The 57,434-nt window shown below is 58.1% G+C and carries 55 protein-coding genes (1 of these 55 cut by a window edge); 29 read left to right on the top strand and 26 right to left on the bottom strand.

Going from position 1 to position 57,434, the window contains the following annotated elements:
- Positions 1–796 carry the 5' portion of a dihydrodipicolinate synthase family protein gene (locus MOV14_RS09195; RefSeq protein WP_318537033.1) on the bottom strand. The gene continues 89 nt to the left of window position 1, outside the view, so the window shows 796 of its 885 coding nt (coding positions 1–796); its start codon is at positions 794–796; its stop codon lies off the left edge, out of view.
- An 86-nt stretch (positions 797–882) separates the two neighbouring features.
- On the opposite strand from MOV14_RS09195, the gene MOV14_RS09190 reads away from it, so the two are divergent.
- Both MOV14_RS09190 and MOV14_RS09185 read left to right on the top strand, forming a co-directional pair.
- Entirely contained in the window at positions 883–1,596 is a 714-nt protein-coding gene (locus MOV14_RS09190) for a helix-turn-helix domain-containing protein (protein WP_318537032.1), read from the top strand.
- Between the two features lie 14 nt (positions 1,597–1,610).
- Positions 1,611–3,125, top strand: coding sequence for a gluconokinase (locus tag MOV14_RS09185; RefSeq protein WP_318537031.1), 1,515 nt, complete (start codon positions 1,611–1,613; stop codon positions 3,123–3,125).
- Positions 3,126–3,137: 12 nt separating this feature from the next.
- On the opposite strand, the gene MOV14_RS09180 is transcribed toward MOV14_RS09185, so the two are convergent.
- Positions 3,138–4,154, bottom strand: a complete 1,017-nt coding sequence (locus tag MOV14_RS09180) for a D-isomer specific 2-hydroxyacid dehydrogenase family protein (protein ID WP_318537030.1) — start codon at positions 4,152–4,154, stop codon at positions 3,138–3,140.
- Positions 4,155–4,259: 105 nt separating this feature from the next.
- On the opposite strand from MOV14_RS09180, the gene MOV14_RS09175 reads away from it, so the two are divergent.
- Both MOV14_RS09175 and MOV14_RS09170 read left to right on the top strand, forming a co-directional pair.
- Complete coding sequence (locus tag MOV14_RS09175) at positions 4,260–5,036, top strand: HpcH/HpaI aldolase family protein (RefSeq protein ID WP_318537029.1); 777 nt, start codon at positions 4,260–4,262, stop codon at positions 5,034–5,036.
- A 203-nt stretch (positions 5,037–5,239) separates the two neighbouring features.
- A complete protein-coding gene (locus MOV14_RS09170; protein WP_318537028.1) occupies positions 5,240–5,545 on the top strand; it encodes a hypothetical protein in 306 nt (101 codons plus the stop codon).
- Here MOV14_RS09170 and mntA read toward each other — a convergent pair.
- Positions 5,542–6,363, bottom strand: coding sequence for a type VII toxin-antitoxin system MntA family adenylyltransferase antitoxin (mntA, locus tag MOV14_RS09165; protein ID WP_318537027.1), 822 nt, complete (start codon positions 6,361–6,363; stop codon positions 5,542–5,544). The two genes, MOV14_RS09170 and mntA, sit on opposite strands and share 4 nt — an antisense overlap.
- Positions 6,364–6,491: 128 nt before the next feature.
- Here mntA and MOV14_RS09160 point away from each other — a divergent pair, with 128 nt between their 5' ends.
- From MOV14_RS09160 to MOV14_RS09120, 9 genes are all read left to right on the top strand, one after another.
- Positions 6,492–7,784: a dihydroorotase gene (locus MOV14_RS09160; protein ID WP_318537026.1), complete on the top strand. Its 1,293-nt coding sequence runs from the start codon at positions 6,492–6,494 to the stop codon at positions 7,782–7,784.
- On the top strand, positions 7,741–8,655 hold the full coding sequence (gene pyrD, locus MOV14_RS09155; protein WP_318537025.1) for a dihydroorotate dehydrogenase PyrD: 915 nt from the start codon (positions 7,741–7,743) through the stop codon (positions 8,653–8,655). The genes MOV14_RS09160 and pyrD overlap by 44 nt, the downstream gene beginning before the upstream one ends.
- A gap of 32 nt (positions 8,656–8,687) precedes the next feature.
- Positions 8,688–9,248 (top strand): hypothetical protein, encoded by a 561-nt coding sequence (locus MOV14_RS09150; protein WP_318537024.1) that lies wholly within the window; start codon positions 8,688–8,690, stop codon positions 9,246–9,248.
- On the top strand, positions 9,203–9,427 hold the full coding sequence (locus tag MOV14_RS09145) for a hypothetical protein (protein WP_318537023.1): 225 nt from the start codon (positions 9,203–9,205) through the stop codon (positions 9,425–9,427). The genes MOV14_RS09150 and MOV14_RS09145 overlap by 46 nt, the downstream gene beginning before the upstream one ends.
- A 35-nt stretch (positions 9,428–9,462) precedes the next feature.
- Positions 9,463–11,130 (top strand): CTP synthase, encoded by a 1,668-nt coding sequence (locus MOV14_RS09140; RefSeq protein WP_318537022.1) that lies wholly within the window; start codon positions 9,463–9,465, stop codon positions 11,128–11,130.
- A gap of 52 nt (positions 11,131–11,182) precedes the next feature.
- Positions 11,183–13,333: a transaldolase family protein gene (locus tag MOV14_RS09135; protein ID WP_318537021.1), complete on the top strand. Its 2,151-nt coding sequence runs from the start codon at positions 11,183–11,185 to the stop codon at positions 13,331–13,333.
- A 54-nt stretch (positions 13,334–13,387) separates the two neighbouring features.
- The gene (locus MOV14_RS09130; protein WP_318537020.1) at positions 13,388–14,479 is read left to right on the top strand and encodes an ABC transporter ATP-binding protein; all 1,092 of its coding nucleotides are present in this window, start codon (positions 13,388–13,390) and stop codon (positions 14,477–14,479) included.
- Between the two features lie 113 nt (positions 14,480–14,592).
- Positions 14,593–14,889 carry a PTS sugar transporter subunit IIB gene (locus tag MOV14_RS09125; protein ID WP_318537019.1) on the top strand — a complete coding sequence of 99 codons (297 nt, stop codon included), beginning with the start codon at positions 14,593–14,595 and terminating at the stop codon, positions 14,887–14,889.
- Between the two features lie 22 nt (positions 14,890–14,911).
- Positions 14,912–15,634 (top strand): creatininase family protein, encoded by a 723-nt coding sequence (locus tag MOV14_RS09120; protein WP_318537018.1) that lies wholly within the window; start codon positions 14,912–14,914, stop codon positions 15,632–15,634.
- Here MOV14_RS09120 and MOV14_RS09115 read toward each other — a convergent pair.
- The 3 genes from MOV14_RS09115 to MOV14_RS09105 are packed head-to-tail and all read right to left on the bottom strand — an operon-like array spanning position 15,603 to position 18,427.
- Positions 15,603–16,094, bottom strand: a complete 492-nt coding sequence (locus MOV14_RS09115; protein WP_318537017.1) for a PTS sugar transporter subunit IIA — start codon at positions 16,092–16,094, stop codon at positions 15,603–15,605. The two genes, MOV14_RS09120 and MOV14_RS09115, sit on opposite strands and share 32 nt — an antisense overlap.
- Before the next feature lie 41 nt (positions 16,095–16,135).
- Entirely contained in the window at positions 16,136–17,425 is a 1,290-nt protein-coding gene (locus tag MOV14_RS09110) for a PTS transporter subunit IIC (protein ID WP_318537016.1), read from the bottom strand.
- A gap of 54 nt (positions 17,426–17,479) precedes the next feature.
- A complete protein-coding gene (locus tag MOV14_RS09105) occupies positions 17,480–18,427 on the bottom strand; it encodes a phosphotriesterase family protein (RefSeq protein ID WP_318537015.1) in 948 nt (315 codons plus the stop codon).
- A 154-nt stretch (positions 18,428–18,581) separates the two neighbouring features.
- On the opposite strand from MOV14_RS09105, the gene MOV14_RS09100 reads away from it, so the two are divergent.
- On the top strand, positions 18,582–19,214 hold the full coding sequence (locus MOV14_RS09100) for an HAD family hydrolase (RefSeq protein ID WP_318537014.1): 633 nt from the start codon (positions 18,582–18,584) through the stop codon (positions 19,212–19,214).
- A 27-nt stretch (positions 19,215–19,241) separates the two neighbouring features.
- Here MOV14_RS09100 and MOV14_RS09095 read toward each other — a convergent pair whose 3' ends face one another.
- Complete coding sequence (locus tag MOV14_RS09095; protein WP_318537013.1) at positions 19,242–20,129, bottom strand: nitrilase-related carbon-nitrogen hydrolase; 888 nt, start codon at positions 20,127–20,129, stop codon at positions 19,242–19,244.
- A 62-nt stretch (positions 20,130–20,191) separates the two neighbouring features.
- On the opposite strand from MOV14_RS09095, the gene MOV14_RS09090 reads away from it, so the two are divergent.
- Positions 20,192–20,743 (top strand): flavin reductase family protein, encoded by a 552-nt coding sequence (locus tag MOV14_RS09090; protein ID WP_318537012.1) that lies wholly within the window; start codon positions 20,192–20,194, stop codon positions 20,741–20,743.
- A 20-nt stretch (positions 20,744–20,763) separates the two neighbouring features.
- Here the strand turns inward: MOV14_RS09090 and MOV14_RS09085 are convergent, their stop codons facing one another.
- The 8 genes from MOV14_RS09085 to MOV14_RS09050 all read right to left on the bottom strand — a co-directional run bounded on the left by MOV14_RS09085 (position 20,764) and on the right by MOV14_RS09050 (position 29,122).
- Positions 20,764–21,516: a hypothetical protein gene (locus tag MOV14_RS09085; RefSeq protein ID WP_318537011.1), complete on the bottom strand. Its 753-nt coding sequence runs from the start codon at positions 21,514–21,516 to the stop codon at positions 20,764–20,766.
- Between the two features lie 50 nt (positions 21,517–21,566).
- A complete protein-coding gene (locus MOV14_RS09080; RefSeq protein WP_318537010.1) occupies positions 21,567–22,352 on the bottom strand; it encodes an ABC transporter permease in 786 nt (261 codons plus the stop codon).
- 2 nt (positions 22,353–22,354) lie between these two features.
- Positions 22,355–23,353, bottom strand: a complete 999-nt coding sequence (locus MOV14_RS09075; protein ID WP_318537009.1) for an ABC transporter ATP-binding protein — start codon at positions 23,351–23,353, stop codon at positions 22,355–22,357.
- A 59-nt stretch (positions 23,354–23,412) separates the two neighbouring features.
- A complete protein-coding gene (locus tag MOV14_RS09070) occupies positions 23,413–25,128 on the bottom strand; it encodes a chloride channel protein (RefSeq protein WP_318537008.1) in 1,716 nt (571 codons plus the stop codon).
- Positions 25,129–25,196: 68 nt separating this feature from the next.
- Complete coding sequence (locus MOV14_RS09065; RefSeq protein WP_318537007.1) at positions 25,197–26,309, bottom strand: MFS transporter; 1,113 nt, start codon at positions 26,307–26,309, stop codon at positions 25,197–25,199.
- A 235-nt stretch (positions 26,310–26,544) separates the two neighbouring features.
- Entirely contained in the window at positions 26,545–27,411 is an 867-nt protein-coding gene (locus MOV14_RS09060) for a lysine exporter LysO family protein (protein WP_318537006.1), read from the bottom strand.
- Positions 27,412–27,609: 198 nt separating this feature from the next.
- Positions 27,610–28,383: a transposase gene (locus MOV14_RS09055; RefSeq protein ID WP_318537005.1), complete on the bottom strand. Its 774-nt coding sequence runs from the start codon at positions 28,381–28,383 to the stop codon at positions 27,610–27,612.
- The gene (locus tag MOV14_RS09050) at positions 28,361–29,122 is read right to left on the bottom strand and encodes a hypothetical protein (protein ID WP_318537004.1); all 762 of its coding nucleotides are present in this window, start codon (positions 29,120–29,122) and stop codon (positions 28,361–28,363) included. Before MOV14_RS09050 ends, MOV14_RS09055 begins: the two co-directional genes overlap by 23 nt.
- Before the next feature lie 223 nt (positions 29,123–29,345).
- Between MOV14_RS09050 and MOV14_RS09045 the strand changes: the two genes are divergently transcribed.
- Positions 29,346–29,819 carry an SDR family NAD(P)-dependent oxidoreductase gene (locus MOV14_RS09045; protein ID WP_318537003.1) on the top strand — a complete coding sequence of 158 codons (474 nt, stop codon included), beginning with the start codon at positions 29,346–29,348 and terminating at the stop codon, positions 29,817–29,819.
- On the opposite strand, the gene MOV14_RS09040 is transcribed toward MOV14_RS09045, so the two are convergent.
- Positions 29,800–30,546, bottom strand: coding sequence for an HAD family hydrolase (locus MOV14_RS09040; RefSeq protein ID WP_318537002.1), 747 nt, complete (start codon positions 30,544–30,546; stop codon positions 29,800–29,802). The two genes, MOV14_RS09045 and MOV14_RS09040, sit on opposite strands and share 20 nt — an antisense overlap.
- 102 nt (positions 30,547–30,648) lie before the next feature.
- Positions 30,649–30,870 (bottom strand): hypothetical protein, encoded by a 222-nt coding sequence (locus tag MOV14_RS10040; RefSeq protein ID WP_442786710.1) that lies wholly within the window; start codon positions 30,868–30,870, stop codon positions 30,649–30,651.
- Positions 30,871–31,312: 442 nt separating this feature from the next.
- Here MOV14_RS10040 and MOV14_RS09035 point away from each other — a divergent pair, with 442 nt between their 5' ends.
- The 6 genes from MOV14_RS09035 to MOV14_RS09010 all read left to right on the top strand — a co-directional run bounded on the left by MOV14_RS09035 (position 31,313) and on the right by MOV14_RS09010 (position 36,863).
- The gene (locus tag MOV14_RS09035; RefSeq protein ID WP_318537001.1) at positions 31,313–32,602 is read left to right on the top strand and encodes a transposase; all 1,290 of its coding nucleotides are present in this window, start codon (positions 31,313–31,315) and stop codon (positions 32,600–32,602) included.
- Between the two features lie 67 nt (positions 32,603–32,669).
- A complete protein-coding gene (glpK, locus tag MOV14_RS09030) occupies positions 32,670–34,253 on the top strand; it encodes a glycerol kinase GlpK (RefSeq protein ID WP_318537000.1) in 1,584 nt (527 codons plus the stop codon).
- A 55-nt stretch (positions 34,254–34,308) separates the two neighbouring features.
- Positions 34,309–35,466, top strand: a complete 1,158-nt coding sequence (locus tag MOV14_RS09025) for an FAD-dependent oxidoreductase (protein ID WP_318536999.1) — start codon at positions 34,309–34,311, stop codon at positions 35,464–35,466.
- 6 nt (positions 35,467–35,472) lie between these two features.
- A complete protein-coding gene (locus MOV14_RS09020) occupies positions 35,473–36,138 on the top strand; it encodes a succinate dehydrogenase/fumarate reductase iron-sulfur subunit (RefSeq protein WP_318536998.1) in 666 nt (221 codons plus the stop codon).
- Between the two features lie 4 nt (positions 36,139–36,142).
- Positions 36,143–36,523 carry a hypothetical protein gene (locus MOV14_RS09015; protein WP_318536997.1) on the top strand — a complete coding sequence of 127 codons (381 nt, stop codon included), beginning with the start codon at positions 36,143–36,145 and terminating at the stop codon, positions 36,521–36,523.
- Positions 36,510–36,863 (top strand): hypothetical protein, encoded by a 354-nt coding sequence (locus MOV14_RS09010; RefSeq protein ID WP_318536996.1) that lies wholly within the window; start codon positions 36,510–36,512, stop codon positions 36,861–36,863. Before MOV14_RS09015 ends, MOV14_RS09010 begins: the two co-directional genes overlap by 14 nt.
- On the opposite strand, the gene MOV14_RS09005 is transcribed toward MOV14_RS09010, so the two are convergent.
- Together MOV14_RS09005 and MOV14_RS09000 are read right to left on the bottom strand one after the other, a co-directional pair.
- The gene (locus tag MOV14_RS09005; protein ID WP_318536995.1) at positions 36,840–38,900 is read right to left on the bottom strand and encodes a Sip1-related alpha-galactosidase; all 2,061 of its coding nucleotides are present in this window, start codon (positions 38,898–38,900) and stop codon (positions 36,840–36,842) included. The genes MOV14_RS09010 and MOV14_RS09005 overlap by 24 nt on opposite strands.
- A gap of 46 nt (positions 38,901–38,946) precedes the next feature.
- Positions 38,947–40,053, bottom strand: coding sequence for a hypothetical protein (locus MOV14_RS09000; RefSeq protein ID WP_318536994.1), 1,107 nt, complete (start codon positions 40,051–40,053; stop codon positions 38,947–38,949).
- 133 nt (positions 40,054–40,186) lie between these two features.
- Here MOV14_RS09000 and MOV14_RS08995 point away from each other — a divergent pair, with 133 nt between their 5' ends.
- The gene (locus MOV14_RS08995; RefSeq protein WP_318536993.1) at positions 40,187–41,230 is read left to right on the top strand and encodes a UDP-2,3-diacylglucosamine diphosphatase; all 1,044 of its coding nucleotides are present in this window, start codon (positions 40,187–40,189) and stop codon (positions 41,228–41,230) included.
- 36 nt (positions 41,231–41,266) lie between these two features.
- A complete protein-coding gene (locus tag MOV14_RS08990; protein WP_318536992.1) occupies positions 41,267–43,255 on the top strand; it encodes a hypothetical protein in 1,989 nt (662 codons plus the stop codon).
- On the opposite strand, the gene MOV14_RS08985 is transcribed toward MOV14_RS08990, so the two are convergent.
- Positions 43,248–44,432 carry a galactokinase gene (locus tag MOV14_RS08985; RefSeq protein ID WP_318536991.1) on the bottom strand — a complete coding sequence of 395 codons (1,185 nt, stop codon included), beginning with the start codon at positions 44,430–44,432 and terminating at the stop codon, positions 43,248–43,250. The genes MOV14_RS08990 and MOV14_RS08985 overlap by 8 nt on opposite strands.
- A gap of 34 nt (positions 44,433–44,466) precedes the next feature.
- On the opposite strand from MOV14_RS08985, the gene galT reads away from it, so the two are divergent.
- Positions 44,467–45,492 carry a galactose-1-phosphate uridylyltransferase gene (gene galT, locus MOV14_RS08980; protein ID WP_318536990.1) on the top strand — a complete coding sequence of 342 codons (1,026 nt, stop codon included), beginning with the start codon at positions 44,467–44,469 and terminating at the stop codon, positions 45,490–45,492.
- A gap of 33 nt (positions 45,493–45,525) precedes the next feature.
- Positions 45,526–46,443: a helix-turn-helix transcriptional regulator gene (locus MOV14_RS08975; protein WP_318536989.1), complete on the top strand. Its 918-nt coding sequence runs from the start codon at positions 45,526–45,528 to the stop codon at positions 46,441–46,443.
- Here the strand turns inward: MOV14_RS08975 and bgaS are convergent.
- Entirely contained in the window at positions 46,427–47,998 is a 1,572-nt protein-coding gene (gene bgaS, locus MOV14_RS08970; protein WP_318536988.1) for a beta-galactosidase BgaS, read from the bottom strand. The two genes, MOV14_RS08975 and bgaS, sit on opposite strands and share 17 nt — an antisense overlap.
- Positions 47,995–49,269: an MFS transporter gene (locus tag MOV14_RS08965; RefSeq protein WP_318536987.1), complete on the bottom strand. Its 1,275-nt coding sequence runs from the start codon at positions 49,267–49,269 to the stop codon at positions 47,995–47,997. Before MOV14_RS08965 ends, bgaS begins: the two co-directional genes overlap by 4 nt.
- A gap of 136 nt (positions 49,270–49,405) precedes the next feature.
- Here MOV14_RS08965 and MOV14_RS08960 point away from each other — a divergent pair, with 136 nt between their 5' ends.
- Together MOV14_RS08960 and MOV14_RS08955 are read left to right on the top strand one after the other, a co-directional pair.
- Entirely contained in the window at positions 49,406–50,869 is a 1,464-nt protein-coding gene (locus MOV14_RS08960) for a DUF2139 domain-containing protein (RefSeq protein ID WP_318536986.1), read from the top strand.
- A 65-nt stretch (positions 50,870–50,934) separates the two neighbouring features.
- Positions 50,935–51,969 carry a hypothetical protein gene (locus MOV14_RS08955; RefSeq protein WP_318536985.1) on the top strand — a complete coding sequence of 345 codons (1,035 nt, stop codon included), beginning with the start codon at positions 50,935–50,937 and terminating at the stop codon, positions 51,967–51,969.
- On the opposite strand, the gene MOV14_RS08950 is transcribed toward MOV14_RS08955, so the two are convergent.
- Genes MOV14_RS08950 through MOV14_RS08940 form a run of 3 tightly spaced genes read right to left on the bottom strand, consistent with a single transcriptional unit; the run spans position 51,932 to position 55,206 of the window.
- Positions 51,932–53,590 (bottom strand): ABC transporter ATP-binding protein, encoded by a 1,659-nt coding sequence (locus MOV14_RS08950; RefSeq protein ID WP_318536984.1) that lies wholly within the window; start codon positions 53,588–53,590, stop codon positions 51,932–51,934. The genes MOV14_RS08955 and MOV14_RS08950 overlap by 38 nt on opposite strands.
- Positions 53,581–54,408: an energy-coupling factor transporter transmembrane component T family protein gene (locus MOV14_RS08945; protein ID WP_318536983.1), complete on the bottom strand. Its 828-nt coding sequence runs from the start codon at positions 54,406–54,408 to the stop codon at positions 53,581–53,583. Before MOV14_RS08945 ends, MOV14_RS08950 begins: the two co-directional genes overlap by 10 nt.
- Positions 54,409–54,411: 3 nt before the next feature.
- Positions 54,412–55,206, bottom strand: coding sequence for a hypothetical protein (locus MOV14_RS08940; protein WP_318536982.1), 795 nt, complete (start codon positions 55,204–55,206; stop codon positions 54,412–54,414).
- An 85-nt stretch (positions 55,207–55,291) separates the two neighbouring features.
- Between MOV14_RS08940 and MOV14_RS08935 the strand changes: the two genes are divergently transcribed.
- Entirely contained in the window at positions 55,292–56,020 is a 729-nt protein-coding gene (locus MOV14_RS08935) for a phosphoribosyltransferase family protein (protein ID WP_318536981.1), read from the top strand.
- A 103-nt stretch (positions 56,021–56,123) separates the two neighbouring features.
- Here the strand turns inward: MOV14_RS08935 and MOV14_RS08930 are convergent.
- On the bottom strand, positions 56,124–57,434 hold a 1,311-nt coding region (locus tag MOV14_RS08930; RefSeq protein ID WP_318536980.1), incomplete at its 5' end, for a PTS transporter subunit IIC.

Genomic DNA, 57,434 nt, shown 5'->3' with positions numbered 1-57,434 from the left:
ATTCCTTTATGCCCCTAATTCTCAGTAGAGCGTATGCTGTTGGTATCGGGCTACCTAGCTTGTGCAGCTCTTCGCGTAGCCTGTTTACGCGGAACTGCAGCAGCTGAGCTCTACTTAGGTCGCCGCTTTCCAGCGCCTTGAACAGCTCATATACGAGCTCGGGAAGGTAGTTCGACATACCGGGTATGAACGCTTTTGCACCTAGAACCCATGTGGGGAGCATTAAAGCCTCTGTTCCCACAACCACGTCGAAGTCTTCACCTGCTTGCAGCTTGTAGTTCATGTACGTGAGAACGTCAAAACTACTGTCCTTCACCCCTCTTACGCCGATGGCTTTGAGCTTAGCGGCAAGCTCAGGGGTTACAGGGTACCCAACCCGCGGAGGATTGTTGTACACGTAGACTGGGAGGCTTGTCGACTTTACGAGGTCTTTAAAGAACTCTAAAACGGCCTCCTCCGTGTGACGGTAGTAGTAAGGCGGGACGCTCGCCACCGCTGTTGCGCCCACCTCCTCTGCGTGCCTGGCGAGCTCTACCGCGGCATCCGTGGCCGCAGAGCCCACGTGCACGACCAGCTGCTTCGACGAGCCCACATGCTCAGCGACTTTTTCGACGACTTTTTTCCTCTCCGCGATGCTCATTAGCGGGCCCTGCCCGTAGGTCCCGCACACGTAATACCCGTGCACGTATGGCATCGTGAGGTCTAGCAGTTGTTTGAGCGCGTCGAAGTCTACGTGGCCAGCAGAGGTAAACGGCGTCAGCAGCGGGGGAATTATGCCAAAGAGCTGAGTCGTCATCGGTAACTGAGCTTCAGTTTCTTGAATTATTTATTATACCAAACAGGGTAGGTTTATATTGCCCCACTTCACTCATCTAACTCAGCATGGAGTCAGCTGATGTCGCGAGAAGCCTGGACCGCCCCGAGACACGCCTTTCCACGTACAGGGTTGTTATGGAGCCGTACAGGAGCGTGCTGGGGGCTCTCAGCAAGATCCCCGGAGTAAGTGTGTACGTTGAAGGAATAACAGTAAGCGGCAACCACGCCACAACCATGATTTACGTCTCGCTTCCTGAGAAGAAGAGAATCCACCAGATGTTCATGGAGGAGCTCAACAAGCACCCTGAGGTTGAGGACTATAGGATTATGAGTAAAAAAAGATACTCTATGATCATGGCAGTTACGAAGAGTTTATGCGAGTTTTACGAGTACACCCTCAGCTCAGGCAGGTTTACGTTTTTCCCATACGTCCTCAAGTCGGGCAGGAGGGTGTTCTACATGATTTCACCAGAAAATCATAGCTCAGTGCTGTCCAGGCTTTCAATGCATGGGAAAGTCTTGTCTTTTGAGAAGGTCTCGTTCGAAACAGCTATCCGTGAGACAAGCCTCCTGGGTTTGAACATTGCTGCCGGTGAAGCTATAACCCCATCCCAGAGGGCAATACTCGTTGAGGCTATTAAGCGTGGATACTATGAATGGCCACGGAAAATCTCTCTTACGGAGCTAGCCCGAGAATTCGGGATCTCGAAGGCCACTTTAAGCGAGCACCTCCGGAGGGGTGAGCAGAAGCTACTTACGCTTTTGCTTAACTCTAGCTGATGTGAGTCTAAAGTATGAACTTCCTTGTCGCCGATATCGGCACTACCACACTTAAAGTATCAATAGTTAGCGGTGAGTCCGACTTCCTGTTTTTCAAGGGTGTAGAAGTACCGGTTTTAAGACCTGAAGCGCAAGCAGCCGAACATGACCCCGAACTCTTACTGCAGCTTTTCGTCAAGCTAGCCAGTGAGGCTGTTTCTAGCTCGAAGGTCAGGATCGACGCGCTTGTCTTCTCAGGCTACCTTTTCGGTTTGACAGGGGTAGATGCCGCCGGAGAACCTTTAACAGGGATAATTACATGGCTCGACAGGAGGCCTGCTGAAGTTCTCAAAGAGATCTACTCTAAGATACAACCCTCGGTCGTCTACGAGAGGACAGGGTGCCCGCCCCTATACATCTACCAGCTTGCTAAGATTTACTGGCTTTACAAGCGAAGTCCCGAGAAGTACGCGAGGACGAGGTATTTCCTGGACGCGAAAGGTTACCTCCTCTACAAGCTCACGGGGAGGGCAGTTTTCGAGAAAAGCTCCGCCTCAGGGGCTCAGCTAATGAATATGAGGAGTATGAGCTGGGACCATGAACTCTTAGAGGAGCTAGGTCTAGACGCGTCGAAGCTCCCAGAGCTGGTTGAGGGCGACGAAATCATTGGAGACCTGAAGCCAGAGGTCGCAAGGCTGATCGGGCTTGAGAAACCTGTCCCAGTGATCCCGGGGATATTCGATGGAGGCTCCGTGGCTGTCGGTGAAGGCGCTTTATCTAGCGGTATAGGCTCCTCCCACCTCTCAACAAGCACCATGCTACGTGTTGCGAGCGACAGGCCTATTGTGGATGGTACCGGTAAGATGAGGTTTCAAATTTACTATGCGTGCGATGGTGTCTGGCTACCCGGTGGAGCGCTGAACAACGCCGGTATTGTGCTGAGGTGGTTCCGGGACAACTTCGGTCACCTCGAGAAGCTCCTTTCAGAGGAGCTCGGCGAAAACGTATACGATGCGTTGACCCTTGAAGCCGGTCAAGCACCGCCGGGTGCAGGAGGGTTAATCTTCCTGCCCTACCTGGTCGGGGAGCGGATACCGGAGTTCGGTAACGAAGCTTCGGGCGTTTTATTCGGGCTTAGAGAGGACCACACGAGGGCTCATGTTATAAGGAGCTTCCTTGAGGGGGTAGCTTACAACTTGAGGCTTGTTAAGGAGGCCTTAGAAGAGAACTCGATCAATGTGAGGGAGGTGAGGATAACCGGTGGCGGGGCGAGCTCTGACCTGTGGCTTCAGATAATAGCTGATGTGCTGGAAGTTCCTGTTCGCCGCGTCCATACAAGGGATGCAGCCCTGTGGGGTGCTGCTTTACTGGGGATGAAGGCACTGGGATATATTAGGGACTTGAGGAGTTACGCGGAGAGAAAAGCTAGAATCGCTAAGACTTTTACGCCTAGTCGGGAGAACTTGGACGGCTACCGGAAGAGCTATGAATTGTTCAAATTACTACTGGAGAGAATTAAACCAGTTTATCTTCGCCAAGCCGTTGCTTAGGTTGACTGGTTTCTAAGTTTGGAGTTTGGCTCTGGTTCCTCTCGAAAGTACTTCCGGGTTTACCATGTACTCCGTCGGTGGCTCTCCTCGGATTACCTTCAATATGGCGTCAACGTTCGACTCGTCCATTCCCCTTAGCCCCTCTCGGGTGTTTGCCCCGATATGTGGTGTGATGACGACGTTATCGTACTTGAGCAAGGGGTGCGTGGCGTCTATAGGTTCGCCTTCTACGACGTCCAGCCCGACTCCTGCCACCTTACCGTTATCCAGGGCTTTCAAAAGGGCTTGGGTGTCAATGAGCTCCCCTCTAGCAGTGTTCACAATTATTACTCCTTGCCTCATTAGTGAAAATTCTCTGTCGCCTATCATATGATATGTCTGTGGCGTGAGGGGGGCATGTAGCATTATTATGTCTGACTCCTTGAGAAGAGTTTCTAAGTCTACTAGCTGTGCACCAATCCTGGCGGCTTCTTCCGGTTTCACGTAGGGGTCGAAGGTCAGCACTCGAGCGTTGAAGCCCTTGGCAAATATCTCAGCCACACGCCCCCCTATGTTGCCGATCCCTATAACTCCTACAGTTTTTCCACGGATGTTGAAGCCGATAATCTTTCCGCGCTCAGACCACTTCCCCTGCTTTACGAGGGTGTAAGAGTAGCATACCTTGCGTACAACGTTGAGGCACAGAGCAACTGCGAGTTCGGCAACGGCGTCTCGCTCCTTGAAGCCAGGCACCCTGGTTACGATGACCCCTTCCTCGGTTGCGGCTTTCACGTCAACATTGTCCACACCTATACCGTGCCTGGCGAGCAGGAGGACATCCTTGTTGGTCCTGAAGAACTCCTCATCGTAAGTGGGTGTGACGCTTGCTATGATAAAGTGGTAACCTCTGAGCCTCTCGGCGAGCTCTCTGCCCCTAAGCTTTTTATCGACCTCTATAAAGTCGACTTGAGCTTGCTTCCTTAACTCGTCAAGGAGTTCTGGGGCGTTAACGCCGAAAGAGCGCGAATTGACGACAGCGACTTTGTACATTGCCTCCTCGGGTTAACGATGGAGAGAGGGTTAGATATATGTAAGTGTCCAAACAGGTTAGGCGAATTTCAAATAACTTGACTAATGTTAAAAGCTCGATACAAAATGTTCGGCAAGCTACCCGGACTTATTAAGCAGAAACAGGTGAGCTTCGGCGCATGGGTGACTATAGCAAACCCGGAGGTTCCTGAAATGCTCTCCCTGCTCGGCTTTGACTGGCTCCTCTTTGACCTGGAGCACGCGCCGATCGACTACCAGCACCTCGAGCACATGCTTATGGGTGTTAGGAGCGACGCGACGCCGCTCGTGCGGGTGCCTTTCAACGACCCCGTTTACGTGAAACGGGTACTTGACTTAGGTGTGGCAGGCGTTCTTTTCCCGCTCATCAACAGAAAAGAAGACGCCGAGCTCGCGGTGAAGTCGGTGAAGTACCCGCCTGAGGGTATAAGGGGGGTTGGACCTAGAAGAGCGGCCTCCTGGGGGCTCAGGACAGAGGAGTACTTCAAGGAGGCTCATAACATTCTCGTCATCGTGCAGATTGAAACTCGTGAGGCTGTTGAGAGAGCTGAAGAGATCCTGGCGGTTGAAGGGGTGAGCGCATTCTTCATTGGGCCAAACGACCTTTCATTCTCGTACGGTAAGAGGTCCTGGAAGGACGAGGTTGTGAGGAAAGCCGTCGAGAGACTAGCGGAGGTCTCAGAGCAGACAGGCGTGCCCGGTGGCATGTACTGCTCCGACAACGAGTCTCTCGAGTTCGCTCTGAGGAGCGGCTTCAAGCTAATCGCTCTCGGTAGCGACTATCGCTTTCTGGTTGCGGGGGCACGCGAGAGGCTGGCGCGTGCAAGAGAACTCTTGCAAGCCTCCTCGACGCTTCAACGCTAGTGCAGACAGCTCCTGTGTTGCCGGCGCGATGCCTCATTTTTAGGGGCAAAGGCTCCTCTGAGAGCTGCGCTGTCAAGCTCGCGTTTCTCGGTTTTAAAGTTTATCTACGTCTTGCTGTGTAATATCAAGGGGGATAGTTTGATGGGCTTCGTTAGGGTTAGGTCAGGATATACAACCCCGCGGACAGGTCGAGGTTCGCCGACGTGGAGGGAGTGGTGGACACGGGGGCTATATACACTGTGGTCAGCAGGAGGCTTCTGGAGTCCATAGGCATTGCCCCCGTCGAGAAGAGGGTCTTCAAGGCCTTCGGCGGGGAGGTTGTCAGGGAGGTGGGGGTTGCCGAGGTAGAGCTTATGGGGAGGAGGGGCGGAGTAACCCTCATCTTCGGCGAAGACGGTGAATCTGCTATCCTGGGCGCCACGGCGCTCGAGTCGCTGGGGCTTGAAGTGGACCCTATTAAGAACACACTCAAGGAGGCGCAACTCCTCATGTTGCCGGGTATGTCTTAACGGCTCTCGTTCCTCGGCTTTCCAGGCTGGAGGCGGGCCTGAAGCCTCCTGTAGTAGATGTCCATGAGGTCCTCCTCGTCCAGGACTCGCGAGTACTCGCGTGCAGCCCAGGACCTGAACCAGCGCTCGTCCTCCACGTAGAGGGGGACAGCGTCCCTGAGAACCTTGTAGAGCAGCTCGTTCGGGGCCTCGCTTAAGTCCACGATATCGACATCCGCGCCGCCCCAGAGCCGTGAGAGCTCGCCCGCTATCGCGTCCAGCTCCCGGAGGCTCAGCTGCCGCCCTGCGAGAACGGCAACGTCGTAGTCGCTCGCCTCGCTGTAGTCGCCCCTAGCCCTTGACCCGAAGAGCAGGAGGGCCTTGACGCCGTAGCTTCTAAGCAGAGCGAGGAGGCTCTCCGGTAGAGGTGGCGGGTCCACGCCTCTCTCCTCGATGATGCGGAGGAGGAGTCCCGCGAGGCGCGGGACGCGGTCCCGTGCCTGCAGGTAAACCTCCCTGAGCTCGGTTAAGTCCAGGAGCCTATAGGCGTGTGCTAACCTGTTCCTGTTCCTCGCCAGTAGGGAGATGAGCTCAGCGTCCCCTGAACCTATGAGGCCGTTCTCAGCGAGTACATGGCCGATACCCGCGTAGGTTGGCGGCTTCCTGAGCCCTAGCTCCGCTACGAGCGCCGCCAGGGCGTCGAGCAGGTCCTGGTGAGCCTCGTAGAGGAACCACCGCAGCGACGCTTCCCCGTAGGCATCCAGCGAGGTTTTGCTCGCCAGCTCCCCGGCCTTGCTCAAGGCCTCGACGGCTCTGGAAACCAGTGATCTTATTTCCACAAAGTTGACTTTGGCTAACCGAGAGATAAGCCTTTGCACGGCTCCCCGCTACTTGCTCACCAGCTGGTCTTCCGCCGGGCCCCCCTCGTTTAGCCAAGCTTAATAGATACGGTTCTGCATAAGATTGGATGACCGTAGACCTAGTCGTCATCGGGAAGGCCTACCTGGGTGGCCGCTTCGAGGAGGTGGCTATAGCCGTTGACAGCGGCGTTATAGTCGGCGTCACGAAGCCCCCTCTAGCCCCGCCCAGCAACGCGAGGGTGGAGTTCGGCGAGAAGTTCCTTGTCCTCCCCGGGATGGTTGACCTCCACGTCCACATGCGGGAGCCGGGGCTGGAGTACAAGGAGGATTGGCGCTCGGGGTCGAGGGCCGCGGTCAAGGGAGGCGTCACGCTCGTGGTGGACATGCCGAACAACAGGCCGCCTTCTAATAGCTGCGATAGGCTTCGCGAGAAGCTCCAACGGGCCTCCGAGAAGTCATTGGTGGACTTCGCTTTCTACGCGGGCTTCAACCCGAGGCTAGAGGAGCTGGAGGATTGCGGGGGGCTCTACGTGGGCTTCAAGCTGTACCCCGAGGATCTCTTCGCTCAGGATGCCGTGAGCGTCTTCAGGCGCGCGGCCAGCGTAGGTAAGCCCGTCGTGGTCCACGCCGAGGACCCCTCGTTCTTCAGGAAGTCGCGGAGGCACAGCGAGGCCCGGCCTCCTGTGGCCGAGAGGGCTGGGATCCTGAGGGCCTTAGACCTCGCAGAGGCTACAGGTGCGTGGCTCCACGTCACCCACCTGAGCACGGAGATAGGGTTGCTCGAGGTGCTGCGGGCGAAGGTGTCTGCACGTCATCGCGTGACGTTCGACGTAACCCCTCACCACGCTCTTTTGAGCGAGGCCCTCTACTCCTCCCCCCTCTCCAAGGTCGCCGTTGTCAACCCCCCTCTCCGCAGCGAGGGAGACGTGAGGGCCGTGTACGCTAGCCTGAGGAGCGGCCTCGCCGACGCCCTCGTCACGGACCACGCGCCGCACAGCCTCGAGGAGAAGCTCGCCGACAATCCTGCGCCCGGTTTCCCGGGGCTGGAGCTGGCGCTCCACCTCCTGCTCGACGAGATCCTCTCGGGGAGGCTGGGCCTACCTGCACTCGAGCTGTACTGCAGGAGACCCGCGGAGCTCATGGGCTTCAGCAAGGGCTCGATAGCGCCGGGCTTCGACGGAGACCTCGTAGTGGTGGCGAAGGAGGAGTGGAGGGTGAGGGGGGAGGAGCTCGAGTCGAGGGCCAAGTACACCCCCTTTGAGGGGCGGGTGCTCCGGACGAAGACACACGCCGTATACGTCCGAGGGTTAGAGGTATATACTGCCGGCTACTTTATGGCCGAGAAGGGTGGGAGGCTTGCCGTCCCTCGAGGTCGAGCTAGCGGGTTTGAGGCTCCGTAACCCCACCGTCCTCGCATCCGGCATCCTGGGGACCAGCGCGAGCCTGGCGAGGAGGGTTGAGGAGGCCGGGGCCGGGGCTTTCACGACGAAGACTATAACCCCTGAGCCCAGGAGGGGCTACGAGAACCCGACCTTCGTCGAGCTGGAGCACGGCTTCCTCAACGCCATAGGGCTCGCCAACCCGGGGATCGAGGCGTTCTGCTCGGAGCTCAGAGCGATGAGGGAAACCCTGTCCATACCCGTCATCCTCAGCGCGGGAGGGGGGAGGCTGGAGGACTTCGTGGAGGTGGCTGCAAGGGGCGTGGAGTGCGGTGCTCAGGCGGTCGAGCTGAACGTCTCGTGCCCACACGTCAAGGGCATGGGCGCCGAGGTTGGGGACAACCCTGAGGTTGTGGCCCGGATAGTGGCGGAGCTCAGCGGCTCCGTTGAGGCTCCGGTGCTCGTCAAGCTCTCCCCTCACCACGACTACTTGAGGGTGGCTGAGAAGGCTATCGGGGCGGGCGCCTCGGGCTTGACGGCGATAAACACCATCCGCGGAATGGCTATAGACATCTACGCCCGTAGGCCCGTGCTCAGCAACAGGTACGGCGGGTACTCGGGTCCGGGGATAAGGCCTGTGGCCGTCAAGGTAGTGTACGACCTTTACGAGAGGTTTGGCGACGTGCCGATCATCGGCGTCGGGGGTGTTGACTCCTGGCAGGCCGCCGTCGAGATGATTCTCGCGGGCGCCTCGGCTGTGGGTGTTGGCTCCAGCATAGCGAAGAAGGACCTCGCGCTCTTCAGCGAGATAGCGAGGGGGCTGTCTAAGTACCTGGAGGACGAGGGCTTCGCCTCCGTGAAGGAGATCGTGGGCCTAGCCCACAAGTTTTAAAGCCTGCTCCACGTGGAGACGTGCGTGAGCGCGTGCTGAGGGAGGTTGTGCTTTCGAGGCCGCTCAACGACTTCGATAGGCTTGTCCTCGAGTTCGTCGAGGCCATCGAGGGGGCCGTTAGGAGCTACGTCGTAGTGGCAGGCTACGTCGCTATACTCTTCGGTAGGCCAAGGACGACGGACGATGTTGACGTGATAGCTGAGGCGGACAGCGCCCTATCCCTTTACAGCGCTCTCAAGAGGAGGGGCTTCGAGGTGTTGACGCTCGAGTCCAGCATAGAGGAGGACTACAGAGAGCGCTCAGTCAGGTTCTATAAGCCGCCGAGCATTCTGCCGAACTTCGAGGTTAAGGCTCCCAGGAACGAGTTCCACCGCTATGCTCTCGAGAACAGGGTGAAGGTCTTGCTGGGTGGGCGCGTGATCTACATCTCCCCGATCGAGCTCCAGATCGCGTACAAGGTCCACCTCGGGTCCATGAAGGACCTTGAGGACGCCAAGTACCTGTACGAATCGTTCAGGGAGAGGCTTGACCGAGGTGAGCTGGAGAGGTGGGCGAGAAGGCTCAGTATAGACGTCTCGATCCTGGAGACGTAGAGGCCAACCTGAGGGCGATGAAGCTCTTCGCCCAGATGGCCAGGAGCAACCCTCAGTACTGGGTTTGGTTCAACGAGTTCATAAACAAGTCCCTCGAGATCATCCGGGAGGCCCACCGGGACGAGAGGCTTCGGGAAATCTACCTGAAGGTTCTCAGGAGCAGGCCTGTAAGGGACTAAGTAAAAGGTTAATACCCGGCCGAGTCTGATAGCCTATGCAGACTCGCTACGTATTCGTAACAGGCGGCGTGGTCAGCGGCTTGGGGAAGGGCGTGGTCGCGGCCTCCATCGGGAAGATTTTCCAGATGAGGGGGCTCAGGGTCGACGTTATTAAGGCGGATCCCTACCTCAACGTGGACCCCGGTACGCTGAACCCCGTCGAGCACGGGGAGGTCTTCGTCTGCGAGGACGTGTGGGAGTTCGAGCCCGCGCCCGGCTACAGGTTCACGATCGCCGAGATAGACCAGGACTTCGGGACCTACGAGCGGTTCCTCGACGTCAACATGCACCCCTCCAACAACATAACCTCCGGGCAGGTCTACCTCTCCGTCATTCTCCGCGAGAGAGCCGGCACGTACCTGGGCAGGACCATACAGGTCATACCGCACATCACGGATGAGATCAAGAGGAGGATAAGGAGCGTTGCCGAGCGCAGCAAGCCCGACGTGCTCATAGTGGAGATCGGCGGCACCGTGGGGGATATCGAGGCGATGCCCTTCCTCGAGGCCGTTAGGCAGTTCAGGCTCGAGCAACCACCCGGGACCACGGCGCTCGTCCACGTGACCCTCGTGCCATTCCTCTCGACGCTTGGGCAGCTGAAGACGAAGCCCACCCAGCACAGCGTTAAGGAGCTGCAGAGCATGGGCCTGCAGCCGGACGTTATCATCGGCAGGTCGGACAGGCCACTGCCGGAGGACGTCAGGAGGAAGATAAGCCTCTACTGCAACGTTCCGCCTGAGGCGGTGTTCTCCGACCCGGACCTCGAGACGGTGTACGAGCTCCCGCTGGTTCTCGAGAGGCAGGGCCTCGGAACCTACCTCAGCAAACTGCTAAACCTGCCCCTGGAGCCTGACCCCGACAGGAAGGCGGAGTGGGAGAGGACCGTGGACGCGTTCCTGAACACCAGGGAGGAGGTCGTCATCGCGATGCCCGGGAAGTACACGATGATCCAGGACAGCTACATCAGCATAAACGAGGCTCTGAACCACGCGGGGGCTTCGTTGGGCGTGAGGGTGAGGCGCGTGTACATAGAGGCTGAGGACTTCGAGCGGGAGCCCAGCAGGGTTGAGGAGCTCCTGGGCCAGGCGGACGGTATCCTGCTCACACCGGGCTTCGGCGCTCGAGGAGTTGAGGGGATGATCCACGCAGCCCGCTACGCCCTGCAGAGCGGGAAGCCGTTCCTGGGCATATGCTTCGGCGCCCAGCTCCTCTTCGTGGCTTTCATGCGCTACGTCGCCGGCCTCGAGAAAGCCCACTCCACGGAGATAGACCCCGAGACACCCCACCCCGTCGTGGACCTCCTGCCCGAGCAGAGGAAAGCTGTTCTGAAGGGTGGGACCATGAGGCTGGGCGCTCACCCCGTCAAGATAAAGGCCGGGACCAAGCTCCACGCAGCCTACGGGAGTGAGCTCGTGTACGAGAGGTTCAGGCACAGGTACCACATAAACCCCGACTACCTGAAGCTAGCTGAGGAGAAGGGCATGATCGCGTCCTCCACTGACCCCTCGGGGCGGATAATCAACTCCATAGAGGTGGTGGGTCAGAGCTGGATCGTCGGCGTGCAGTTCCACCCGGAGTTCAAGAGCAGGCCCGGCAGGCCATCCCCTGTCTACAGGGCTTTCTTGGAAGCCATTCTGAGGGAGAGCAGGCGTAACCGTTCGTGAATATAAGCCTTAGCGCTGAACTATAAATGCGGTTTTAATCGCAACAAGCCGCGTGAGGGTGGAAGAGAGCACAGCTAAGATGATATTCCAACGCGAGCACCTCCCCGAAGCACCGCCCGTCTCAGACCACTCCTCCCTCGCCGTCTTCGCCGCGCTGAGGGGGTACCCCGACCTCGGTGCCGACAACCTTCTCAACCCCCTAACGTCGACCCGCTACTCGGAGATCGTCGGGCAGCTCACCAGGAAGGCACACCTCACCGTGCTCCAGGCTCTCTCATCTGAGGAGGCTCTCAAGGCATTGAGGACGTACGCGCTGGTCGCCGAGGTGGCGTTGAACACTGCGGGGCTGGAGATGCTGTGGGCTAGGGTTCCCGAGGTCGAGAGGCAGAAGGCCTTCGGCTTCGCGGTCGAGGAGCTCAGGAGCCTCGAGCACGAGGAGAGGAGTAGGCTCGGAGCACCACTCCTCTCCAAAGCTGTCGTAGACTACTACCTAGGGGACATGAGGAAGGTGATGTCCAGCAACCCGAAGGCTAAGAGCATGCTTGCCTGGATGGCCGACGAAGCAACGAAGCTCATCGACGGGGAGCACCCGCTTTCCAGCTTCGTGACCGCTATGAGGAAACTCTTCGAGTCAAACGCCTACTACCGCATGACCCTCCAGGGCCTGTGCAGGTTCGGGAACGACTACGCCCTGGGCTTGAGGTGGCTCAGGAGGCTGGGCTTCGTCCAGGTCTCAACGAACCCCGTCCTCGCCGCTGAAGCGTACAGGGACGACCCCTCTCTCTGGGACAGGTTCAGGGAGTACCTGAAGTCGCGCCGGGACCTGCTCGCGGACCTCGAGGGCAAGGGGGATGAGCTCGCCATGGCAGCCACACTGCTAGCCCTCATACCCAACATGGAGGTGTTCAGGCCGGTGGCGTTTCTCCTTGACTTCAAGGACGGCATGGTCAGCTACCAGCTCAACCCGAACGTCGCCGATAGCGTGGAGGGAAGCGTTAAGGATGCTTTGAGGATATACGCGATGGCTGAGGAGTACTTCACTAGGTACGACGCGTACCTCCTCTGGGGGTGGCCCAGCTACATGGAGAGGGGGAGGCCCAACATCGTGTTCAAGGTGGCGGGGAGCAGCGGTGCTTCCATCGAGATAACGAGGGTGCTCGAGAGCCTTGGGATAGGGACGAACAACACCGTGACGTTCTCCGTGTCGCAGGAGGTGAGCCTGATCCTCGCGAAGATCGAGGGGAGGGCCTCCGCGGCCAGGAGGGGCGTCAGGCTCACGAAGGTCTACGAGACCAACATGGGTGGGAGGCTGGAGGCCCACCTGCGCGAGGTTAAAGCCTGTGAGCTCATCAAGACAGCCCTGAAGCTTTACGACGACCCCGAGGAGGCTCTCTCGCAGCTTGCCCAGAGGCTCGGCGTCCCGGAGACCAAGCCGGGCGGCGTCTGGAGGGGGCAGAGCGGCTGGGGGTACGGGCTCGAAGCCAGGACCTTGGAGGAGAAGGCGGAGCTCGTATCGAGCCAAGCCTACATAAGATCGCTGGTTAACGACGCCTTGATCGACTTCCTCGCCGGCGCAGGCGTCTGCGGCGCTACGCGGGAGGAGGTGAGGGCTTGCCTGGAGGCGTGGGAGCGGGCCATCTCGCTGAGCGGGACGTTCGTCGCGCAGAGGGTGTGGGGGATATTCTTCAGCGAGGGGAACCGCAGGCTGTGGCTGAGCTACATAGTGAGGAAGTACGGCCTCGCACCCGAGCAGGCTGAGGAGGTTCTAGACGGCATAGACGTTCTGCCGGCGTCAAAGCGCAAGCCCGCCGACACCTACTGCACGCTCGCCGCTAGGAATATGACGAACACGGAGTTCCCAAACCACCAGCTGAACGTGCACCTAGAGTACCTCCACGGTAGAGTCCGGCTGGAAGACTACATGATGGCTGTGGCGGTGAATTGGGGGCCCAGCGAGCTCGACCTGCTTCTAAAGTGGGCCGAGTTCAGGAAAGCCTACGACCTAACCCCCGAGCTTAAGCGCGCCCTGAAGGAGGCGGGCCTAGATGTTGACGGCTACGGTGAGAGCGGGGTTAGGGTGGAGGAGTGGGCGTCCTTCGGGCCCAGAGTGAAGACGATGAGGGGGTTCACCGAGGCGTACAACAGGTTCAGGGAGGAGTGCTTGAAGGTTGCGAGGGGCGTTGTTATTCACGCTGATAGTTAGGGTTAACTTATATATAGGCTTGCACAGAAATGTCTATGTAGGTGGGGGAATGGAATGGCTCGGGTAGCTGTCAAAGAGCTGGTGAAGCGGTTCGGGAAGGTTGTCGCCGTCGACCACGTGTCCTTCGAGGCCAGGGACGGCGAGTTCCTCGTACTGCTCGGGCCCAGCGGGTGCGGTAAAACCACCACTCTCAGGATGATAGCTGGCCTCGAGACGCCGGACGAGGGGGAGATCTACATAGGAGACAGGCTTGTGAACGACCTCCCGCCTAAGGACAGGGATGTGGCCATGGTCTTCCAGAACTACGCGCTATACCCGCACATGAAGGTCTACGACAACATCGCCTTCCCGCTTAGGGTGCGCAAGGTCCCGAGGGATGAGATAGATAGGAGGGTCAGAGAGGTCGCGAAGCTGCTCAGGATAGAGGACCTCCTCGACAGGTACCCGCGGCAGCTGAGCGGGGGGCAGCAGCAGCGAGTCGCGCTCGGGAGGGCGCTCGTTAGGCAACCACAGGTGTTCCTCATGGACGAGCCCCTGAGCAACCTCGACGCTAAGCTCAGGGTCTACATGAGGGCCGAGCTGAAGAGGCTTCAGAGGGAGCTGGGCATCACCACGATCTACGTGACGCACGACCAGGCTGAGGCCATGACGATGGCAGACAGGGTTGCCGTCATGAACGAGGGGAAGATCATGCAGCTCGCGGAGCCAGCGGAGCTCTACTACAGGCCGTCAAACACCTTCGTCGCAGGCTTCATAGGTGCTCCGGCTATGAACTTCATCGACGCCTCCGTTAAGCAGAGAGACAGCACCGTGTACCTCGACACCGGCGTTTTCACGATCGAGCTACCAAGAGACGCCGGGAAAGCGCTCCTCGAGGCAGGCGCCCCATCGGAGGTGATATTCGGGATAAGGCCCGAGCACATAGAACTGAGCAAGCAGGAGCTACCCGGCGGCTACCAAGTCGAGGTGTTCGTCACCGAGCCCCTGGGGGCCGAGACCATTATCGACTTTAAGCACGGCGACTCCCTCGTGAAGGCCAAGTACCCCGGGCACTTCGAGGCCGCACCAGGAGAGAAAGTGTGGATACGCTTCAAGCTTGAGTACGCCCATGTCTTTGACAAAAAGACTGGAAGAGTTATTGTTTAGACCGCGGATTTCACCTGACAAAAGAATCCCGGGAAAGATTTCTTTAAACCTCGACTTGAAGTTTGGAGTAATGATTAAATTACAGTTTAAGCGGTACACTACCGGTGCTTACCATGCCTAACAGGCTGAAAATTGTAACGGCTTGCGGCCTCGGAACAGGTACTGCACTGTTCTTGAAAACTGTCGTTGAAAGTATTGTGAGAAAAGCTGGTATTGACGCAAGTGTTGAGACGGCGGATGCCACCTTAGCCGCCGCGATGAAGCCCGACATAATTGTGACAGGACCTGACCTCGCTGAAAGATTTCAGAAGGAGGGAGCTGCGAAGATCATTATTGCAGTATACAACTATGGGAACAGGAGGGAAATCGAAGAAAAGCTTCTCGAAGCTATACAAAGGCTAAAAGGGTAAACTCTGGATGAAAATCCCGTCGATGGAGGACATTAGGAGATACGTTTCCGAGACTACTTACCCCATCGCAATTCTCCCCGTAGGAGCCGTTGAGGCTCATGGACCCCACCTACCTATAACAACAGACTCAATAATTGCTGAAGCCATTGCTGAGAAGGTTGCAGAGGAGGTTAACGCTGTAGCTTTTCCGGTAGTACACTATGGAACATTATGGTCTACCCGCGGATTCCCAGGCTCTGTTTGGCTGAAAACCCACTTATTGGAGGAAGTAGTCTACCAAATAGGAAGAGCTCTTAAGAAGAGTGGATTCAAGATGCTCGTCGTTGTGAACTCTCACGTCGGAAATTCCGGCTCTCTCCGCGAAGCTCTCAGGAGGTTACTTGAGGAAGGTATGGAGGTTATGTTGTTTAACCCGGATATCATCAGGAAAATCGCCTCAAAATACGTTGAGTCTGAGTTCTGGCACCCTGATTACTTCCATGCTGAGGAAATAGAAACTTCCCTGATATTATATCTAAAGCCTGACAGCGTTGACATGAGTAAAGCTAGAGCATTCTACCCTGAAGCACAACCTACCTATTTCTCGAACGTTTTTGTGCCATGGGAGAAAATAACTCCACCAGCGGTTATCGGGGATCCGACTAAAGCATCAAGGGAGAAAGGCGAGAAGATTTTTCTTGAAGTATGTAAAACTATCTCAGATCTTATCAAAGCTAGGCTTGCTGATTTAGAGAAGAATCTCTAAGAAGCTCTCTCAGTTTTTGTAGTGCTTCTTCCCGGTTTTTCGCCTCTCGGAGCTTTCTCACTAGCTCTTCCCCCTTCTCTGTGAGGAGGTTTGCGAGTTCTTGGAGCACTTTGATGTGTGAGTGCTTGTCGGGTGTGGAGAAGGCGATGAGGACGTAGACTGGGTCGTTGTGGGAGCCGAAGCTCACGCCGCTCCTCACGACGACCAGGGAGAGGCAGACCCTTCTAGCCCCGTCCTCCGGCCTAGCGTGGGGGATCGCGATCCCCGGGGCTATGGCGATGTAGGGGCCGAGCTCCCTGCAGGTCGACACCATCCTCCCAATATACCTCTCCTCCACGCAGCCGCCTTCCAGCAGAAGCCTACCGCTCAAAGCCACAGCACCCTCCCAGCCACTCACACCCTCAACCACAACAACCCTACCACCCAAAGCCTCTAGAAAGCCAACAGGTTGCTCTTTCACAGATCAACACCAAATGAGAGAAAAATGCCTTTAAAGAGTTTTTATCTTTTGAAGATGCTGAAGAGGTACACTATTAGTGGGAACCATACGTAGTCGGTGTCGGATGCCCAGCTGAAGAAGTCACCGATAGCAAAGCCCATAATTGGCCACATTATGGCTTGCCCTATACCCATGAGCACACCAGCTAGGACTCCGCCTATTATAGCTCCGACGACTCCTGCGTACTTGTTCCCGTAAACGGCCGCTGTTGCACCGTGGAACCACGCAGACATTGTAGGGGCGAAGATGAACCACGGGTATTTCACACTTGCGAAGATGAGTGAGGTGATGACCATTGAGAGCATACCGATGAGGCCTCCCCAAGACATGGATACTTGTCCGTATGGGAAGAACAGGGGGCAGTCTAAAGCTGGAACCGCTCCTGGCACGATCTTCTGAGCTATCCCCTGGAATGCGGGAATTAGTTCGGCTATTAGCATTCGGACGCCCATTATGAGTACAGCGAAGCCTGCAGCGAAGTTAAGCGCCTGGAGGAGTAGCCATATGACTGGATGCTTGCCAGCTGCATTGGCTGCTGCTACAACGCTGTCCCAAGCGACTATTCCGACTATGATGTAGATTATCAGATAGCTTGCCGCTATCATCAGCATGGGTTCCCTGAGCCAGCTGAGGTACTCTGGGAAAGTCAGTTCCTCCATGCTTTTGAACTTCCTGTTCTTGCCGAGTGGTTTCGTTATCAGCGATGTTGTAAGAACGACAAGGGATGAGGAGTGACCAAGAACGAATCCGGCGTTCTGGTTCACCTCTAGGTCGAAGAAGTGGGTATACCACGGCTGTATGATCTGGTAGAGTCCTGTGAAAAGCGAGGACGCTATTATGAGAGGCCATCCGGTCATCCCTAGAATGTACCTGAAGGCCGCGGTGTATATTACGGCGTTCCAGAATATTAGGTGCCCTGTAAGGAATATGTACTTAAAGGTTTTGCTTATTCTCGCTACAATTACATTTACCAAGAATGCAAAAACCATCACAAGCCCTATCTCAAAGCCAAGCTCTGCTATCACGTTGTTTGTTCCGATCTCAACCCTAACGGGTGGTAATTTCAGTGCGCTAGCAGCTATTGAGCCAAGCGGAGTCAGCGCACTGACCATTAGGCTAACTCCAGCTAAGAGGATGAGCAAGCCCAGGGCTGTTTTCAAAGTCCCAGAGATTATCTTCTCGATCCTCTCCTTGAGCGCGACTAACCCCGTGAGCGCAATTAGGCCAAGGAAGATGCTCGGTTCTCTAAATAGTGCTACTATGAAGTTTAAAATCTCTGTTGCTGGATCCATCGTTTTTGTCGCTCAAAGCTCTTATTTAAACTTTGTACCAAACATAATTCTAATTTAGCGTATCCTCAAGGCTTTCGATGGGTTTTCGTTGGTGAATGTGTCGGCTAAGCGCTCCTCGAAGCCCTTGCTCCTCAGCACTCTTCTGAGTAGGGGTATGAATGATGAGAAGAGGTACCCTAGGCCCGGGCCTCCGCCGTAGGACTTGAAGTCGCTCCTCCTGGCGAAGTCTGTCCCGAGCAGGATCTGACCCTCGTACCCCCGCGACACCATATCTGCGATGAATTCAGCCCTCCTGCCGTCGGGGGAGTACTTGATCTTCCCAATCTGGTCGAGGACGATGTACGACCCCTTCTCCAAAACCATGCTCCAGTACCAGGGATCGAGGTTGCGGTCGGCGTGGAAGAACACCACAGAGCCGGGGTCCACGCCCTCCCTCTCGAGGAAAACCTGGATCTCCGCCGCGAAGGTGCCTAGCGTGGTGTGCGCAACTATGGGAGCCCCAGTAGCCTTGTGCGCTATAGCCGCGGCTTTCATGCACTTCTCCTCGATGGGCAGCATCCTCATGTAGTCAGCCCCTACCTTAATGACCCCCGCTTTGAGGCCTGTGCCCTCCATCCCCTCTGAGACCTCTGAGGCGAAGAAGTCCGCGAGCCTGTCGAGGGGGGTGTTGTAGTAGCTGTCGTCGAGGTATATGCCCCGGTTGAAGCCCGTGACTGCTACGAGGTGGAAGCCCGGGGCTCGGTCTACGATGTACTTTAAAGCCGCGGGGTTGCGCCCGTAATCCCTAGTAGTCGCGTCGAGGGCCCCCCTACCCCCGGAGTCTATCAGGTGCCTGAGCTCCTCAAGGCCCCTCTCCCAGTCGGTTAAAAAGTAGTCGGGGTCGTTCTCGAAAGAGGGGGTTTTGTAGAGCCACGCTGGGGGGTGAGCTACGAGGTGGATGTGGGAGTTAAACATCCTAACCTCAGAGTCGGGGACCAAGCCCCTCACTGTTAGCACGCCCATACGATAAACAATCCCAGGAACAGAATTATAAGCATTGAGCCTAACTTCCCTAAGAGGTCTAATTCAGCAATATTTTTAGAACATGTTCAATAATTGAGTAAAGTGTTTGTAGATAGAGTTTAATTTATACAATCCTTAAGGAGCAGGAAGGGATATGAGGAGCGTGTCAGTTGTAAGCTTTGACCTCGACGGTACGCTTGTAACGCGCGAGTACGTGGACTACTTTTGGTTGGAGCTGGTCCCGAGGCTTTATGCTGAGAGGCACAGCCTGGGGCTTGAGGAGGCAAAGAGGATTGTGTACGCTTCGTACGACGAGGTGGGACCGGGGGACGTGAGGTGGTACATGCCGGGCTACTGGTTTAGGAGGTTTGGGATAGAGGACAGACTTGAGGACGCGTTGCGGGAGGCCGCGGAGAGGATTAGGCCCTACCCCGACGCGCTCGAGGTTGTGGAATTGCTGAGAGGTAGGTGCACGCTGGTCATATGCACGAGCGCTGCGAGGGAGTTCGTCAACCTGGTTCTGTCCAGGATCCCGCTGTACCGGAGCTCGTTCAAGCACGTGTTCTCATCCTCCTCCGACTTCGGCTTCCCCGGCAAGCCGCCCGCGTTCTTCCAGAGAGTCTCGGAGCTTCTAGGCGTCAGCCCGCAGGAGATACTCCACGTCGGAGACGACGAGGAGAACGACTTCGCGAACGCTAGGCGGGCTGGAGTCAAAGCTGTCTACGTCGATAGGGGTAGCGGGGAGTCCCTTAGGGAGGTCCTCGAGAGGGAGCTCGGAGACCCCTAACCTCGAAGCGCGCTCGTCTTGACGGCGCTAGACTTCCACTGCTAGAACCTCGCGTTTTTTCGGGTTCGCGGCCCTAGCCAGGTAGCCTGAGCCGTCGCTCGTCATGCTAGCCTTTGCTACGATACTGCTGATGCCCTCGAACTCGAGGCCCACGATTCTACCGACGGCCATGGGATTTACACCGTACTTGAGGGAATCAAACCTCTGAATCATGTACCAGGCGCTGTTCCTCCACTCCTCCTCTAGCCTCTCGTCCCACGGCTCGGGGTTTGCGGAGGGCTGTGCGAGCACATCGGCCCCCTGGGAGGCGAGGCGTGAGACGATGTCCTCCTTGAATGAGTCTAGGCAGATGGCTACGCCGAGCCTCCCGTAAGGAGTCTCACAAACTGTGACATCGCTTATCGACCCGGGTGATACGCCTAGCTGGAGCTCAGGGGTGTCGAGGTGCACCTTCACCTGCCTGCACTTCGCGCGGCCATCGCTGTCGAAGACGTACGAGACATTTTGGATCGCTCTCGGGGAAGTGGGCTCGAGCAGGGAGCCTGCGACTATAACGGCCTTGTACTTCGACGCTAGCCTGCTGAATGCGGTGAAGTAGGCTTCTCTGATGCGCTTCCACTTCAGCGACAGCAGCGCGCCCCTAGGGTTCAGGGAGCGCAGGGTCTCAAGCAGGAAGCGGGGTAGGTTTCTGAGGGCTAGCCTAGCTAGCGCTTCCTCGAGCGTCTCGGCGCGAACTCTCTCGCCCAGGAATATGAGGAAGGTCCCAATGTGCTCGGGGTAGACCACTATGGCTCCCTGAAGGTCGCCGAGCACGGACTCCGCCTCGAGAAGCGGGTGCTCGATGGAGTCATAGAAAGCGCTTGCATTCTCGTAGCTCTCGCAGTTAAACTCGTACTGGACTGCGACGAGCTTCACGCTGACCTTCTTTGGTTCGGGGACTTTAAAGGTTTATATTTGCTCGAACCGCAGGAGTATACGTGTCTAAGAGTGTATATGTCGAGGTTCCGCTCAGCAGGCACACAAGGCTACTTCACCCTAAGCTCGTCACGCTGGTCGTCACATCGTCTGGAGACGGAAAGGTGAATGTGATGCCCGCGAGCTGGGCTATGCCGGCGAGCGTAAACCCTCCCCTAATCACCGTGGCTATTTCGCCGAAGCGCTTCAGCTACGAGCTCCTCCAGGCCAGGGAGGAGTTCACGGTGAACCCTGTCCCGGTTGAGATGAGGAGCGTGGTCGAGCTCACGGGCTCCACATCCGGTAGGGAGGTGGACAAGGTAAAGGAGGCCGGAATCCAGCTCCTCCCCGCTGAGAGGGGTTCGGTGCCGTGCATTGACGGCGCGCTGGCCTGCCTCGAGTGCCGCGTGTGGGCGCAGTACCCGGCGGGGGACCACGCTCTTGTGGTGGGCAGGGTTGTGTGGGCCAGAGCCCGTGCTGACGCCTGGGATGGGGCGACCTACGACCTGAGAAGGGCTAGGCCTTTACTCCACCTCGGAGGAGACAGGTACGCTAGCCCTGTGGGGGAAGCCTAGCATCTACACGCGCGGCGAAACTACTGGAACACTACTGCTTTGAAGCCTCTCCCCCTAACGTGCTCGAGGGTTTTCCGCGAGTAAAGCAGGGCAGCAGCCGCTAGGAGCAGCGTGGAAAGAGTTGTAGGCGCGAGGAGGGTCCAGCCGGCACCCTTAGCGACAGCAAGCCTAGTGATGTATCCCGGCCCGAGCAACGGTACAAGCGCTAGGACATGGTGGTTGATCGGTGGGAGGGGGGCTAGCAGAAGCCCCAGGTAGGTTAGAGCGGCGATGTCGAGCAGGGCTGCCGGTATACTTGTTCTTAGGACGGTGGCAGCCAGGATTGCGCCGTAAGCCGTGCCTTGAGCCCACAGCAGCAGGAGCGAGGCAAGGGCTACTCCCGGTGACTTTACGTTAAGCGCGTCTATTCCCATGCTGTAGGAGAGAGTCAGCACCAGCAGAGACGAGATCGACACTGGCACGGCGATGACAAGGCTCCTGCCGGACGCGGCTGCGACCGGCGACACGCCTGAGAACTCCAGCGGCTCCAGCAACCCGAGCTCGGTCAGGTAATCCACCCACCCTCCGATCATCCAGCCAGCGTTGGCGATCACAGCCCAGGCTACGAGCGCCCAGTATGTCTCTCTAGCGAACTCGGGGCCCTGGGAGGAGTAAGCCCCAAAGAGGAATATGGACATCCAGAGGGCGTCGGTCAGCGAACCAGACGCTGTGCTCAGGAAGTAGCGCTTTGTTCTCAAAGCGTGCAGCCAGAGGAGGGCTTTGAGCTTCCTCACGGATAATGTCGATGCCGTTTTTGGCTTTTTTCCACAGCGTAAGCGCCGGCTCATACGTGTATCCCCCTCCTGAGCAGTTCGGACTCGCCCTTGGACACTAGGAATTGGAGGATGCTGTTGAAGAGTAGACTCGTCGTCAGGTAGACGAGCGCCACTGCTGTGATTGCGTCGCCGGCGAGGCCCCCCTCTGTGAGGGCGTGGACGAGCTCGAAGAGGTAGGTGGTCGGCAGGAGCTTCGCGACGGCCTGGACCCATGGGGGTAGGATTGAGATAGGGTAGATTGCGCCGGAGACGAGGAGTATTAGGGGGGCGAGCCAGTCGAGCCAGACGGTCTCCTCCTTAGATGCGAGAACTGAGTAAGCTACGAGCGAGCTGAGGCCAAGCAGGGGCAGAGCGGCCAGAAGCGAGAGCAGGAATATGAGGGAAACATTCAGGAGCGCGGGGGCAAAACCTACGAAGAGGGCGAGCAAGGGGAGGAACTCCGCTGCCTTGAGGAGCGACTCGATCAGGTACCTCGGGATGTAGCTCAGCACCAGAGCGATAGACGGGCTAGACGGCGCCACGGCTATGTATGGTAGAACCCCCAGGAAGCGGAGGGACAGGGCGTTGCCCGCCAGGTCCCAAACTATGTCTATCGATGAGACCACCAGGACGCTGATCATAACGTCTTTGAGCAGTTTCGTGGGGGTTGTTTCCTGGCTGATCGCCGTGAGCGCGAGAAGGACCAGGTAGGGCCGCAGCAGGAGGACTGCTATGAGAGCTGGGCTGTGCCTGTAGAAGGCCAACCACAGGTGAAACCCCGCCTTCAGCTGGGCGATGAAGACCCTGGTGTTCACGGCTAGCCACCCCTCTTAGCCGTCAAAGCCACGAACACGTCCTCAAGGGTTGGCTCCTTGACTGAGACTCCGCGCACTTTCAGCCCGCTGGCTCTGAAGCTGTGCACGAGGGATTCTAGGGCCTCGTCCGCCTTGCTCGCAGGAACGGCGACGGTGAGCTTCTCTACGTTCCCGTGGGCGTGGTGGGTGCTGAGCCTTGCGCCCTCCACCAACTGGAGGGCCTTCACAACCGCTTCGTGCGGGACTCCTGACACTCTCACCTCGATGAACACGGAGTCGGCTATGCTCCTCTTGAGTGACTCAACGCTGTCTACGGCGACGATCCTCCCATCAACCAGTATCGCCACCCTGTCCAGGAGGGTCTCAGCCTCGAACATGTTGTGTGTCGTTAGGAGCACCGTTCTGCCCTGCTTGTGGGCGAGGTCCAGTAGGAGCCCGCGTATCCTCCTTGCGGAGACGGGGTCCAACCCGAGCGTGGGCTCGTCCAGTATTAGGACTTCAGGGTTGCTTAGTAGTGCTCTGGCGATGCTGAGCCTAGCCCTCATACCGAGGCTCATATCCTCGTACGTTTTGTCCGCGTGCTTGTGGAGGCCCACCTCGCGGAGAACCTCCTCGACTCTGCTGTTGAGCCTCGAGCCGTTGAGGCCGTAGAGCATCCCGAAGTACTTCAGGTTCTCCCTGGCCGTCAGCTTGTAGAAGAAGCCTTTCTCGACGCTCAGAGATATGCCTATGTGCTTCCTCACCTCATCTCGATCTTTCACCACATCGAATCCAAGGATGCTGGCTTCACCTCCGTCGGGGAGGAGCAGGGTCGACAGTATCTTGACGAGTGTTGATTTCCCCGCGCCGTTAGGGCCGAGTATCCCGAATAGCTCCCCCCTCCGCACGCTGAAGCTAACGCCTCTAAGAGCCTCGACTACGCTTGTCTCCCAGCGGAGGAAACCCCGCCGGGTCCGGGAGACGTACCTCTTCCTAAGATCCCTAACCTCCACAGCTAGCATACCGCTCACCCTCTGGCTGCAAGTGAGAAGAGCGCGGAGGAATGTACCCTAGTTAAATTTCATTTAGCCTTAGATAAACCTTTCCCTCTTGACAGGAAGTGGGGCAACAGCTTCTCTGTAAGCTTGTCGGCTGAGATCACTCCCAGGAGTCTCCCTTGGGCGTCTATGACGAAGGCGTGGGTTTCACACTCCTTAACCATTAGCTCTGCGAGGCTCCCGATAGGCTCTGAGGGTTGTACCGTCAGAGGCCTCCTGATCGGGAGCGCCTCGACACTGAGGCTTGGGTTTGATAGGTTGAAGCTGAGAACATCCGTTAGCGTCAGGTAGCCTATGAGCTTGCTGTCATTCGTCACGACGGGGAAAACTTCCGCCTCGCGCTTCGCAGCGATAGCGAGCAACTGCTCGAGTCGAGTACTTAGCGTTATGGCGAATGGCTTCTCCGCGAACTCAGCGACACGGTACTTTTCGAGGACCTCCGGTTTCTGCTGCTTGAGGATTGAGTAGACCTCTGCGAGAGTGTAGGTCTCTAAGGGTGGCCGTCTGAGAAGCTGGTCCTCGTAGAAGGTCTCGTGCCCCGAGAGGAAGTAGGCTATTACGGACGCTAGTGATGCGGGCACTATGGCTCCTCCGCCGTAAAGCTCCGCGACGAACACCACGGGCATGATGGCGGTTTTCGTCGTAGAGGCGAGGACAGCTGACATGAAAACGGGGGTGTATCGGGGGTCGAGCCCGAAGAGTCTCGTGTAAGCTAGGCCCATCACAGCGCCGACGTAGAGCGAGGGTATGAAGAGGCCGCCCGAGCCTCCGGAGCTCAGCGTGAGTGAGGTTGCAACTATCTTCAGCAAGAGAAGGGCGGCGAGGAGACCTATGCTTGCGTTGAGCTCGTTCCGGAGAGCCGCTTCTATAACTCCGTACCCTGTGCCCGAGACCTCCGGGAAAAGGGCCACGAGAGTGCCCAGAATGGCTCCGCCTAGAGCGATCCTTTGTGCAAGCCTAAGTCGGGCGAGCCTGCTCTGCACCAGCTTGTAAAACCTGACGAACAAGAGGCCCACAGCCGCCGATGCAACCCCGGCCAAGACCACGTGCAGAGGCTCAACGGTCATCGGGTACTGAGCGAGAAATGGGTAGGCCAGGGTCTCGCCACCGCCCAATGTTAGTACAACGAGGTACGATGCTGCTGATGCCAGGAGCGCTGGCAGGAACACTTCTTTCTCGATATCGAACAGGTACGGGATCTCCAGGGCGAAGAGCGTGCCCGAGAGAGGGGCTCTGAAGATCGCGCTCAGGCCTGCGGCAGCTTCTGCTATCATCAGCCTCCTTCTATCCCCGGCCTCTAAGCGGAAGAGCCTGGAGGCGAGGGATCCTATCCCTCCGCCGAGGTGTAGGCCCGGGCTCTCGAGCCCCGCGCTCCCACCAAGGCTTATCGTTAGGATGGACGACGCGGCGTCGGCGAGCGTTTCCCTGGCTTTTATCTCCCCACCCCTGAAATGGTAGGCGTAGATCACGTTGTGAGTCCCAAGGTGCCTTGCGTAGCCTGTAAGCAGGAGCAGTACTAGCGACGACGCGGCTAGCCCGACCATAGGTAGGGCGGCACGCGCGAACACACTTGCCGAGCTCAGTCTTTGGGCTACGCTCGAGAGAGTGTTGAAGAGCCCGAGATAAGCTAGGCTAAAAACCCCTACGAGCAAGCCCGTCGCTACCGAGTAGGTGAGAAAGAGGAGCTCTTGCGAGTCAACTTCTAAAATCTTTGACAAACCCTGCATCGCCACTTTCATACCGCCGCACCCAGCTTGTACCAAACAGAGGTAGCTCTAGAGCCCCGGGCCCAGCGGGCCGGCCAGGACTAATAATTTCTGTCTCGCGTCTTCGAATGTCTAGTTGCATTAAAGCTTTTCATGCTTAGGCTCGCTGACAGCGAGGTTGCCAACGCTAGGACGCTCGCAAACGATATTGGCTCGAAGCCGAAAGCGGCGTTTGCGGCTCCGCTGAGGGGTGGAGCCGCGGCGTAGCCTAAACCTATGAAGGCCTCGAACAGAGAGGTCGCCTTCTCGATTCCACTGCCTCGGCTGAAGACGAGGTCGAGCGCGGTCGCGTAGATCATCCCTTGAGCGTACCCTATGAGGCCGGAGATCAGCGCCACAAGTATGGGGTTTGCGGTTGAGGTCAAGCCGAGGCCAGCTAGAAAACCCAGCATAGCCAGCAGAGGGTTCCTGAGCGATCTAGGGGCTTTATCGTAGAAGAAGAATGTGGCTGTCCTCGTCAGGAGCATTGTGAAGTTGACGAGCGAGATGTAGTCGCGTGACAAGCTCCTGCTCTCAACGAACAGAGGATAGAATGTGAAAACCCCGCTAGACGAGGCAGAGTAGGCTATGCAGTACGCCCAGGGGGCCCAGAGCAGGAGCAGATCCCTCGTGCCCGCATCCCCAGCATGTCTATACACGCTCGAACTGCTGCCCTTAATCCTGAGCCCTAACGCAGATTGAGAGATAGAGAGAGCGGTGTATGCAACGAAGAGTAGCTTTAAGTCGAGCTTGAGGAGGGTGGAGGTGAGGAGAGCTCCGACGAGCGAGCCGGAGCTCCACGAGAATGAAAACTTAGACACCGACGACCCGCTACGAGATAGGTGTGCTTCAACCGCCGGCCAAAAGAGCCCGAAGCCCAGCAAGACGAGGCTGGAGGAAGCCAGTATCCCCGTGAATGTTTTAGAGAACAGCAGCGCGGCGAAGCCTGCTGACATTACGCCGAAAGCCAAGGCGATGATCTTAGAGCCGGATAAGCGGTTGTGAGCCGCCGAAGACGTCAATGATCCGGCCACGTACACGAACGACGCGACGCCCGAGATCACGCTGATCTGAAGCTCGTCGAGTGAGAGGCTGTAGGCGTAGAGGACGAGGGCTGGAGTGAAGACCGCCTGCAGGAAGGAGGCCATGAAGGACAGGATGTAGGCTGGCTCCAAGCGCGTTCCCCTTTGGGTCTAGCCGGCTCTTAGAAAAACTTTCCGCACCGCCAGGCCTGAAGCGGTGCCTGAGGGGCAGGCAACGTTAACGAGTATCACAACGAGAGCTCGATCGCTTGGCCTTCCACTCGTATCGATAAGGCGCCGGCGCCGCTACTACCTTCCACAGCTACCTGAAAAACCTCCCTAATTGGACGTGAGCACCGTTAAATGAAGTGGGTGATAGTGATTGATTCTACAGGCTTACGACGAGGCTCTCGAGGAAGGGTGTTAGTAGCGTCAGCAGGAAGCCGTGAATAATGCTCGGGATGGAGGCCTCGTCTCCGTAAGTGTAGACGTATACTGGCAGCGTGTTGTCCATGGTAGTGGCTCCACCGAGGCTGATCATAGACGCCCTGGGTTTCCTGAGAGTGGGCACGAGGATGAACGTCAGCTGCTCCCTCAGCACGTTCGTGAGGAATGCTGTGAAGCCCCAAGCTGGGCCGTAAACCTGCGCCACAAACGGGCCCGCGAAGCTGTACCACCCTAGGCCGAGCATCGTAGCCAGAGACGCTTCTAGGGGCACCGCGAGGGTTAGCGAGGCGAGGAAACCTGTAGCCAGCGCAGAAACTATGCTCAAACCGGTCGCCTTCATGGCTACCGCTCCGCCTTTCCTAACAGCGTCCACGGTCACGGCGTCAGCGGTTGTGAGCCCAGTGGCAATTATCACAGCGTAGACCTCTAAAGTTACAGCGGAGCTTATTAAGCTGGACAGGCGTTCGCCAACTAAGAGGCCCGCTACCCAGCCCCCCGCGATTGAAAGGAGCAACACCGGGTCGGCTCTTCCCCTAGCTTTCCCGCCGGGGTTTCCAGAGGAGCCCCTGTCGATCATCATTCCGAGAAGTAGCGTGACGGCTGTCAGCAAAGCTAGCATCACAGCAGATGTCGCAAGGCTTTGTAAGAGCACCGCGGCGCCGTGCGTCGAGGCCCAGAGCGAGATAGTGAACACCAAAGTGGCTACGACGAGCTTGAAGGCGGCTTCGGGGATCTTAACCTTGAGGAGTCTTCCAAGAGCTATGGACGCCACGAAGGCGAGTAGGATGCCCGCTGAGCTCAGCTCCATGCAAATGTCCAACTCATCGTAGGTGTAATGTTTTTAAACTTTCGTAGTAATGGGCTGGAAAGGTTTAGGTGCAGACGCTGAAGACAGCCTTGGTTACGGCCGCGCCTGGCTCATCTGCCCCCTTCACTTTTCTGAGAGCCCCCTTGCGGGGTCATGGGTCGCCCCTTTCCGGGGCGGGCCGCCCTGGCTGGGCGGCCTTCAGCCCGTGTCGCCGCGGGCACATACCCTCCTCGCGCCGCGCGCAGCACCCGCTAGTCCCCCAGGTGGGGGAGCTGCGGGAGCTGTGGCTGGGGCATGCTGGCCTGTCTCTGGAGCCGTGGGTCGTGGCATGTAGTACCTCTTCGCCAGTGCTCGTGGGTGGCTCTGTAGCCAGCTCTGCAGCGCCTGGAGGTGCTTTTCGGCTGTGCATGCTTTTAGGAAGAGCTTGGCGGCGTTGAACGCCGCGGCCCAGTCTCTCCCCCAGACCAGGCCGCAGCCCTCGCAGCGGTAGTAGCGCTTCTGAACCTCTACCCCCTCTTTCCCGCAGAGGGGGCACCGCCTGCCCGAGACGTTGTTGTCAGGCTTGAGCCACCTGACGCCCTCGTAGAGGGCGAGGTTCTCAAGCCGCTTTGCTATTCTCAGCAGCGTCCTCTGCAGTTGCGAGCCTCTGAGGGACTCGGCCTGGGGCACGTCGACGACAACGACGACTGTGTAGCCTTGATCCCGTAGCTTTCTTATCAACGCTCTCAGCTCTCTGAGCACGCTACGAATCCAGCCGTCGTTGAGCTTTCGAATCTTCCTGAGGGCCTGCCTAGCTATTCTCTCAGCCCTCTCCGGCGTCAGGTTCATTTTCGCTCTCAGTTTCTCCGCCAGCCTCAAGGCCTCCTCCACCGCGCAGCCCCTCCCCTCTCTCCGCAGCTTTTCGACGTCCCTCCTCTCCCTGAACCTCTCTACGGCCTCACTCCAGAACTTAACCTTGGAGTAGCTGTGCATAATGGCCGCGAGCAGTCAGCATGGTGGTGTTAGGCGGCTTAAACACGCGTTGCACCACCAGCTTGGCTTCGCCGTCGAAGGCGAAGGCAATGAGGTAGAGGCCGTGGCTACTGTTCACGTCCACCGCTATGACAGCCAGCTTGCCGTCGCCGTCCCACCATGTAGTTTTAACCTCGCGGTGCGTCACTAGGCGAAGCCTCCCCCTAGCTGTTAGCTGCAACGTCAGCTTCAAATCTGGGAAACGCTCAACGTCCTCGAGCACCGCCCTAATCAGCGATGGCTTCAGCCTCACCGCGACGCCAGCGCTGGGCACGCGTAGTTCTTTTCCGTCGACGTTAAGGACTGCTACAGCGTTGCCCTTGCCGTGAAGCCTCTCACCACTGTTGACCACCTTGACGAGTAGCGGTACTGGAGGCGGAGTGAACCCGTTGCGCCTCTTAGACTTCCTCCTGGCCTCGGCAACCATGCTCCGCCATTCCACTGCGTAATAGAAGAGGCCCTTCGGCAGTCCCGCTGTCTTCGAAGCCTCCCCAGCCAGCTCCTCGCTGAACTTCTCCGGTTCCCTCCTGAACGCGTCGCCGTGCTTCTTTCTGAGGGCCTTACACGCCTGCTTAACTGCGCTGGACAGCCTCACGTACAGCCGTTGCAGTCTTTGCCTCTTTTCCCTGTTGGTCTTGACTTCCCAGACCCTGTAGGCGTCAACGTGTCTCTCGCCGCTCCCCTCGCCTTTCCGGCCCACGCTCCCACCTCCAGGGAACTGTTGCGGCCCCGGGCCCTTTCTGCGCTTCAGCCCCACATTACACTGAGCTACGCGGCCTTATATCCCTGCGCCGAAAATAAACGCCGAAAGTGAAAACACGGCAAACAGGGAAGAATTCATGCAGGCTCAGACCGGCTAAGCTGGAGGACCGCCTGAGGCTGCTGGACTACGGCTCCCTGAAAAAGCGTCGCACCCAGCCGGTGTGACGGTCTCGCTGAGGCTTGCCTGCGCCCTCCATGGAGACAGCACCCGAGCAGGCCCTGAAGGAGGCACACTTATAAACCCGGCGGTGAGGCCCGCTCAGCTCGTAATTGCCCTAAAGGAGCTGCTACAGCCAGGCTCTGTGGTTGTGAACCTCGTGACTCCGACCGCTTTCGCGCTGACACCGAAGCTCGCGACTTACACCGCCTCCAAGGCGGCGCTGCATGTACTCTCTGCCGCCCTCGAGAGGGAGCTCAAGAGTAGGGGGGTTCGAGTTGTGAGAGTGTACCCTGGTGCAACAGCAACTGAGTTCTTCGAGAGGACGGGAGCCCGGACGCCACGCTTCGCCGTTAGGCCGGAGACCGTGGCCAAGAAAGTCGTCGCGTGCGTGGAGAAAGGTTGCAGGGAGGTGTTCGTACCGGGCCTGCTGGGCTTCCTGCAGGTATTCTCGCCCCTTAACCTCTACCGCGCTTAGCGCTCTTCGCCGCTTCCTCTCCCGCCACAGCTTCGTACAGCTGGCACAGGTTCTCGATAACCACGACTCTACTGTCTATGCTTTGCTCGGGGTTCAGCATCCCCGTTTTGACCAGTATGGACTGGAACCCGGCCTGGGCCACGCTGTTGGCGTGCTCGACGCGGTCGTCGACGTGGGCCACTTCCTCGAAGGAGGTGCCGTACTTGGAGGCTAGGCTAGCTAGGGCATCTACTCTCGAGGGAGCGTCATCGGGCACTACGATTATCTCGTCGAAAAACTTCGAGAGCTCGCCTAGATCCATCCTCCTCCTCTTCATGCCGGGCACGCCGTCCCCGCCCGACACAGACACCACAACCTTTCCCCTGCTTTTGAGCTCGCGCAGCAGCCTGATCGCGCAAGGCAGGGTCTGCGACGCCTTCACCCGAGCCTCGAGCAGTAGCTCGGTGAACTCCCTCGGGTCCGGGCTCAGCTTCAGGCCTCTCTTCGCCGCGGCTTCCAAGAGGATGTCGAGCATTTTCGAGTAGTCCATGGTGCCGCTCTTTTCGCGGCTGAGCCACTCCTCCACGGCTTCGTCGGCCACAGGTTGAAGCATGCTTGCCGGCACCCCTATGTAAAGCAGCAGAATCTCGATGACGTCGCGCATGTAGCTGTAGCTGTCTACGATAGTGCCGTCGATATCGAATGAGAAGACCCTCACCCGCTCCACTAGCTGCTTCAAGTCCTGCATGTGGGTTCAGCTACCAAAGGGGCGCGCGTTTAAATTACTTTAGCTTTAGAGGGGGCGTACTTGTGCTTTTTAGCTTTTCCCTGGTTTCCTCCCGTGCTCGACCTACGGTTTCCCCCGCTTCCAGCGGGTTAGAGGGAGGTTGTGTGAGAGTGTTCGAGCAACGTCCCCGTGCTCCAGGTTCGCCACGACACAGCAGACATGGGGCCAGGTAGAGTGGGGAAAACAAAGAGAGGAGAGAAAAGGCTTAACTGTTTTCAGCCCCAGGATCTTGATGCGAAGGTACTCGGAGAGGCTCAGGCCCCTCTCCCCTGCCTCTCTCCTCAGCCCCTCCTTCTCAACCGGCGTGGCGCGGGCGCAGACGATCTCCGAGCGCTAAGCCTTCCCGAGCACGACGCGGTAGTCCGTCACGTCCACGGCCCCTAACCTCGCAGACCTAGCAGGCTTATGTGAGCGTTTATAACCCCATCCCCGCCCGTAGCTGTGAGGGTCGAGGTCGGCGGTGAGGCCTGGGAGGGGGCGTCGCGAGGTGGCTCGAGCTGACAGGCCTCACAAGGATGTTGTGGCGCCTGAGGCAGCCTAAGCCGCTCAGCAAGACCTTCGGCACAAGCTGCATATCCTCGCTCTGCGCACGTAGCCGTAAGCCCTGAAAAAGCAACCAACCTTCAACAGAATGTAACAATGTTATACTTTCAACGTTAACATCGGAGCACATATTAACCCCCTCCGCTCAGGGAAGAATGAGGCCCGCAGCCGCAAGAGGTGGCCGGTGAAGGGTGAGCCGGCCTCGGGGGCGCGGGCCAGGGTGCTTCCCCGAGAAAACTGGCGCCGCATGGTGGCGCCTGCACTCTCGGGGAAAAGAGAGTGGAGCGGGTGGGGGAGTGGTGTGGCTGACCCCCGTGAGAGAAAAATAACGGTCGAGGGCTTCAGGGTGCTGAGGTTCAGGGCTGAGCTGCCCAAAGAGCTCAGGGAGTTCATTGAGCGGGTGTACCAGCCGGAAGCTTCGCTGAGGTTCTGGCAGAGGCTACTTGGCCTGGACAGCAAGGAGCTCGAAGGCGCGTGGAAGGCTGTGCCGTGGGCTTACAGGGACGCGTTCGACAAAATGGTGCAACCGAGCACTGCGTCGAAGAGGAGGAGTTACCTGCGTTTCCCGCTACTTTCGTGGATGCTGAGGCGCACAGGGGCGAACGTGCAGGGTGCCGAGCTGATAATCAGGCTCTACAGGAGAACCTACAGGATCCCTCTGCCCGAGCGCGGAGCGGAGTGGCTGGGGAGGCAGGAGGATGCTTGCAGGGAATCCGGAGGGGAGATGTCGAGGTACGTTGCCGTGAAGAGCGATGGGCAGGTGAGCGTCGTGCTCCACTGCTCTCACAGCCTGAGCGTGGAGGAGTTGCTCGAGAACCTGGAAGTAATCGCAGTAGTCGACGTCAACAGCAGTCACGGCTTCTATTTCCTCGCCTACGACCTCAGAAGCGGGAGCTTCAGGATCCGCAGGTTCAAGATTCCGAAAATCGACTGGAGGAGGATAAAGGAGCTACAGCGCAACGCAACTAAGTCCAGGAAGCCGGGCGCCTGGGCCACCGCTCGTTGCGCGCTGAGGAAAGCGCACAGGCGCCGCAGAGCCGCATTGCTGAGTGCTGTCGCGGAGGCGACTAAGGAGCTCAGGGGAAAGAGGGCTGTAGCGTTCATCGATGTGCCATTCGACGAGTCTCTGAGGAACAGCGGCCTTCAGAGGACTCTGCGCAGCTTCGCGAGGAGGCTGGAGAACGCCCTCGGATTCCACGGCATTCCAGTAATCGAGAGGACTCTGCCCTCGAAGAGGTGCCCGCTCTGCGGAGGCAAGCTGGAGGAGGTCAGAAAGAGGGGGAGGACGAGGGTGATGAAGTGCAGGGAGTGCGGCATGGAGTTCGAGCGCGACAGCGTGCCGGCGCTTCATGTATTAAAGCTGTTCATAGAGGAAGCCGAGGTCGAGGAGCTCGCCGAAAGGCTGGCGAAGCGCTCGGCCTCCATGCTGCTTCTCTTCGGACAAACGCGCGCCCGGTATATGAGCGTGAAGTAAAAGCTTTTACATATAAGGACTCTGGATGAGATTAAAAATAAATAGTTTCCGAAGAGTTTTAAAGACAATGCTGCAAAGGAAGATAGTTCTCGTCGTGGACCAGGGCACCACGGGGACGCGCGTGGCTTTATACGATGAGAACGGAAACCCTGTCCCGGGAGGCTGGGCCTACCGCGAGCACACACAGATATACCCCCGGCCGGGTTGGGTTGAGCACAACCCCTTGGAGATATGGGAGAAGGTTCTAGTCTGCATGAAGGAGGCCCTCGACCGCTCTAAAGTTGATCCACGAGATATCGCTGCTATAGGTGTAACAAACCAGCGCGAGACTATAGTGGTGTGGGACCCGAGGACCGGCCAGCCCCTCTACAACGCTATAGTTTGGCAAGACCGTCGAACAGCCCCCATAACCGACAAGCTCAGGGAAAACTACTTCGACGTGATCTACGGGAAGACGGGCCTTGTCCCCGACCCCTACTTCTCGGGAAGCAAGATCCAGTGGCTTCTCGAGAACGTGGGCACGCTCAGGGATAAAGCCCTGAAGGGTGAGGCGGTCTTCGGAACGATAGACAGCTGGATCATCTGGAACCTTACCAAGGGCTCTCCAAACACGCTTACGCCTGGGAGAGGCGGAGCTCACGTGACAGACTACTCGAACGCCTCTAGAACGATGCTCTTCAACATACGGCGCCTCGAGTGGGACGCGGAGCTTCTCGAGCTCATGGGGAACATACCTGAGGAGAGCTTACCGCTTCCGCGCCCCTCCAGCGAGAAAGAGGCGTATGGCTACACGGGTCCCGAGCTGGACGGCATCTTCAACGGCCAAAAGGTGCCTGTTACCGGCGACGCCGGGGACCAGCAGGCAGCCCTGTTTGGGCAGGCGGGCTTTGAGCCGGGGGAGGTGAAGTGCACCTACGGGACCGGTAACTTCATACTCATGAACACGGGGGAGAGAGTGGTCAAATCCGAGAACAACCTCCTCAGCACGGTATTCTACAGCCTCGAGCAGGGCAGAGCTGTCTACGCGCTGGAGGGAAGCGTTTTCATAACAGGCGCCGCTATTCAATGGCTCCGCGACGGCCTGAAGATCATAGAGGTTTCCCCCGAGGTGGATCCGCTAGCCGAGTCGGCTGACGATACAGGCGGTTTGTACTTCGTCCCCGCTTTCACGGGTCTCGGGGCCCCCTACTGGGACCCTTACGCGAGGGGGCTGATCATAGGGATCACCAGGGGGACTACCAGGCGCCACATTGCACGCGCGGTGATAGAGAGCATAGCATACCTGACCCGCGACGTCGTGGAGGCTATGGAGAAGGACACCGCCTCCCGGATCAGGTCGCTTAAAGCTGACGGTGGGGCTTCGAGGAGCGACGTTCTCCTTCAGTTCCAGGCGGACATACTGGGCGTGGATGTCATCAGGCCGCTGGTGCGCGAGACCACCTCCCTTGGGGCAGCATTCCTAGCCGGTCTCGCCGTCGGCGTTTGGGGGAGCTTAGAGGAAATCAGGAAAACGTGGAAAGCGGAAAGGGTCTTCAAGCCAGCGATGGATCCTGAGAAGCGTGAGAGACTCTACAGAGGCTGGAAGGCGGCCGTCGCGAGGGCTCTCAACTGGGCTAGGGAAGTGCCCTGGGCGTACGGTTACGGTACGTAAATAATCTTGTTACAAAAAATTGAAATATATATTTTAGTTATAGGTGTTGAGGCCCTTGACCAAAAGCGTCCTGGTTATTGGCGGCGGAGTGACTGGGGTAGCTATAGCCTACGACCTCGCGTCACGAGGCCTAAGCGTCACCTTGGTTGAGAGAGGCTCGCTTGGCGCAGGCACTAGCGGTAGAACCCACGGCCTCCTGCACAGCGGGTGCAGGTACATAGCCGATGCTGAGGTTGCCCGGGAGTGCTACAGCGAGAACGTGACTTTAAGGAGGATAGCTCCTTTCCTGTTCGAGAAGAACGGCGGCCTCTTCGTCGCGGTCACCGAGGATGACCTAAGGTACAAGGACTTCTTCCTGAAGCAGTGCGAGAGAGCCGGGATACCCGTCGAGGAAGTCCCGAGGGAGGAGGCTCTCAGGCTTGAGCCAAACCTTAACCCGGACCTCAAAGCCGCGGTGAAGGTCCCCGACGGGACCTTCGACCCCCTCAAAGTGATCCTCAGCTTTGCAGCCTCGGCCAAGCTCAGCGGTGCGGTCATAAAGCCTTTCAACGAGGTGGTCGGCTTCAAGGTTGAGGGGGGCAGAGTTACCAGCGTGAAAGTGCTCGACAAGACGGTCCCTCGGGAGTACGAGGTTAAGCCTGACTTCGTAGTCAACGCAACGGGGGCTTGGGCTGACAAGGTGGCTCGGCTCGCAGGCCTTCGCGTCCCCGTCAAGCCCAGCCCCGGAGTGATGGTCGCCCTCGACGGCAGGATTGGTAACATGGTCTTCAACAGGCTGAACAAGCCGGGCGACGGCGACATCATAGTCCACCACCGGGGGACGAGCGTGGTGGGGACCACTTCTTGGGTTGTGGAGGACCCGGACTCTGTTAAACCTCCTAGGGAGCACGTAGAGCTCATGGTGAAGAGGGGGTCGGAGCTGGCACCCATTGTTTCGAGGCTGAAGATCAAGGCCGTTTACGTCTCTTCGAGGCCTCTCATCGGGGAAGGGGCTGCTAGCACTGGGAGGGAAGTCAGCAGGAGCTTTGCTGTGATCGACCACTCCCGGGACGGTGCGGAGAACTTCGTGAGCATAATCGGCGGGAAGTTCACAACGGCGAGGCTTATGGCAGAGAAGCTGGGCGACTTTGTAGCCGAGAGGCTGGGCGCAGCGAAGGAGTCGCAGACAGCTAGCAGGCCCCTTGCCCCCTACTGGCTGTTTTTCGAGGGGTGAGGTTCCATGAGGTTCCGAGTTGTGATCAAGAGGGTTAAGGCTGGGGGTGAGCCGAGGTTCGACGCCTTCGACGTTGAAGCCGACCCGTCTGAGAGCGTACTGGACGTTGTTGAGAGGATAAGCCTTGAGAAGGATAGGACTCTGGCGTTTGAGCACGCCTGCCACCACGGGGTCTGTGGCGCGTGCGGTATGGTGATTAACGGGGTCGAGAGGCTTGCGTGCATCACGCGCATAGGGGAAGTCGCTAAGGGAGGTGTAGTGGTCCTTGAGCCTCTCAGGGGTTTCAAGGTGATCAGCGACCTGGCAGTAGACAAGTCCAGGATGTTTGGAAAGTACAAGCTCGTTACTCCCTCGACGCTTGAGATAGTCGACGGTGGGCTTCAAGAGGTTCAGCTTGAGAAGCTCTACGACTGCATCGAGTGCGGGATATGCTACTCTGCCTGCCCGATCGCCAACACCTTCCCCGAGTACCTTGGCCCCTCGCTGCTCGCCCTGATCTCTAAAAGCGGCGACGGCAAAGTTCCAGCGGTTGTGGACTCTCGGGCTGGGGTGTGGGCTTGCCACGCGGCTTTTGAGTGTAGCGTCAGGTGTCCGGTTGGCTTTAAACCCGGTGAATCTATTATGCGCCTCCGCCGCAGGCTCCTGAAGGGGGAATTACGGGTTGAGGGGTGAGGCTATGGGATTGAGGGAGGTGTTGGAGAGCTGGTTCAGGTTGAAGGGGCGAAGCCTTGAGCACTTGTCCTTCGCGGCGAGAAGACTAGCCGGTATCATTATGGCGCTGTACCTTCTGCTACACCTGGTCGACATATCTACCCTCGCTCTGGGTGAGGAGGCTTACTCCGCTTTGCTAAACCTGTTCTCGGGGAGGCTCGGTCTCCTCGCTGACTCTCTGCTGTGGAGCATCCTGGTGATTCACGGGACCCTGGGGGTCTACTCGGCCTTTGTCGAGGCTGGGTACTTTCTGCAACACAGGCGCACTCTGCTCGTGATGGCCTGGATTTCGGCTATCATGTTGATAGCTATAGGTGTGTGGGTGATTGCCGGTGTCCTCGCGTAAGGGTGGCCTCGGCTGGGTGCTCCAGGCTTTGACCGGTGCAGTCCTCACAGTTGTCGTCGTAGCTCACCTGGTGAGAGTCCACCTGCAGGGATCCTACAAGGGTCTTCCCACGTACGGGGAGGTTCTGATGGCCTTCAAAAACCCGCTCGTGGTTGCGTCTGAACTTGCGCTGCTGGTCGCTGCGCTGTACCACGCTCTATATGGGCTCCACATGGTTCTGGTTGAGGCAAAGCTGGTCTCAGAGGGGAAGTCGAGGAAAATGCTGTCCACGCTAGGCATTCTCCTCTTCGCTTACGCACTCCTCCTGACGCTCTATCTAGCGGCGAAGCCTTATCCTTAGAGCTGCGCTACGGGGGATCACTTCCCGTAAACCTGGCTCTATCTGCGCGCCGTCCACGGCGAGGCTCTCTTCCAGGTAAAGCAGAACAGGCTTTCTCTCCTTTAGGTAGACAGTGAGCTCTCCCTCACCTCTATCAACGCGGGCTATCACTGCGGGAGACACGTAGAGCTGCCTAGTGCCTATGACGCTTAAACCGTCCCTTACAGGCGAGATCACGTAGAGACGCACGCCGCCTGGCTCGAGCTTCCCAGCGACATCTTCCTCGACGCCCACCTTCACCGCTTGGTTGCTGAAGTACTCGTAGACAACAACCTTTCCTTCCCGAGCCCCCAGCTCCTTGGGCTTAAACGTGTATGAAACCTCCTCGTCGCCCTTGTATATGTTGAAAGCTGCCAGCAGGTGGTAGACGCCCAGGCCCGGCACCGTGATGCTGTTTGCAAGCTTAAGAGCCACCTTCTCGTTGTAGGGATCCAGCATGACAGTATCGCGCGTCGGCAGAGCGGGGCCGTCCAGGCTGGGTATCTCCCCGCTGTCAAACACGAGGGGTTTCAGCACCTCGGCTCGGGTTTTACCGGGCTCGTCTGTAACGTAGATAGGCCCGCCGCTGATCGCCCTCGCCACCGCGTGGGGGAGGGCCAGAGGGTCATAGGACTGGAACATGTCCCAGTCGGGCCACGCGAGCTGGGAGAGCCAGATCGAGTTGTAGGCGTTGAAGTAGAGGTGCAGCTTAGACCTGGACGAGCTGTGGGGCACGCTGTAGTCGATAGACGCTCTCGTCACATTCGACCTGAACCAGTTGAAGAAGTGCTCTGGGTTGAGCGACATGCAGTTCAGCACGTCCAACCCGTGCAGGGCGGCTGCGGCTTCGATGGCCTCGTGTAGCATACGAGACGCGTCGCCGACGGGGTACTTCTCGGAGTAAACTGTGGAGACAGCGTACTGGTTGTCGACCTTGATGAAGTCGAACCCCTTCGATTTGATGAGCCTAAACCACTCCGAGTAAAAGCGGAACGAGGACTCCGGCTTAGGCACGAGTAAACCCCCAACTTCCTCCAGCTCCTCTCTGAAGGAGTGGGCAAGGTGGCTTTCGGGGTGTATACCGTTCCAGTAGCCGTTTAGCGTCAACCAGATGCCCACGCTTCTGGCGCCGCTTTGCCTTAAACGGGATACAGCATAAGCGAGACCGTCTGGGAACTTCTCCCTGTCTTCATCGAAGCTCCTGAGCATCCCGTCCTTCTCCTCCATCCAGCCGTCGTCTAGTAGAACCATCCGCACAGGCGCCTTCGCCATGATCTCACGAGCACCCTCCACGAGCTTCTCCTGGTTCACGTCGCGCCAGAACGCGTTCCAGGTGCACCATCCCAAGAAGCGCAGGGGTTCCGAGAAGGGCTTACTGCTCCTGAGGGAGCACGTCCTGCCCAGGTGTGAAGCCACGGCCTTGTACACCGCCTCTACAGCGCTGTAGGGGTCTTCTGAGAGCGCATACGCTAGGAGAGGGGCTTCCATCCACTCGCGCCTAGCTCTCGAAGTCACGACGAGCCTCAGCACTCCCTCCGCCGGCTCAGTGAAGTACGGTGCAAACCCGTCTGCGGGGACACATAGGACGAAGACGAAGCCTTCTTCGACCTCGAGCATGAGCTGGTTTATCTTCAGCGACCTGGGCATCCCGCTCAGCTTCTCGGTGTGCCATGGAAACGTCCACGGGCTAGCCATGAACTCTCCAACCTCTTGGGCTTGCGGGTAGTCGTAAGGCTCGTTGGTTCCGCCCATGTACCCAGGCGAGTCGTACGTGTGGTGGAAGACCAGGGCGCGGCGGAAACGTGGGAGCTTCACGTCGGCTACGGCCGCCACGCCTTCAGGCGTCGTAACGCCGCTACCTTTGAGAAGGAGGAGACGGGCGGCGAGAACACCCCCCTCTCTAACCCTTACTTCTCGCTCACGCTCCGTAAGGTAGGCCTCCGCGGGGGTGGCTTCCTTCAGAAAGCCTCCCGTAGAGACCTCGAGCCTGGCGACCGAGAGTTTAAACTGTGGGCTCAAGATGCATCGTAAAAAAGAAGGGTTTATTCAAGTTAAAAAAAGTGTTTTACTTGCCTTTACCTCGCGGGCCCTTGCCTGGGCCGGTTTGCTGCTCACCGCTCTCTTCACTTCCGGCGTTCTCCCCGAGCTTCTTCTCGAGGCCCGGCGGAAGCGGCTTCTCCTTTGGCGGCTTGAAAGTCGGCGGGGCGCTTATCTCCTTCTCGGCTCCATGCTTCTCCTTGATCTTCTCCTTCAGTTGCTTGACCGCGTCGTTCAAGCCCTTAGCCATGTTCCTGACCTCGTTTTCAACCTCTTTCAGCACTGCGGCAGTCTCGTTGAGACCCGTCCTGGTCCTGTTGCGTATTTCCTTGAGCTTGGGACCTGTGTGGTTGAGGAGGGATGCGTTGAGGAACGACGTCTCATTCTTCTTTAGGAGCCCGAGCTTCATCGCTCTGATGACTGTAACGTGAAGCGATACCCTGTTCAGTTCCGCGTTGATCAGCCCGAGTATCTTCTTGACCACAGCCAGGTTGGCCGCTAGCTGTGCAACTGTGATGTTCCCGCTGCTCAGCTGCGCCTCGGTTTGGGAGAGGATATCCTTCGCGTAAGCTATAAGCGCATACACGTACGTGAGATTGTACTGCGACTGGTTGAGCTTGGATAGCGTGGACTCGAGCTCGCTGAGCCTGGCTTTCAGGACTTGTAGCTGCAGTGTGAGGGCTGTTCTGCTGAGGGCCACGCTCATGTTGTAGTGGAGGGACAAGTTCACCTCCGTCCGGTTCTGCGGGGCCTCGACCTCGATCTCGAGCTCCAGGCCTGCCTTCTCGGCAAGCTTCTCGATGAGTTCTATAGCGGTGTCGTATGTGTTAAGCGAGTAGATGGCGTAGAGCTTGGCCCCGGTGATGTTCCCGGAGGTGTAGAGCTGAACGCTCGTGTTCAGGTAGCTGTCTGCTTCCAAGAGGAGTGACTCGATCTCTGAGATGTTCGGCGCGTACAGCGTTGTGTTTACGGCGGAGGCGAGGTAGGAGAACTTTTCATAAGCAATCCCCCGCAGCCTCTTAGCGTTGGCTATCAGTGCCTCAACCGAAGAGTCCTCTGAGGCCTGCACCTGGGATACTGCCATCAGCGACACGAGCAGCGCTATCAGCCCAAGGGCTACCAGCTTCTGCTTCATGCTTGCTCAATAGCAATGAGCCCTGGGGGGTAATTAGGAAAACTGCGGTAACCCACGAGAAAAGGACTTTCCGCCTCGGGAAAAACGAAAACATCAATTTTATTTCACCGTTTAGCCGTGAAGCCGGTGGCGCATGAAGGTCAGCAGAGTTGACAGCGCTGTCGGAAGCATCCTTGAAGTCGAGCTGCAAGACGGCGAGGAGGCAGTAGTGGTTTCCGACACGCACCTCGGGCTGAGGTTTCGCGGTCGAAGCCTGTCGAGGTACGAGGACTTCGCGGAGTTCCTGGCTAAGTACTGCCGCGACGAGAAGGTTAGCCTAGTAGTGCTACTGGGAGACATCTTCGAGTTCTGGAACGCCAGCGTGGGAGACATAGTTAGGAGCGCCTACGACCCGGTCAAGGAGCTCGCTAAAGCCGACAAGACGATAGTTTACGTCGCGGGAAACCACGACAGGATCATCGCGAACCTCCGCCTCGAAAGCAGGAGGGGGAGAGGAGACCTCTACGTGGTGCCCGACTTCTTTATCCTGAAGGTCGGCGGCAGGAGGTTCCTCCTCCTGCACGGGCACCAGCTGGACACCCTGTTCTTAAGGGTTAAGAGCCTCTGGAAGCTGCAAAGCTACATATACGTACTCTCCGAGTCCCTGTTCTACCTTCCAGGCCCGCTCGAGTGGGTTTTCGCCGGCCTGTCCACGCTCATCCTCCTACTTATACTCGCAACCTTCGGGGTCTCGAGCCTCAGCGGCGAGCTACTCCTCGGCTTGGCGGCTTTCTTCCTCCTCTCCCCGATGATAATCCTCTCGTGGCGCAAGCTACAGGATAAAGTGTGGTACGGCCTCATCCAAGGCCTCGCAGCCAGGGTTTTCAGGAGCAGGCTCCGGGGAAAAAGCCTCAGCAACATCGCGGTCAGCAAGCCGCTACACGCGCTCCTAGACATGCTCGAGAGTGTCCCCGAGATCGGGAGGGTTGACGGGGTCATTCTCGGCCACACTCACGTCCCGGAGCTTCTAGTCGAGAACAGCCGCATCTTCGCGAACTCGGGCTCCTGGGTTGAGAACGGCGTGAACGACTGCTGCACCTTCGTAAGGTTGTCCAGCAGGCTTATCGAGCTTGGAAAGTGGGAAGGAGGCGTCGCGAAGACCCTCAGGACTGCTGAGCTACCAGCGGAACAACTTTAATTAGCTTCGGTAAATTACTCCGTACGGCTGAGGACTTTGAGCTACTACACCTGCATGGCGGACAAGCTCAGGAGCGGGGACTTCAGCCTGTGCGATATCGCTTCTTGCGCCCAGAGTCACTGGAGTGAGATCGAGGAAGTTATCTCAAGCGTAGTAGGCCAAGAGGAGTCTGAGAGGATTAGGGAGAGGATCCGCGTGCTCGCGGAGGTTAAGGGTCGTTGCAGTCCCGGCAGCGAGGACCTGAACTTACTCTCCCTAATGGTGGAAACTTTCCTAGGAGGGCTCGGCTTATCGTCCATAGACCGGGATGTTGCGGCGAGGCTGGAGGAGCTCTGCAGCCTCTTTGCGGAGAACAACGTCCTGACTGAGGGCAGAGCAAGGCTCTGGAGGAGGGTTGTTGCCGAGATAAAGGAAAGGCTCTCTAAGGGGCTCGTGGTCTTCGACGGTGACGGCGCTACCCCTCTCCTAGCAGTGGGGGCTGACGACCTGCCCTGGGCGTTGGGCTACGTTTGGCCCCTGTTCGTGGAGCAGGTCAGGGGGAAGGGGGTGGACGCTGTCGTCGACGAGGCCCTCTCAGCCATCCACGCTGGGAGAGGAGTCGAGCTTGCAGGGCCCCCTGGTACCGGGAAGCTGGCGCTGATGTACCAGATCCTCGTGGATTTGTCGAAAGACGGCTTCACCCTCTACGCCGGCCAGCAGGATGCCGCGGGCGTGCTGCACGGTAAGAAGGTGGTTTTCACGCCTGGAGGGTACACGGTCGTCCCGGCCGGGTGGAGCGGCGGTGTAACGCGGGTAGACGTCGAGGGCAGGCTCACGTTAGGTGAGCTGGAGGAGGTTGCGAGGAGGCTCGCCTCCTGGGATGGCGTCTCGCTTTCAGACCGGGATCTGAGCGAGCTCGCCAGGCTGTCGATGGGTAGGCCTGCTTTCGTGGAGCTAGCAATGGCCTACGTGTCTCTGTGCAGGCTCAAGGGCTTGAGCTGCGAGCTACCCCGTTCAATCGAGGACGCTAAGGCAAAGCTAAGGGAAATCACTCCAAGGGAGGTTCTCGACAAGCTAGCGATCCCCGCCTCCCTCGGATTCCGGTGCTTCCCATCTCCCCTTATCGAGCCCGACGAGAACGAGGAAGCCTTCGTGGACAGGTTGCTACTAAGGTACGACGCCTTATCCCTTTACTCCTGGAGAAGCGGTGTTTCCAGGGAGGTTTTCCGCAGGGTCGCGCTTAGCCCGCCAAACGTCCACGAAAGTGTCTTCGCTTCCGAGTCTCCCTTCCACGCGGCCTGGTCCACCGTGATGGGTGCTAAGGGGGCTGCGAGGTACATCGCCCTGACTGCTCTGGACATGGTCCCTGATGAGGCTAGCTTCCAAGCGTTGGAGGCTGTTGCCGTACTGAGCCCCGGAACGTTGTCCAAGCTACTGAAGGACGCCACAGCCTTTAGGCTCGAGGTCCTCGCGAGGTTCGCGGAGAACGCCGGCAGCCTAGCGGTCGCTGAGGAACTTGTCTCGAAGGCTGTGGGCATTCTCTCTGCGCTAGAGGCAGAGGAGCTCCGGAGTGAGAGAGAGGCGCTCAGCTTAAAGCTCGCGGAGCTCCAGGTGAGCCGCCTCCTGCCCGAGCTCGCTCTCAAAACCCTGAGCGGCGTTAAACCGCTCGACGAGGAAGCTGAGTACAGCATCTCCAGGCTTCAGGGCATAGCTTACCTCAACCTGGGGCAGTACGATGAGGCGGAGAAAAGCATACTTGAAGCTATGAGATATGCATCCGGTAAGGGCTTAAAGCAGGATCACTACTACCTCCGCATCCTGCTGGCCGACGCGGTGGCGGGCAAGGGTCGCATCGAGGAGGCTAGGGAGAAGTTGGATGAGGTCGTCAAGGAGCTGACTCGGGAGGATTGCGGGCTTGCCGGGCTACTCTTCGAGGCAGCTATAAGGCAGAAGCAGCTCAAAGGGAAGTTGAACTACGCGGTTTGCGCCGCCCTCACGCGCTGCGGGTACCCCGACCTTGCTGGAACTTACGGCTGCTTCAGTTAGCCTTCTCAACCCTGGCGCCCTCGTCTGGCTTCAGCGACCAACCCTTCCTAGCGCCGACCCTCACCGCGCCCTCGATGACCTTGACTTTCTCGCGCTCCCCCCTCGTCAGCGCAAAGAGGCTTCCCCCGAGACCCGCCCCGCTCAGCTTGACGGCAAGGGCTCCTGAGCTCAGCATGGCTTCGCGCATCTTCTCGAGCTCCGGGAGGCTCACGTCGTAGTAGTCTCTCAGTAGCTCGTGCTGGAGGTTGACCTCCCTGGCTAGCATGTCGAGGCTGGCAGAGCCCCGCTGGAGGCTACTTATGACGCGCATCGTCGACTCATGCATGAGCAACGTGAACGCTATCCGCCTCGCGAGGTGGTCTGGGAGGCGTTTGAGGAAAGGCTCCACCTCGCTGAAGCTCACCTCCTCCCACTGGGTCTGCGAGAAGTCGGGTCTCAGCTTCGATCTGAGTGAGCTGGGCAAGTCGCGCTGCGAGAGTAGAATTGAAAGGGCCTGGTTGAGCTCAGCCTGCCTCCTGGGGTGAATGTCCGCGACGCTGTGCCTTATCCCGGAGTCCACGACGACGAAGTCCAGTGAACTGATACTCAGCCTCTCAACCCTGACTGGGGGCCTGGGGTAGAGCAGTATCGCCCCGCCGTAGGCTGAGGCGTACTGGTCCAACCTGCCGCAGGGTATCCCGGCGACTGTGTTCTCTGCGTAGAAAGCGGTTTCAGCCAACTCCTCTGTGGGCAGTCCCAGGTTGAAGAAGGAGTCGACGGCCTTTAGGAACGCGACCTCCAGCGCCGCGCTACTCGACAGCCCCGACCCCACGGGGACCTCGCTGTAGATCACGGCCCTGAAGCCCCGGCTTAACCTGACGCCAAGCCTCTGCTCTAGCGCCGCGACGCACGCTCTGAGGTAGTTGCCCCACCACTTCCCGGGTAGCAGGGGTGGGGCCCGCGGCGGGAACCTGTCCCTGTGCTCTCGACCCTCCTCCAGAAGGTTCAGGCTTTCGACCTCGAAGTTCTCCGACTCTTCGAGCACTGCAACGTAGGTCCTGAGGTTCACAGCTATGGGGACAACGGGTAAGCCCTTGTAGTCCTGGTGCGTATTGAGGAAATCCACGCGTCCTGGAGCCGAGGACACGAGGAGGGGGCTTCCAGGGATGCGGCTGAGCAGTATCTCCTGTGGTTTCACAACAAATATACGCATTAGCACTGCTTAAACCTTCGTGTCCGAGGGGTTCAACGAGCTCAGGTGGAACCCCCTGCTGGGGTGCTGGGTCATAGTGTCCAGCAGGAGGGCTGTGAGGCCCTGGCGCGCAGTGGAGAAGTGCCCGTTTTGCCCCGGGGCTGAGGAGACGGGTTACGGGTGGGACGTCATCGTCCTCGACAACAAGTACCCGGCCTTGAAGAGAGACGCCCGCAAGTCGCGCGAGGGTGTGGACTTCTACCGCGTGGAGGAGGCCTACGGCGCCGCCAAGGTCGTCGTCGAGACGCCCGAGCACACGGGGGACCTTGACACTGTGCCCTTCAGCAACCTCGTTAAGTACGTCGAGCTCCTGGCGAGCTTGACGGAGGAGGAGTGCAGGGATAGCAGGATCGAGTACGTCCTCCCCTTCAGGAACAAGGGGGAGGTCATCGGCGTCTCGCTTACCCACCCTCACTCCCAGGTGTACGTTCTGCCCTTCGTCCCCCCTAGGGTTAAGCGCGAGTACGAGATGATGAGACAGCACAGAGCCGAACGCGGTGGATGCCTGATCTGCGACATCCTGGAGCTGGAGCGTAAGGAGGGGGCGCGCCTTGTCTACGAGAACCGCGCCTTCACCGCGTTCCTCCCGTTCTTCGCGATGTGGCCGTACGAGGTCCACGTCTACCCGCGGAGGCACATTGAAAGCCTCACGGGGCTCGAACCGGAGGAGAAGGCCCTGCTGGCCGACGCGCTGAAGGTTGTAACAGCAGCGTACAACGCCCTGTTCGGCTTCAGCCTGCCCTACATGATGGTTTTCCACCAGAAGCCCTGCAGAGGCTATGAGGGTTTCCACATGCACGTGGAGTTCTACCCCGTCCACAGGAGCGCGGACAAGCTAAAGTACCCCGCGGGGATAGAGTGGGGCGGCTGGGTTTTCACCTACGACGCCCTGCCCGAGGAGAAGGCGGAGGAGCTTAGGCGCGCGGCGGTCAAAGCCGTGGAGAACCTCAAGAGGAGCGGCTACAAGCCCAGGGGGGAGGTGAGCTCCGGGCAAGCGGGCGAATAAACCTATTATATGTGGCGTGACGTGAAGAGATGCGTGAGGCGTGCCTCGCTGTTCGCGTTCGCCCTCGTTGTGGCGCTCATAGCCTCTAGCGCCTTATGCCAGCCCTCCGGTCTCGTCAGGGTGGAGGTTCTCGCCGACGGCACCGCGCACGTTGTCTACACCTTCCCGACGAACGGCTCAGCCTCGGTGGACCTGGGCCTGGTCGGTCTACCCGACCCCAGTTTGCTGATACTGGTGCGTAACGAGAAGGGAGACACTCTGCCCTACGCCGTAAACGAGACGGCAGGCTTGATGACCATCGTGGCGCTGGACTCCAGCCAAGTTACCGTGGACTACTACACCTCCACCATCGTCTCGAAGATCTCCGGCAGGTGGATCATCAACTTCACAACCCCTCTCCCGGCAACGGTGAAGCTGCCCCCCAACGCCACGCTGTCGGCGCTGTACGTGGTGCCGACGAGCATCACAGCAGAGGGGCAGAGCGTGGTCCTCACATACCCCCCTGGACCCGTCGTCGTGGCCTACGTTCTCCCTCCAGCCATAAAGCCGCCCACACCTAGCCCTCAAGCCCCATCCGGAGCCCAGACCACGCCTCCAGCCACGGGCGCACCCGAGGTAAAGCCGTCCACTCAGGGTCAAGCCGGGGGAGCCCAGCAGGCTCCGGGCGCGCTCCTTTACGCCGCCGCGGCGATCGTGGCGCTGGCGGTGCTGGCAGTGCTCCTCGTCGTGAGGAGGAGGGGATCCAAGGAGGGGCTATCGGAGGTGGATGAGCAGATACTCAACCTACTCAAGCAGAGCGGCGGGGGTCTCTTCCAGTCTGAGCTTACAAGCCTGGTGGGACTCCCTACAACAACCGTCTGGAGGCACGTCAGGAAGCTGGAGTCCATGGGGCTTGTCGCGGTGGAGAAAAGAATGGGCAGAAACTTCGTGAGGCTTACAAGGCGACCTTAACGCCTTCAACGGCGCTGAGCGCCTTTCTAACGTACTCGTCGGGCACCGTTCCCTCCCTTATTATCGTAGCCATCAAGTCGGCGCTGGGGCGCTTCAACCTCCTCTTGGTCTCGAGGTCCACGGCGTAGAGGCCGAACCTCATCCTGAACCCGTCCGCCCACTCGTAGTTGTCCGTTAAAGCCCAGTGCAGGTAGCCTCTCAGGTCCGGCTTCCTCTGCTCGATGTAGGCTTCGAGCACCTTCAGGTGTAGCGCCACGTAGTGAGGCCTCAGCCTGTCCTCGCGGTCCGCTATCCCGTTCTCGGTGATCAAAACAGGCCGGCCGTACTCGAAGGCTATGTCCAGAACCTCCGGGAGCCCCTCAGGGTATACCTCCCACCCGAAGTCGCTCGTCGGCCTCCCCGCGAGGCTCTTGGAGCGGGGTTCGCACTCGTTGCCGTAGCCTTTAACCATCTCCGGGTAAGCCGGGAGCCCCGCCAGCAATCCAACGGGGCTGAGCCTCCCCCTTACGACCTGCCTAGTGTAGTAGTTGACGCCTATCCAGTCGGCTTTGTTCTTGTATGACTCGAAAACCTCGCTCGGCTCCTGCTTCATGTCAATGTCCGAGTCCACCCACCCGCGTATAATCGCGTTGAGCACCCAGCGGTTGTGGAGGTGGTCTGAGAAGCTAGCCGCTAAGGCGTCCCGCCTGTTGTTGGTGCGCAGCGGGTGGAAGGGTATCATGTTGTGTATTATCCCCACGAAGGCTTCGGCGGGGCTACTTGGGTATGCTCTCTTCCGGTCGAACTTCCTGATGAGGCTGTAGGCGGCCACGTGGGCCTGCGCTATGTTAATCAGGGCCCTCTTGTACCCGTCTAGGCTGAAGAGCCCGGGCGGGAACTTTCCGTTCTTGAAGAGGAAGCCGGCCTCCGCCACAACGCTGGGCTCGTTGAACGTTGACCACATGTCGACAAGGTCCCCGAACTTCCAAGCCGCGTAGGCGGCGAACTTCGCGAACTCGACCGGGAACCTCGGGTCGGCGTACCCTGTTGGACCCTTCTTGAGCTTGGTTGCCCTGGCCGTGAGGGGGTCGTGGATCCACAGGGGGAGCGTGAAGTGTACGAGGTTCATGATCACGTAGAACCCTTTCTCGCGCAGGTCCGTTACAACCTCCCGGTAGTGTTCTACAGTGCTCTTGTTAGCGAGCTCGTCGAGCCTGGCTAGGTCGTCTTCGTCTATCTCCACCTCCCTGATGAGCCTGTCGTCACGCGTTACCCCGACCTCCACGCTGAAGGTGGGCTTCGGGAACACGCGGCTCCACTCGACGTTGAGCCTGTAGGCATTCATCGCAAGTGATTTAGCGATGTCGTGGTCTTCCCGGAACCTGTGCCAGTAGTCTATGCCGTTCTCCGGTAGGTCCCCGCTGACTATGCCCCTCTCGATGTTTGACCTGTCGTGCACCCATGCGAACCAGTCTGTGTTTGGGTCCAGCGCCTCGCCGGCTGAATCCCCCATCTCGAACTGGAAGCCCGCGAGCGAGACACCCCACATGAAGCCCTTCGGGAACACCCACCTCACCTCTTCAGCTGGTCGGCCCTCTCCCTTATGATTCTCCGAAGCCTGTCTATGTCCTTGGGTATCACGATGGCTAGCAGGGTGAAGAAGACGAAGCACAGGAGCCACGTCGACGCGCTCACGATCGTTATAGCTGCCCCCAGCGAGAGCCCTTCCGCCATGAAGCCCGTTAGAGCCGGGGAAACCGCGCTCCCTATGTTCTCGAAGAACCTGAGGTAGCCCGTAGCGCTGGCCCTCAGCTCGGGCTCGGTTACGTCGGTTATCATGGCAACAACGTTTGGTCCAGCCATAGGTATCTCGAAAGCCGTCAGCAAGCCGAATATGAGGAACTCCTCGGTCGCCGTGGCGTTCATGGTCAGGTATATCAGGATAGCCGAAAACAGGACAACGACCGCGCCGAGGAGCGCTCTTCCCCGCTTCGTAACCCTGAAGAGCCGGTCTCCCAGGTAGCCGGCGACGATGTTCCCAGCGGTCATAGCCACAAGCCACAGGACCATCACCACCATGACGAAGTCCGGTGTGAAGCCCCTCTCAACTTCCATGTAAGTGATTATCCAGAATGTTATCGCGTTCCACGGAAAAACTCCCCAGAACCCCTGCAGGTATAGGAGGAGCAGCGACCTGATACGCAGCAGCTTCGAAAGGTCGGAGAGCCTAGCCTTGTAGATATCCTCCACGAGCAACCCCTCCAGCTCAGGCTCCGAGCTTCCGCGAGGGACGTCCTTCACCAGAAGTATCGTGAGGATCCCGATGACCACTCCTATGGGCCCTGTTATGAAGAAAGCGCTTCTCCAAGACATCCCCGCCCCAACCAGGCTCAACGCCAGTATCGAGCCGATTATCGCTCCAAGGGGCCCTGTCGCGTTCAAGAGCCCCATGGCCTTGCCCCTGTCGTAGGGCTCGAAGTAGTCCGCAACTAGGCTGTATATGCCCGGCGGCGCCGCGTCGTCTATGCCGGTTGCAAGCCTCGTGGCGAAGAACTGGCTGAACGTCCTGCTGAGCGCGTTAAAGATTGTTGTGAAACCCCAGATTAGCGCGGCGAGGCCGGCGAGAATCTTCCTCGAGTACCTGTCGTAGAGGTAACCCCAGACCGGGTACAGCACAGCCGCTACGAGAACAGTGAGCGAGAACACCAGGCCTAGCTGCCCGTAGGTCACGTTGAACTCTTCCTTGACCTGAGGGGCGACCGCCGATATTATGAAGCGGTCTGCCTCGTGTACTGTGAGAAAGGCGAAGAAGAACAGCACCACGAACCACTTGTAACGCCTCTGCATACAGTTAAAAATATTCCAGGAAAAGCTAATATAATTTACTTCAATGCTGTGTTCTGTTTACTGGGAGGCTTTGGGTGCGGTTTAACAGCGGTGAGTAAGTAATTAAGGATAAAAAGAGGGGGCTGAGCTTAATCTTGTGAAAAACGTACACACGTTCCCGCCCCGCTACGGACCCGAATGGGGCAGTGGAGGGGTCTTCGGCCTCAAGTACTACAAGGGAGTCCTGTACTTCACGGTGGCTTTCGAGGCTGAAGCCCACTTCATTAGAGACAATTGCGAGAAGGTCTACAGGTTCGAGCAGGTGGGTAGCCTGCCGACGAGCGGCGGTGACACGTACAACGCCGTTGATGTGGCTGACGACTCGATCTACTTCGGCGGTTGGGTTCACGCGCCAGCTAGGTATGCCGGGAGAGTCGGCAGGGGTGGGCTCATATACTTCTACGACAAGTTCAGCCACGTCCACGAGTACAGCGTGAGCGAGGGCCGCGTAAGGCTCCTGTGGAAGGAGGGCATTGGGCACGAGTCGGAGTGGGCTGGCGAGGTATCCAACATCATATTCGACCCCGTGAACGACAGGCTTCTCCTCTCCCGTGCCGACGGGCACAGGAACCTCGGCGTCTACGCTCTGCCTAGAAGAGGCGGTAGGGCGGAGAAGATAAGCGAGAACCCTTCCCTCAAGGGGGCTCTCCTATCCGACTACGCGTGCTTCGACATCATGCGTGACTGGAGAAGAGGGGTCGAGGCTGTCCAGTGCCTGGACCTGATCAGTGGGAAGTGGGAGTACTTCGGCGTAGACTACTCCGCCGCGAGCGTCGACTCGCGGCCCGCCTTTTTCACGATGAGTGGGCCAGCTATATCGGCCTACGGGAAATACTTCCACTTCGTGAGAGGGGGTGTACTCGTAGGCAACCCGCTCAGCGGTGAGGGCATGTCGTTTCTGCGCCTGTTCGACTTCGGCCTCTCGGGCTACGGGCCTCTACGCACCTCAGCTGTGCCGTTCGGGGGCGGCGTACTAGTGGCTTTCAACGCGTTCACGCACGGCGTCCTTTACCCGAGAAATGAGGAGGAGAGGGAGATGGCGCGCGCCATGAACACTATAGTCGGCCCAAGCGTCCTCGTCTACATCACCCCTCCATCTGTGCGGATCGTCGGGGCTTTCGGTGCGCGAGTCACCTCCATTGAAAACGCGGGGGGTGTAATATACCTTGGATCCTCCACAACCGCCAACTACGGTGCGCTCGACGCGGGGCCCCTGGACGCGGGCTGGAAGGAGGTGCTGGCGATCAGAGCTGAGGCGCTTCTCGGCAACCCTCCTCCCGTTTACTTCACCGTTTCCGGCTCCCAGGTTCTCGACATGGCTTGGGGAGGGGTCCCGCTGTACGGCTACAGGGCCCCGAAGCTGCTGCTTAGCAGCGGCAAGGACAACACCCTCAGGGTGTTCACCTACGACTTCAGCCTCCCGCCGAGCGGGGCCGAAGAGGACACAATCAGCATCAGCAAGGGGAGGAGTACGATCGACTTGAGCGCGTACAAGGGAATCGTCGCCTTCCAGCTGTCGGAGGAGGACCAGGCCTTCAAGGCGAAGATTGTTTTGGAGTAGCCTTTTTCTCGGGAAGAAAGCTAAGCTTAAAAAGCTAGCTCCTCCAAAGGCTTTGAGCGTAGCTCATGTCGAGGCTAAACGTAGCGGGTTTCGCCGAGAAGGTTGGCCTTCGCCTGCTCGAGGGAGAAACCGTTTACGGTAGCAGGGAGGCTGGGGTTATAAGAGTGCGGCTGGAGGTACCTGGTGAGGCCTTCATCGTTCACTCCCGTGAAGGGGCCCTCATTGCAAGCAGTCCGGAGATCGTCGGCAGGGAGCTGGACTCTCTCAGCATGAGCCCTTCACGCCTCGTGGCCGGCTACTTAAAGCAGCTGGAGCAGCGGTCTCTACCTGTCGTCTTCGTCCACGTTCTAAGAGGCTCGCAGGGCTACAGGCTGGACGTCGCTCTCCAGGAGTTCGGCTTCGACTTGAAGAAGCAGTTCCTTCGGGTTGCCTACGCCGGAGGTGCGGGGGAGAAGCACGCAGACGCGCAGCCCCACGTGGTCAACGCTCAGGTGAGCGAGCTGTCAGGCGGCGAGAAGACCCTCGTAGTCGCCGACACTATTGCAACCGGGAGAACGCTCATCCAGGCTCTCAGCCTCACCCTCGATGTGGCAGAGTTCCAGGGCGCTCAGCTCGAGAGAGCCGTTATCTACGGCTTTATCTCCGAGCAGGGGGCGCGTGCTGTGGGTGAGTTTCTCGAGAAGAGGGGGGTCGCGCCCTTCTTCTTCGCCATCCAGGATTACGCCGCGCTGGCTTCGAACAACTACGACATGCCCCTCTACGGCCCCGACATAGGCCCCGCTGGAGTTGACGCCGGCAAGACCATTGCAGGTGTCACGACGCCGGAGGCCTTCAAGGCTATGGCGCTGGAGTACTTCCCGGGGATGGACCAGCCGGGGGACTGGAGCGAGAGGCAGTGCCTTCTGTTCAACGGGTTTGGATACGAGCGGGGGAGGATAGGAGAGCACCTCGGGCGGAGCTTGAAGAGCTTGAAGGAGCTGCGGGGGGCTGTGCTGAAGGCCTCCTGGTACGAGGGCTGGCTTGAAGAGGTTTACGAGAAGAGAAAGAAGGGGCTAGAGAGAGCTATGGAGGTCGATGCGTGTACCCCGGAAGAGGGCTGAGGCCGGCCTCCTTGCACACCCTTATTTCAGCGGGCTGCCTCAGCCTCGCCTCTCTGACCACGGAGTCGTCGCTCAGCACCACCTTTGGGTGCCCGTCAGCAACAACCCTGCCAGAGACCATAACTACAAGCCTGTCAGCGTACTTCAGCGCTAGGTTCACGTTGTGAGTCACTACGAGAACAGATTTACCGCGCTCCGCGAAGGACTTGAAGGTGGCCATCAGCTGCTCGCTGAGCCTCCTATCTTGCCCCGTTGTCGGCTCGTCGACTATTAGGAGCTTGGGCTCCAGTGTGTATACGCTGGCTATCGCGAGCCTCCTTTTCTCACCCTTGCTGAGGAAGAAGGGGTGCTCGCCTTCAAGCCCACTAAGCCCGAAGAGCTCCAACGCCTCCCGAACCCTCTCCGAGTAGACCTCTTCGGGCACGCCCCGGATCCTCCACCCGAACGAGACCTCGTCCCACACGGTTTGGTTGAAAATCTGGTGCTGCGGGTTCTGGTAGATGTAGGCGACCTTCGCCGCAAGCTCTAGGCGCGTGTATTTGTCGATGCTAACCCCGTCGACGATGACGGTTCCTCTCCTGGGCTTCAGGAGGCCTGCGATGATCTTCGAGAGCGTAGTTTTGCCGCTCCCGTTCGGGCCCATGAGGGCGACTAGCTCGCCCGCGCGTAGCTCGAGGCTGACCCCCCTGAGGACGTCAATACCCTTCGTGTAGGAGAACCAGACGTCCCTGACCGAGGCCACGACCTCTCTCTGATAGCTCAAGGGGGGTACGGAGTCGCAGATAGGTTGGATGCTCACCGCTCCTTCTCGCGCCGCCTTTATGAGCGCGTCGAGCCGCGGGGGGCTGACCTTCAGCCTCTCCGCCAGCTCAACGTGCTCAGGGGGGTAGGCAGCGTGCCGCTTCGCGGCTTCACCCAGCTCGTATACCTCGCTCGGGCTACCCTCCAGCACCACCCTTCCGCCATCGATCACCACCAGCCTGTCAGCGAACTCCTCGATCAGCTCGGGCTCGTGCTCCACCATGACGATGGTGGCCCTGTACTCGTCCCTCAGCCTCCTGATGGCCGAGACCACCTCCTCCTTGCCTGCTGGGTCTAGGTCGGAGGTCGGCTCGTCGAGGAGCAGTAGCCTCGGCATTCTGGCGACAGCTGAAGCTATAGCTACGCGCTGCTTCTCACCCCCCGACAGCTGGTTCGGAGTGCGCTGCAGAAAAGACTCGTCCAGTCCTACGAGGCCCAGGGCCCAGCGCAGCCTTTCCTTCACCTCACCCTCGTCCAGACCGAGGGGCTCTAACCCTAGGACTATCTCGTCCTCAACTGTGCTCATCACGAACTGAATCTCGGGGTCCTCGAACACTACGCTGATGTCCCTCGCCAGCTCGGAAACGTCAATCGTCGCAGTGTCGCGTCCGAGAACCTGTGCTTTGCCGCTGAACTCGCCCGGTATCCTTTGGGGGACTATGCCCGTGAGGGCTAGGATCAGAGTGGTTTTCCCAGAGCCGCTCGGCCCGGTGATAGCCAGGAACTCTCCATCCCTAACCTCTAGGGTAATGCCTCTCAGAGCTGGCTCCTTCGAGCCTCGGTACCTCCAGTAGAGATCCTTAACCTCCGCTACGAGCATAGGGACCACCACGCGAATAACACCGTAGCGGTTACAGCTACGGCGAGGATTGCTAAGTCCAACCGCGTTAACCCGCGGCGATGGTACCTTGTGGTGAACCTCGTGGAGGGGGCGATGCCCCTGGACTCTAGGGCCAGCGATATCTCCAGGCTCCTGGTCACCATCAGTGAAAGCAGGGGGATCAGCGCGTTGGCGTAAAGCAGGAATCGCCTCGCCAGGCTAGTCCTCTCGAAGTCAACGCCCCTAGCCATCATTGCCTCCCGAACGGTGTAGAAGTCGGAGACAAAGAAGCTCAGACCCCTGAAGAAGAGAGACGCGGAGACCGCTAGCCCCGCCGGCAGGCCGAGGCGGCGGAGACCCCACACAACATCCCTGTCCGAGACCGTTGCCACGAATATTGTCGCTACGAGGATCATCGCGAGAATGCGGGCGATGAAGAAGGCGGCTTTAGCTAGAGCAGCGTCGGTGACCACGAGCCTCCACTCCCAGACCCCTCTTTCCGCCCTCAGGCTCAGCAGGGTAGCCGAGAACAGCGGTTTTCCGGGGACCTGAGTGAAGAGGACGAATGAGAGGACGATGAAGACTGAAAGGCTGGAGACTAGGAGCATGTAGGACTTCAGGAACCTTAACGGAACACCGGCTAGAATAGCGAACCCCAGCGATACCAGAACTAGGAGAGAAGCTGAGAGTAGGTCCCGCACGAAGATGACGTCAAGGGATAGAAAAAGCGGTACCAGTATCTTCACAGAGCCGTCTAGCTTGCTGTAGACCGTGGGGTTCGCTCTCACTCCTACTAGCTCCTCGAGTATGGTTGGCATCCTCTAGCTCCACCAACTCTCAACGTACAGCCCTGTTCGCTTGAAGATAGGCGTTAGTGCCGTTAGTATTGGTGTTGAGAGCACCGAGAGTACTATAAGGTCCCCGATAACCCACCCCGTGAAGACGGGCCAGAACAGCTCAGCGGGCAGCGGCGGCGGAAAGTTGAAGACCGTGAGCGTACCTGCCCCCCAGATGCCAGAGAGCAAAGCCGTCAGTATGATCCCCGCCGTATACGCTCCCCAGGTTTTAGCGTCGCCTACAAGGAGCCCCAGAACGATGCCCACTACAGCTAGCGCCAAGCCAGTGTAGACGCTCCCGACGTAGAAGGTCGTGAAAGGTTCCCCTAAGGCCCCCCAGAGCACCTGCACCACGATGCCCAGTATAAGTATAATCGAACCCAGCGATACGAAGACTGGGAACAGTTTAGCTGCCTTCCCGCGCTTAACGGCAAAGTCAGGGTCTACTCTGAGAAGCCTGAAAATCAGAGCAGGGATAAACGCCTCGATGAAGTCAGCGAAAGACCATATAGCGGACTGAATGACGGTGTACCCGCTGGGGTACAGGCCCAGGAAGAAGCAGCTGAAATAGCCGGCCAGCGCCCCCCACATCCCCATCCAGACCCCTAGAGGAACGTAAACGGCTGTCGCAACATACAGCGCGGAAACTCCCGGAGCGCCGAGCACAGGGAATATGAGCGAGGACAGGACCGCGAGGACGTACGCAATAGCAGTCGCCAAGACGAACGACACTATGTGGGCCCAGGTAACTCGTCTCTTAACCTGTGCTTTCCCCGTCACGTGCGGAGCATGTTTGCACGACTTTATAAATTTATCTTTATTTTAAAAAGAAAATTTTATAAGTCATTAGCTTTACTCTGATAATATGCAGACGCGCCGCATCGATGAAGCCGTCGCGCAGGTTGTGTGCCAGAAGGCGCTCCGCGCCCTGCGCTCTTACGTTCAGCCGCGCCAAATACTCGATACTCTCTACGCCTCGGGGATTGAGATCTCACCCGTCGACCTTAGCCGCTACTTCAGCGGCGTAGTCCTCCCCTCGCCCGAGAAAGCCTACACCATCCTCGAGGTAATCTACCGCAGCGGACTCGTCGCACAGGCTTTCAGAAAGGCGGTGGAGGTCGACTCCCAGGGCGTCGTGAACGTCCCGCTAATAGCTTACAACACCCAGCTCCTGGAGCTCGCGGCGGCGGTTGCCTTCACGCTTTTCAGGGGCAGGGTGGATACCGTGGTAACAGCGGCAACTAACGGTATACCCCTAGCTACTCTGACGGCCTCCTTCCTAGGCGCTAAGCTGGCGGCCGCGAGGAGGGAGCGTGAGAGCCCGACGCTCAGGTACCTCGAGGCGGGCCTGTTCCTGAGGGATCCTCCCTCCTACGTCCACCTCTACCTCCCCGCCGACTTGCTGAGAAGCGGGGACAGGGTTCTAATAGCCGATGACCTGTTTCGGAGTGGTAGAACACTGAAGGCGCTAGTAAGCATCGTCGAGAAGGCTAACGCGCACGTAGTGGGTGGTTTGGCAATGGTCGCGCTCGGAACCGCGTGGAGGGAGGCTGCGCCGAGCGACTCCCACTTCACAGCAATCCTGCAGCTTTAATTTTATAGTAAAAGCAGATAAGAACCATGAAGAAGCCTTACAGGTGTTTAATAAGAATTAATTCTGTATTAGTAATAGTAAAAAACACATAATTTGAGGGGATTTATTTTCCTAGTAAAACTTTTAGTATTACTCCGTATATTATTGCCCAGATACCGCAGTCCGCACTCATGCTCAGTCCCGATAAACCCAGCTTCTCTACGCCTAGGAATGGATATGCCCATATAGGTAAGAACATGTACCAAAAGGCGGATAATATGCTCCCGATTATTACGCCTGGTATACCGCCTTCCTTATCAGCTAGGATACCAGTTGTAGCACCCACGAAGAACATGTAGACAGCATTTGGCAATATAACCAGCGGAGATCCAAGTGTTGCTTGCAGTATAGTAGCCAGAGGAACCACTACGACATGGACTATTACACCCAAAGTTAGAGCAACAGGCCTGAACGGATAAATGGTAGGTACATCTAAGGCCGCAATAGCCCCAGGTATCAATTTTTCACTTATACCCTTAAAGGCAGGTATTATCTCACCTAGAAATGTTCTAACACCGAATAACAGGATCTCTATACCTGCCGCGAAGGTTAGTGCCTGAATAATAGCCCAAACGATATAATTTGTTCCACCGCTAAATTTCTCCTCAACTACAGTCGGTCCTAGATAGATTGTAGGAACAAGAAAAACCACAAGCATTATTATCCCTGAAATTATTCCTGGTTGCTTTAAAAATGCCAATTCTTCTGGCAATTTTAACCCTTCAGCCTCCATTTTAGCTGCCTTGCCACCAGTTATCTTATTTATAAACCTCGGTATCAAACCGCCAAATATCATTAATCCAAAGTCCTGAGTGTGACCAATGTTCCATTGCCCATCTGTTATTTTGCGCACAAAAGGCCAAACCATAACAGGTGCGATCGTGAGATAAATAGCGAGAAGTATTGAGCCGATAATAGCAGAGCTCATGCCAATTATGCCATAATTGTAAAGCACTAGAGCTATAGCACCTGCCATAGTCCACATGACATGTCCTGTCAAGTAAATGTGCTTGAATGGAGTTTTAGGCGCAAGTATTCTCACAATTATGAGATGAAGTATGAATCCTATACCGAATATGGATCCTATCTCAAAACCCAATCCTTTAGCCATAGCAGAAGCTGTTGTAACCTCTTCTAAAGTAAAAACTCCTTTAAAACCAAATGCGGTAACGAGCAAGCTCGTAAGAGGATTTAGTGCATTAACTATAGTTACTGCTCCTCCCACGACAATAAGCAATGCTATGAAAGTTCGCATAAAACCCGTGAACACTTCGTGTGGCTTCTTCCTAAGTGCAATAAGGCCTGCAAGCGCTACTAGTGATACTGTAAATGCAGGCGTTGATAAGATATCCAGCAAAGCCTTAATTATTCCTTC

This window comes from Infirmifilum sp. NZ (assembly GCF_022693705.1).
GTDB lineage: Archaea > Thermoproteota > Thermoprotei > Thermofilales > Thermofilaceae > Thermofilum.
Note: the sequence above shows the minus strand (reverse complement) of the source record. Positions and strands in the feature narration are given on the sequence as shown.

Coding starts and splice junctions, on each gene's coding strand:
- MOV14_RS09190 (WP_318537032.1), top strand. CDS start 883: ATGGAGTCAGCTGATGTCGCGAGAAGCCTGGACCGCCCCGAGACACGC.
- MOV14_RS09185 (WP_318537031.1), top strand. CDS start 1,611: ATGAACTTCCTTGTCGCCGATATCGGCACTACCACACTTAAAGTATCA.
- MOV14_RS09180 (WP_318537030.1), bottom strand. CDS start 4,154: ATGTACAAAGTCGCTGTCGTCAATTCGCGCTCTTTCGGCGTTAACGCC.
- MOV14_RS09175 (WP_318537029.1), top strand. CDS start 4,260: ATGTTCGGCAAGCTACCCGGACTTATTAAGCAGAAACAGGTGAGCTTC.
- MOV14_RS09160 (WP_318537026.1), top strand. CDS start 6,492: ATGACCGTAGACCTAGTCGTCATCGGGAAGGCCTACCTGGGTGGCCGC.
- MOV14_RS09140 (WP_318537022.1), top strand. CDS start 9,463: ATGCAGACTCGCTACGTATTCGTAACAGGCGGCGTGGTCAGCGGCTTG.
- MOV14_RS09130 (WP_318537020.1), top strand. CDS start 13,388: ATGGCTCGGGTAGCTGTCAAAGAGCTGGTGAAGCGGTTCGGGAAGGTT.
- MOV14_RS09125 (WP_318537019.1), top strand. CDS start 14,593: ATGCCTAACAGGCTGAAAATTGTAACGGCTTGCGGCCTCGGAACAGGT.
- MOV14_RS09120 (WP_318537018.1), top strand. CDS start 14,912: ATGGAGGACATTAGGAGATACGTTTCCGAGACTACTTACCCCATCGCA.
- MOV14_RS09110 (WP_318537016.1), bottom strand. CDS start 17,425: ATGGATCCAGCAACAGAGATTTTAAACTTCATAGTAGCACTATTTAGA.
- MOV14_RS09105 (WP_318537015.1), bottom strand. CDS start 18,427: ATGGGCGTGCTAACAGTGAGGGGCTTGGTCCCCGACTCTGAGGTTAGG.
- MOV14_RS09100 (WP_318537014.1), top strand. CDS start 18,582: ATGAGGAGCGTGTCAGTTGTAAGCTTTGACCTCGACGGTACGCTTGTA.
- MOV14_RS09075 (WP_318537009.1), bottom strand. CDS start 23,353: ATGCTAGCTGTGGAGGTTAGGGATCTTAGGAAGAGGTACGTCTCCCGG.
- MOV14_RS09070 (WP_318537008.1), bottom strand. CDS start 25,128: ATGAAAGTGGCGATGCAGGGTTTGTCAAAGATTTTAGAAGTTGACTCG.
- MOV14_RS09060 (WP_318537006.1), bottom strand. CDS start 27,411: ATGGAGCTGAGCTCAGCGGGCATCCTACTCGCCTTCGTGGCGTCCATA.
- MOV14_RS09055 (WP_318537005.1), bottom strand. CDS start 28,383: ATGCACAGCTACTCCAAGGTTAAGTTCTGGAGTGAGGCCGTAGAGAGG.
- MOV14_RS09040 (WP_318537002.1), bottom strand. CDS start 30,546: ATGCAGGACTTGAAGCAGCTAGTGGAGCGGGTGAGGGTCTTCTCATTC.
- glpK (WP_318537000.1), top strand. CDS start 32,670: ATGCTGCAAAGGAAGATAGTTCTCGTCGTGGACCAGGGCACCACGGGG.
- MOV14_RS09020 (WP_318536998.1), top strand. CDS start 35,473: ATGAGGTTCCGAGTTGTGATCAAGAGGGTTAAGGCTGGGGGTGAGCCG.
- MOV14_RS09015 (WP_318536997.1), top strand. CDS start 36,143: ATGGGATTGAGGGAGGTGTTGGAGAGCTGGTTCAGGTTGAAGGGGCGA.
- MOV14_RS09000 (WP_318536994.1), bottom strand. CDS start 40,053: ATGAAGCAGAAGCTGGTAGCCCTTGGGCTGATAGCGCTGCTCGTGTCG.
- MOV14_RS08995 (WP_318536993.1), top strand. CDS start 40,187: ATGAAGGTCAGCAGAGTTGACAGCGCTGTCGGAAGCATCCTTGAAGTC.
- MOV14_RS08965 (WP_318536987.1), bottom strand. CDS start 49,269: ATGCAGAGGCGTTACAAGTGGTTCGTGGTGCTGTTCTTCTTCGCCTTT.
- MOV14_RS08955 (WP_318536985.1), top strand. CDS start 50,935: ATGTCGAGGCTAAACGTAGCGGGTTTCGCCGAGAAGGTTGGCCTTCGC.
- MOV14_RS08950 (WP_318536984.1), bottom strand. CDS start 53,590: ATGCTCGTAGCGGAGGTTAAGGATCTCTACTGGAGGTACCGAGGCTCG.
- MOV14_RS08945 (WP_318536983.1), bottom strand. CDS start 54,408: ATGCCAACCATACTCGAGGAGCTAGTAGGAGTGAGAGCGAACCCCACG.
- MOV14_RS08935 (WP_318536981.1), top strand. CDS start 55,292: ATGCAGACGCGCCGCATCGATGAAGCCGTCGCGCAGGTTGTGTGCCAG.